The 57,671-nt window shown below is 49.6% G+C and carries 50 protein-coding genes (2 of these 50 only partly in view); 34 read left to right on the top strand and 16 right to left on the bottom strand.

The genetic code is table 11. The annotated features are described in order from the left end of the window. Together J2I46_RS04345 and J2I46_RS04340 are read right to left on the bottom strand one after the other, a co-directional pair. Positions 1–2,480: the 5' portion of a TonB-dependent receptor gene (locus J2I46_RS04345; RefSeq protein WP_207327698.1), read on the bottom strand. It extends 286 nt beyond the left edge of the window; the window shows 2,480 of its 2,766 coding nt (coding positions 1–2,480); the start codon lies at positions 2,478–2,480; the stop codon falls past the left edge of the window. After that, the gene (locus J2I46_RS04340) at positions 2,477–3,193 is read right to left on the bottom strand and encodes a hypothetical protein (RefSeq protein ID WP_207327697.1); all 717 of its coding nucleotides are present in this window, start codon (positions 3,191–3,193) and stop codon (positions 2,477–2,479) included. Before J2I46_RS04340 ends, J2I46_RS04345 begins: the two co-directional genes overlap by 4 nt. Before the next feature lie 264 nt (positions 3,194–3,457). Between J2I46_RS04340 and J2I46_RS04335 the strand changes: the two genes are divergently transcribed. Then, entirely contained in the window at positions 3,458–4,627 is a 1,170-nt protein-coding gene (locus tag J2I46_RS04335; RefSeq protein WP_207327696.1) for a helix-turn-helix domain-containing protein, read from the top strand. Between the two features lie 93 nt (positions 4,628–4,720). Here the strand turns inward: J2I46_RS04335 and J2I46_RS04330 are convergent, their stop codons facing one another. Together J2I46_RS04330 and J2I46_RS04325 are read right to left on the bottom strand one after the other, a co-directional pair. Beyond that, complete coding sequence (locus tag J2I46_RS04330; RefSeq protein WP_207327695.1) at positions 4,721–5,347, bottom strand: DJ-1/PfpI family protein; 627 nt, start codon at positions 5,345–5,347, stop codon at positions 4,721–4,723. Between the two features lie 108 nt (positions 5,348–5,455). Continuing rightward, on the bottom strand, positions 5,456–6,118 hold the full coding sequence (locus J2I46_RS04325; protein ID WP_207327694.1) for a thiamine diphosphokinase: 663 nt from the start codon (positions 6,116–6,118) through the stop codon (positions 5,456–5,458). 197 nt (positions 6,119–6,315) lie between these two features. Here J2I46_RS04325 and J2I46_RS04320 point away from each other — a divergent pair, with 197 nt between their 5' ends. Then, entirely contained in the window at positions 6,316–6,783 is a 468-nt protein-coding gene (locus J2I46_RS04320; protein WP_207327693.1) for an FKBP-type peptidyl-prolyl cis-trans isomerase, read from the top strand. On the opposite strand, the gene J2I46_RS04315 is transcribed toward J2I46_RS04320, so the two are convergent. Further along, complete coding sequence (locus J2I46_RS04315) at positions 6,742–6,999, bottom strand: hypothetical protein (protein WP_207327692.1); 258 nt, start codon at positions 6,997–6,999, stop codon at positions 6,742–6,744. The genes J2I46_RS04320 and J2I46_RS04315 overlap by 42 nt on opposite strands. 839 nt (positions 7,000–7,838) lie before the next feature. Here J2I46_RS04315 and J2I46_RS04310 point away from each other — a divergent pair. From J2I46_RS04310 to J2I46_RS04235, 16 genes are all read left to right on the top strand, one after another. Then, complete coding sequence (locus J2I46_RS04310; RefSeq protein WP_207327691.1) at positions 7,839–8,891, top strand: hypothetical protein; 1,053 nt, start codon at positions 7,839–7,841, stop codon at positions 8,889–8,891. Between the two features lie 54 nt (positions 8,892–8,945). Continuing rightward, complete coding sequence (locus J2I46_RS04305; RefSeq protein ID WP_207327690.1) at positions 8,946–9,644, top strand: hypothetical protein; 699 nt, start codon at positions 8,946–8,948, stop codon at positions 9,642–9,644. A 79-nt stretch (positions 9,645–9,723) separates the two neighbouring features. Further along, positions 9,724–11,625, top strand: a complete 1,902-nt coding sequence (locus J2I46_RS04300; protein WP_229379488.1) for a YjbH domain-containing protein — start codon at positions 9,724–9,726, stop codon at positions 11,623–11,625. A gap of 21 nt (positions 11,626–11,646) precedes the next feature. Next, positions 11,647–12,453, top strand: coding sequence for a polysaccharide biosynthesis/export family protein (locus J2I46_RS04295; protein WP_207327689.1), 807 nt, complete (start codon positions 11,647–11,649; stop codon positions 12,451–12,453). An 11-nt stretch (positions 12,454–12,464) separates the two neighbouring features. Further along, complete coding sequence (locus tag J2I46_RS04290; RefSeq protein WP_207327688.1) at positions 12,465–14,798, top strand: GumC family protein; 2,334 nt, start codon at positions 12,465–12,467, stop codon at positions 14,796–14,798. 69 nt (positions 14,799–14,867) lie between these two features. Continuing rightward, positions 14,868–15,539, top strand: a complete 672-nt coding sequence (locus tag J2I46_RS04285) for a sugar transferase (RefSeq protein ID WP_207327687.1) — start codon at positions 14,868–14,870, stop codon at positions 15,537–15,539. 18 nt (positions 15,540–15,557) lie between these two features. Then, positions 15,558–17,084 carry a lipopolysaccharide biosynthesis protein gene (locus J2I46_RS04280; RefSeq protein ID WP_207327686.1) on the top strand — a complete coding sequence of 509 codons (1,527 nt, stop codon included), beginning with the start codon at positions 15,558–15,560 and terminating at the stop codon, positions 17,082–17,084. Between the two features lies 1 nt (position 17,085). Then, positions 17,086–18,732, top strand: coding sequence for a hypothetical protein (locus tag J2I46_RS04275; RefSeq protein WP_207327685.1), 1,647 nt, complete (start codon positions 17,086–17,088; stop codon positions 18,730–18,732). Between the two features lie 85 nt (positions 18,733–18,817). Further along, positions 18,818–19,813 carry an acyltransferase family protein gene (locus J2I46_RS04270; protein WP_207327684.1) on the top strand — a complete coding sequence of 332 codons (996 nt, stop codon included), beginning with the start codon at positions 18,818–18,820 and terminating at the stop codon, positions 19,811–19,813. Positions 19,814–19,820: 7 nt separating this feature from the next. Beyond that, positions 19,821–21,008 (top strand): glycosyltransferase, encoded by a 1,188-nt coding sequence (locus J2I46_RS04265; protein ID WP_207327683.1) that lies wholly within the window; start codon positions 19,821–19,823, stop codon positions 21,006–21,008. A 45-nt stretch (positions 21,009–21,053) separates the two neighbouring features. Continuing rightward, complete coding sequence (locus tag J2I46_RS04260) at positions 21,054–22,223, top strand: glycosyltransferase (RefSeq protein WP_207327682.1); 1,170 nt, start codon at positions 21,054–21,056, stop codon at positions 22,221–22,223. A gap of 39 nt (positions 22,224–22,262) precedes the next feature. Then, complete coding sequence (locus tag J2I46_RS04255; RefSeq protein ID WP_207327681.1) at positions 22,263–23,057, top strand: glycosyltransferase family 2 protein; 795 nt, start codon at positions 22,263–22,265, stop codon at positions 23,055–23,057. 15 nt (positions 23,058–23,072) lie between these two features. Continuing rightward, on the top strand, positions 23,073–23,630 hold the full coding sequence (locus J2I46_RS04250) for an LbetaH domain-containing protein (protein ID WP_207327680.1): 558 nt from the start codon (positions 23,073–23,075) through the stop codon (positions 23,628–23,630). Positions 23,631–23,654: 24 nt separating this feature from the next. Then, positions 23,655–24,506, top strand: coding sequence for a glycosyltransferase family 2 protein (locus J2I46_RS04245; protein WP_207327679.1), 852 nt, complete (start codon positions 23,655–23,657; stop codon positions 24,504–24,506). A 425-nt stretch (positions 24,507–24,931) separates the two neighbouring features. Beyond that, positions 24,932–26,221 carry a WcaI family glycosyltransferase gene (locus J2I46_RS04240; RefSeq protein ID WP_207327678.1) on the top strand — a complete coding sequence of 430 codons (1,290 nt, stop codon included), beginning with the start codon at positions 24,932–24,934 and terminating at the stop codon, positions 26,219–26,221. Between the two features lie 370 nt (positions 26,222–26,591). Further along, complete coding sequence (locus J2I46_RS04235; RefSeq protein ID WP_229379485.1) at positions 26,592–27,194, top strand: laminin B domain-containing protein; 603 nt, start codon at positions 26,592–26,594, stop codon at positions 27,192–27,194. 80 nt (positions 27,195–27,274) lie between these two features. Here the strand turns inward: J2I46_RS04235 and J2I46_RS04230 are convergent, their stop codons facing one another. Beyond that, a complete protein-coding gene (locus J2I46_RS04230) occupies positions 27,275–28,036 on the bottom strand; it encodes a tyrosine-protein phosphatase (protein ID WP_229379483.1) in 762 nt (253 codons plus the stop codon). Positions 28,037–28,376: 340 nt separating this feature from the next. On the opposite strand from J2I46_RS04230, the gene J2I46_RS04225 reads away from it, so the two are divergent. From J2I46_RS04225 to J2I46_RS04210, 4 genes are all read left to right on the top strand, one after another. Then, positions 28,377–29,927, top strand: a complete 1,551-nt coding sequence (locus tag J2I46_RS04225) for a DUF1800 domain-containing protein (RefSeq protein WP_207327677.1) — start codon at positions 28,377–28,379, stop codon at positions 29,925–29,927. 112 nt (positions 29,928–30,039) lie between these two features. Continuing rightward, positions 30,040–31,605 (top strand): DUF1501 domain-containing protein, encoded by a 1,566-nt coding sequence (locus tag J2I46_RS04220; RefSeq protein WP_207327676.1) that lies wholly within the window; start codon positions 30,040–30,042, stop codon positions 31,603–31,605. 249 nt (positions 31,606–31,854) lie between these two features. Then, positions 31,855–32,574, top strand: coding sequence for a Bax inhibitor-1/YccA family protein (locus J2I46_RS04215; protein ID WP_207327675.1), 720 nt, complete (start codon positions 31,855–31,857; stop codon positions 32,572–32,574). Positions 32,575–32,823: 249 nt separating this feature from the next. Further along, positions 32,824–33,324 carry a GreA/GreB family elongation factor gene (locus J2I46_RS04210; protein WP_207327674.1) on the top strand — a complete coding sequence of 167 codons (501 nt, stop codon included), beginning with the start codon at positions 32,824–32,826 and terminating at the stop codon, positions 33,322–33,324. Positions 33,325–33,387: 63 nt separating this feature from the next. On the opposite strand, the gene J2I46_RS04205 is transcribed toward J2I46_RS04210, so the two are convergent. Continuing rightward, positions 33,388–34,107, bottom strand: a complete 720-nt coding sequence (locus tag J2I46_RS04205) for an SDR family oxidoreductase (RefSeq protein ID WP_207327673.1) — start codon at positions 34,105–34,107, stop codon at positions 33,388–33,390. Between the two features lie 173 nt (positions 34,108–34,280). On the opposite strand from J2I46_RS04205, the gene J2I46_RS04200 reads away from it, so the two are divergent. Both J2I46_RS04200 and J2I46_RS04195 read left to right on the top strand, forming a co-directional pair. After that, positions 34,281–35,444 (top strand): PQQ-dependent sugar dehydrogenase, encoded by a 1,164-nt coding sequence (locus tag J2I46_RS04200; protein WP_207327672.1) that lies wholly within the window; start codon positions 34,281–34,283, stop codon positions 35,442–35,444. Positions 35,445–35,702: 258 nt separating this feature from the next. Beyond that, positions 35,703–36,851 carry a hypothetical protein gene (locus J2I46_RS04195; RefSeq protein WP_207327671.1) on the top strand — a complete coding sequence of 383 codons (1,149 nt, stop codon included), beginning with the start codon at positions 35,703–35,705 and terminating at the stop codon, positions 36,849–36,851. On the opposite strand, the gene J2I46_RS04190 is transcribed toward J2I46_RS04195, so the two are convergent. Next, a complete protein-coding gene (locus J2I46_RS04190; protein ID WP_207327670.1) occupies positions 36,802–37,740 on the bottom strand; it encodes an alpha/beta hydrolase in 939 nt (312 codons plus the stop codon). The genes J2I46_RS04195 and J2I46_RS04190 overlap by 50 nt on opposite strands. Before the next feature lie 102 nt (positions 37,741–37,842). Here J2I46_RS04190 and J2I46_RS04185 point away from each other — a divergent pair, with 102 nt between their 5' ends. After that, positions 37,843–38,418, top strand: a complete 576-nt coding sequence (locus tag J2I46_RS04185; RefSeq protein WP_207327669.1) for a DinB family protein — start codon at positions 37,843–37,845, stop codon at positions 38,416–38,418. After that, on the top strand, positions 38,419–39,129 hold the full coding sequence (locus J2I46_RS04180) for a pseudouridine synthase (RefSeq protein ID WP_207327668.1): 711 nt from the start codon (positions 38,419–38,421) through the stop codon (positions 39,127–39,129). 108 nt (positions 39,130–39,237) lie between these two features. Here J2I46_RS04180 and J2I46_RS04175 read toward each other — a convergent pair whose 3' ends face one another. The 3 genes from J2I46_RS04175 to J2I46_RS04165 all read right to left on the bottom strand — a co-directional run bounded on the left by J2I46_RS04175 (position 39,238) and on the right by J2I46_RS04165 (position 42,273). After that, positions 39,238–39,642: a hypothetical protein gene (locus tag J2I46_RS04175; RefSeq protein WP_207327667.1), complete on the bottom strand. Its 405-nt coding sequence runs from the start codon at positions 39,640–39,642 to the stop codon at positions 39,238–39,240. 137 nt (positions 39,643–39,779) lie between these two features. Continuing rightward, a complete protein-coding gene (locus J2I46_RS04170) occupies positions 39,780–40,928 on the bottom strand; it encodes a DEAD/DEAH box helicase (RefSeq protein ID WP_207327666.1) in 1,149 nt (382 codons plus the stop codon). 16 nt (positions 40,929–40,944) lie between these two features. After that, entirely contained in the window at positions 40,945–42,273 is a 1,329-nt protein-coding gene (locus J2I46_RS04165; RefSeq protein ID WP_207327665.1) for a DEAD/DEAH box helicase, read from the bottom strand. A gap of 150 nt (positions 42,274–42,423) precedes the next feature. Here J2I46_RS04165 and J2I46_RS04160 point away from each other — a divergent pair, with 150 nt between their 5' ends. Beyond that, positions 42,424–43,758 (top strand): DEAD/DEAH box helicase, encoded by a 1,335-nt coding sequence (locus tag J2I46_RS04160; RefSeq protein ID WP_207327664.1) that lies wholly within the window; start codon positions 42,424–42,426, stop codon positions 43,756–43,758. Next, positions 43,742–44,374 (top strand): hypothetical protein, encoded by a 633-nt coding sequence (locus J2I46_RS04155; protein ID WP_207327663.1) that lies wholly within the window; start codon positions 43,742–43,744, stop codon positions 44,372–44,374. The genes J2I46_RS04160 and J2I46_RS04155 overlap by 17 nt, the downstream gene beginning before the upstream one ends. Positions 44,375–44,674: 300 nt before the next feature. On the opposite strand, the gene msrA is transcribed toward J2I46_RS04155, so the two are convergent. From msrA to J2I46_RS04130, 5 genes are all read right to left on the bottom strand, one after another. Continuing rightward, entirely contained in the window at positions 44,675–45,322 is a 648-nt protein-coding gene (msrA, locus tag J2I46_RS04150; RefSeq protein WP_207327662.1) for a peptide-methionine (S)-S-oxide reductase MsrA, read from the bottom strand. A gap of 169 nt (positions 45,323–45,491) precedes the next feature. After that, positions 45,492–47,234 (bottom strand): gamma-glutamyltransferase, encoded by a 1,743-nt coding sequence (gene ggt / locus J2I46_RS04145; RefSeq protein WP_207327661.1) that lies wholly within the window; start codon positions 47,232–47,234, stop codon positions 45,492–45,494. 219 nt (positions 47,235–47,453) lie between these two features. Beyond that, on the bottom strand, positions 47,454–47,717 hold the full coding sequence (locus tag J2I46_RS04140) for a hypothetical protein (protein ID WP_207327660.1): 264 nt from the start codon (positions 47,715–47,717) through the stop codon (positions 47,454–47,456). Positions 47,718–47,756: 39 nt separating this feature from the next. Further along, a complete protein-coding gene (locus J2I46_RS04135) occupies positions 47,757–48,218 on the bottom strand; it encodes a hypothetical protein (RefSeq protein ID WP_207327659.1) in 462 nt (153 codons plus the stop codon). A gap of 330 nt (positions 48,219–48,548) precedes the next feature. Further along, a complete protein-coding gene (locus J2I46_RS04130; RefSeq protein ID WP_207327658.1) occupies positions 48,549–49,817 on the bottom strand; it encodes an acetyl-CoA hydrolase/transferase family protein in 1,269 nt (422 codons plus the stop codon). 194 nt (positions 49,818–50,011) lie between these two features. On the opposite strand from J2I46_RS04130, the gene J2I46_RS04125 reads away from it, so the two are divergent. The 6 genes from J2I46_RS04125 to J2I46_RS04100 form a co-directional block, all read left to right on the top strand. Further along, entirely contained in the window at positions 50,012–51,019 is a 1,008-nt protein-coding gene (locus tag J2I46_RS04125) for a hypothetical protein (protein ID WP_207327657.1), read from the top strand. 90 nt (positions 51,020–51,109) lie between these two features. Next, positions 51,110–51,787 carry a phosphatase PAP2-related protein gene (locus J2I46_RS04120; RefSeq protein WP_207327656.1) on the top strand — a complete coding sequence of 226 codons (678 nt, stop codon included), beginning with the start codon at positions 51,110–51,112 and terminating at the stop codon, positions 51,785–51,787. A 366-nt stretch (positions 51,788–52,153) separates the two neighbouring features. Continuing rightward, positions 52,154–54,505 carry a TonB-dependent receptor gene (locus tag J2I46_RS04115; protein WP_229379481.1) on the top strand — a complete coding sequence of 784 codons (2,352 nt, stop codon included), beginning with the start codon at positions 52,154–52,156 and terminating at the stop codon, positions 54,503–54,505. A 32-nt stretch (positions 54,506–54,537) separates the two neighbouring features. After that, complete coding sequence (locus J2I46_RS04110; RefSeq protein WP_207327654.1) at positions 54,538–55,629, top strand: DUF4249 domain-containing protein; 1,092 nt, start codon at positions 54,538–54,540, stop codon at positions 55,627–55,629. 41 nt (positions 55,630–55,670) lie between these two features. Further along, on the top strand, positions 55,671–56,738 hold the full coding sequence (locus J2I46_RS04105; protein ID WP_207327653.1) for a DUF4249 domain-containing protein: 1,068 nt from the start codon (positions 55,671–55,673) through the stop codon (positions 56,736–56,738). Positions 56,739–56,754: 16 nt separating this feature from the next. Next, positions 56,755–57,671, top strand: the 5' portion of a protein-coding gene (locus tag J2I46_RS04100; protein WP_207327652.1) for a glycosyltransferase family 9 protein. Its footprint extends 70 nt past the window's final position; only the first 917 of its 987 coding nucleotides appear in the window; its start codon is at positions 56,755–56,757; its stop codon lies beyond the right edge, outside the window.

Genomic DNA, 57,671 nt, shown 5'->3' with positions numbered 1-57,671 from the left:
GGTAGGGTAATGGGGCGTCCGGTGCTATAGGTGACGTTGAACGAAATGCTGAACCGCCGATTGACCTTGTAATTGCCAATCAGCGTGATGTCGTGCGGTTTATCGTAGCTGCTGGGATAGTAGGCATTGTTGTTTACCACATCCGACGCAAACGTGCCGGTAGTACGGAGGAGCGACCGGGCGTATGTGTAGCTTACCCAGCCGTTGAGTTTGCCCGTCAGCTTCTTCACCATCAGTTCAACGCCATAGGCCACGCCCTCCGCATTCACAATATCCGTTTCGAGGTGGTGATTCAGCAGGAGGGTGGCGCCACTCTTGTAATCAAGCTGGTTCGTGAGGGTTCGGTAATAGCCTTCCAGCGACACCTCGATGGTGTTGGCCCGCAGGTTCTTGTAGAGGCCCAGCGAAAACTGATCGCCAATTTGCGGCTGAATGTAGGAGTCGCTCAACTTATAAATATCCAGCGGCGATACGGCCACCGTGTTCGACAGCATGTTCAGGTACTGCCGCATCCGGTTGTAACTCGCTTTCACCGATAGATCATCGGTAATGGCGTAGCGCAGCCCAACCCTATATTCCGGCCCCTGATACGTTTTCACCACGCTGCCTGCCCCATACGAAACGGTGTCCTGAATGGTGTTGGTGGTCTTTGCCAGACCGGGCGCATAGCCATAGACCTGACTGGGACCAAGGTTTTGGAAGAGCGAGTACCGAAGCCCCACGTTGAGCGACAGACGCGGGGTGACATCGAACCGATCGCCAATGTACAGGGCTGTTTCCAGCCCCTGTTCGCCGGGCACTACGTCGGGTGCAATGAGTGAGGCCGCGCCGCTGGGTTGCAGGTTTCCCGGCTGTAGTTTGTATAACGTACTGCCTACGCCGAAATCGATCGTGTGCTGGGCGTTGGGGTAGTAATTGAAGTCGACTTTGGCGGCAGTCTGCTGAATATCGAACCCGAATTTGAAGGCATTCGTCGGGTTTTTCTCGCTCGATACAGCGTACTGATACCGGCTATACGTACCTGTAAGCACGCTGTACAGTTTACTGCTGAAAATATGCTTCCACTTCAACGAAGCCACCTGATTCTCATAGGTATACAGGCTGTCGCTGTTCAGTTTGAACTGGTCACGGCTGGTGTAGGCGGTCAGGTAAAACGTATTTTTATCGTTAGCCTCGTGGGTCAGGTGCAGGTTCAGGTCATAAAAAGACGCTTTACTGTTCTGATAAGCCGCATTGGCCAACTGTCTCAGGAGCCAGTCCGAATACGTGGAACGTACCCCGATCAGGAAGGAGGTTTTCTCTGAAAAAAGCGGGCCTTCCAGGGTGAGCCGTCCCGTCAGCGGCCCGATGCCTCCCGAGCCAACCAGTTTCTTTTTGTTGCCATCGCGCGTGGTTACATCAAGTACCGACGACAGCCGCCCGCCAAACCGGGCTGGAATCGCACTTTTGTACAGTTCAACCGACTTGATCACGTCGGGGTTGAAGGCAGAGAAGAAACCAAATAAATGGGAGGGGTTGTAGATCACCGCATCGTTGAACAGGATCAGGTTCTGACCCGCCGAACCACCGCGCACGTTAAAGCCAATGGTGCCTTCGCCCACTGATTTTACGCCCGGAAGCGTCAATACTACCCGAATGAGGTCGGCTTCGCCCAGTACCGTCGGCACCTGCTTGATTGTCCGGATATCAAGGCGTTCGGCACCCATTTGCAGACCCGCTACGTTCAGGTCTTTTTTAGCGCCAACAATGACTTCCCGTAGCGGAACCACCTCCTCGTCCATATCGATATCCAGCTTGCCGTCGCCGTAGAGCATGATCTGGCGTTTAGTGTCGGTCATGCCGATGCTGCGAATTTTCAGTTCGTGCCGGCCGCGCGGCAGAGTGATGGAATAGGTGCCGTACTGATCGGTTGTGACGCCGATGCGCGGTTTTTCGATCAGTACATACACGCCAATGGCCGGTTCGCCCGTTGTCGTGCTCCGGATCCGGCCCGCGAGCGTGGCGTTGCCTGTCCGACTGTTTGCGCCCCGCGCCCCAATCTCGAAGAGTTTGGTTTCAAGCGAAATGCGCGTTTTTTCGCGGGTCGCGCTGTAGTCAACTGCGGCGCTGTCATCGGCGGCAGTGGCGGGCCCCCGATCAAAGAAACCAACGGGCAGATTGGTTCGAACGGGCTGGTTGGGGGTGATGAAGACCCGGTTGCGGGCATCGATCGCGAAGCGCAATGGGGTGCCTTCAAATACACGCGTCAGCAGGGAGATGAGCGGTTGGTCGGTAACCTGAAGCTGTACCTGCAGACTGTCTACATCGGTAGGGTTAAAATAAAACCGATAATCGGTACGGGCCTCAATCGCTTCTGCAAATTGCTTGAACGACAGAGCGTTGAAGCTGCCGCTGATGGTCGTATTCCTGGTTTGGCCATAACTCAGCTGCACAACGCAGCTACTTAATACGAAAAAAAACAGACAGTACAGGTTCCTCATAACGGTTTGGTCAATTCATCATACTGTTGAGCCAGTTTCAGGAATGCCGTTTCCGGCGATGGCCTGAAACTGAGTTTCTGACGGCGGGCAAAGCTGGCCAACTCCTTCCGGCGGTCGGCCAGGAGGGTAAGCAACCCCCGTTTGTTCTTTGCCTGAAAATAGCGCCCGTTCTTCCGCAGGTAATAGGTTGTTTTGGGGTCATAGATGCCATACCCAAAGGAGTTTGGGTTAACCAGAATATTTTTTTTGCGTCGGGCCAGAAGTTGCGTCGGGCCGTCGTACAACAGGTCATAAAAGCCTTCAGGCATATTCTGGCCAATACTATCGATGCGGATGAACAGGTGATTTTTCAGGGAAAATCGCTCCACCCGATCGGAATGGAGGGCAATCCGGTAACCGCTGGTGTGCACCACCACCACCACATCCTTAACAATATCGTATAAGAGTGGCACCGCAAATTGCCTGCCTTCGTAGAACACCATCCCATCCTGCATGGTGTCGGTCGGGAAGAAAGCGTGCCCTGTCAATCGGCGGTCATAGCTAATATATTCAGGGCCGTCATACAGGTGTTCCAGCGTGGCACTAACCTGGTCATAGCGGTCCACAGCCTGACGGGCGGCCGTTGTTACAGGAGAGCTGTCTCGGCCTGTCGACTGTCCCAGCACAGACTGGGCAAGAAGGCATAAGCCGAGTAGGTTGAAAAGAACGTGCATCGAGTGTCAGAAAAGCCGCAATCTACTACAGGGGGCGTATATAAGTAGTATGAATGATCGAGACCTTTCCGGTGAACGCATGAAAAAAAGTTATGGGCATACACACGCTCCTCCCGACGAAGAAAAGAGCGCGTCGATATGGGTAGATTGATACGATACCGGTCTGGAATGTTATTTTTTTGACCCGACACCGATGCCTGCTCTTTTGGACAAGGGTAAAAAAAAACGTTCTTTACTAAAAATTTTACCAAACTCGATCCGTCCATGACGCTCGTCAGCAACAACATCAAATACTTACGAAAGTTGAATGGCTTAACGCAGGAGCAGTTTTCGCAACGCATCGGCATTAAACGGTCGTTGCTGGGAGCCTATGAAGAAGCCAGAGCCAACCCGAACTGGAACACGCTGATCACGATTGCTAAACTGTTCAACACATCGGTCGATCAGTTATTGAAGCACGATCTGCGTAAGATCCGTGAAACGCCCGATCTGAGTTTACCGATTGGCCAGCACAACAGCGCTACCCGTGCAGCGTCGCCACCGCCAATCTTCGGCGACACGGATGATGACGACGACGATTTCATCTCGTCGCCGCCACAGATCAGCGATCCGAAATTACCGCCCGCCGACCGGGAGGCATCGGAACCGCAGCCGCTGGTGAACGTGCTCGAAAAATACTATAAGGCTCCCGCTGACCGAGTGGCTTCCGAGCGAAATCCGGCCAGCGCCCGCCTGGCTGAGCGGGGACCAGACGACCGCCCGGCGCCGCAGCCAGGGCCCTTGTATGAAGAGATCCGGGCGCGGTCTGGCCAACCCGTGCAGACGCCCCCGTTCACCGTCAGTCGGCCAGCCGACGGCTTCAATAACGGCGGTGAATCGCTGCCCGCGTTCAACAATCATTTCGAGAAAGCCCCGACACCAGCTGCGCCAATGCCCGATCTGATGCAGGTCAATGACCATTCGGCGCAAACGATCCATTATGTACATCAGGCTCAGTTTGGCGATTACCAGCATCGGTTCCAGCAGCCCGATTACCTGAGCCGATTGCCCACGATGCGCCTGCCAATGTTGCCGGTTGGGCAATACCGTGCCTTCGAAGCCGACGGTGAGTTTACATTCCCCGGTGCGTGGCTGATCGGCCAGTTTGTGCGTAACTGGTTTGAAATCACAGACGGGCAATTCTATGTGCTGCTGGTCCAGCATCAGGGCATTCTGGCGCGACGTGTTTTCAGCAAGGTCAAAGATAAGGGCACACTTCTGCTAACCGGCGACCGGCCGAACGTACCCAACCGCGAGGTAGCGCTGAAAGATGTGCTGGAAGTCTGGGATGTGAAAGCGTTCGTGAGCCAGCAATTACCGCCCCCCGCGCCCAGCTACGACCGCATCCGCCAACTAGCCGATGAGCTACGCTACGAAGTGGAAAGACTGAAGTGAGTTGGGTGGCTGGTTGGTTGGTTAACCGGTTGGCTGGTTGATTGAATGTTAGGGTGAACTCCGCACTAGCCAACCAATCAACCAGTTAACCAATCAACCAGCCACCCAGTGATCATACTGCATGTATGACGCGGTTTCGCGGGCCTCGTCTGCGCCGAAGAGTTTCCCGATCACATAAAGCGACATATCGATGCCGGCTGAGATACCCGCCGACGTGATCACCTTGCCGTTATCGACCCAGCGTTCCTGAGGGTGCATCGTGACGTCGGGGAACAGATCGCGCATCGACTGCACGGCTCCTTTGTGCGTTGTGGCCGATAAGCCGTTGAGGAGACCCGCCCTGCCCAGTATAAGTGAACCCGTACAGACCGATAACACCAGTTCAGCGGTGGGTGCGTGGCGACGTACCCAGTTCAGGATGGCAGGATTATCCATCTCGCGGCGGGAACCCGCGGGCGTACCATCGGCCAGGTAACTCCCACCGCCGGGAACGATCAGGATATCCGGTTTGGGATGGTCGTTCAGTAGGTACGTTGGGTTGATAGACAGCCCGTTACGGGCGTAAACCGGTCCGCGTTCAGCCACGGTGAATACCTGAAAAGGTGGCGTCGAAAACCGTGTTTGCCCCGACTGCCGACCAGTCACGCCAAATACCTCGAACGGCCCGGCAAAGTCGAGCACTTCGATTTCATTAAAGAGGAGAATAGCTACGTAACGCATAAGGATATTGGATATCGGATTGGCTCTACTGCATCAAAAATGGCTAATTTTCATTCAGCAGAGCATGTTTTTCCGCTCTTTCCTCGCCTCCGTTCTCCCTTTCCTCCGTTAATCATGGCATTCCATCAGGAGCAGATCGCCGGTTTGGGTTGTGATGCGGACGAAACCGTCGTTGGCAGCTTCGTTGCTGCTTCCGGTTCGGTAACCGATCGTCAGTGACTCGTTGTAAAGATTATACAAGAGGCCTTCCGTTTCGATGCCTGTAACCGTACCTACCGGAATGAGCGAAATGGGGGTGCCTTTGGCATACCATTTCTCGAAGCGTCCCACCAGCGGGTAAACCACCGAATAATCATCGATGAGGGTCACTTTGATGATCGATTTGAACCGGACGATGTTGGTCAGATTGGTAATGGTATGATCCATCCGTCGACCGGTGGCCCACACGATGTTGACGGCCGGAAACCCGCGTTCGACCAGAAAATCGATGCCTTTTTCGAGATCGGTCTTGTTCTGGTCGGGCGTTGAGATGATCTCAATGGGGTATTGGGCGGCACGGATGGCCTCCACATCGAGGTCGCGATCGAAATCGCCAAGTAAGACGTCGGCCTTCAGCCCCATGGCCATAACCCGGTGGATGGCCTGATCGAGCACGACAATATAGGGCGACCACTCCAGTAACTGGCCCAACAGGTCGGGGTCACATGATTCGCCGTTGGCGATCAATAGAGCAGGCTCCTGCTTTTCACGAACAATATGATGTGACGACATAAACAAAGAGGCAAGTGGTGATGATTCGTTGCGGGTGGTTTCGGGTAGTATACGAAGTTGTCAGCTTTGGCAAAATGCGTGCCGATACTGTTGGCCGCCCTTCTATAACATGCCGTGTAGGTACGTTGGCTGGAAATATAGAACCAAATCGCGTTGTCTACCCGTTACGTACCCATACCAAACGCATTGATTAACGTATGCATATCACGAAACATAAGGTAGCCGCCATCCGGTACACGTTGCGAAACGATGCCGGCGAGGTGCTCGATTCCAGCGAAGGTGGTGAGCCACTTTACTATCTACACGGCGAACATAACCTGATTCCGGGTATGGAAGAAGGGCTGGAAGGCCGGCAGGCGGGTGATAAACTCAACCTGAGTATTCCACCCGAAAAAGGCTACGGCGTACGCGATCCGAAAAATGTGCATGAGGTGCCCAAAACTGCCTTTGGTGGCTCTCCGGTCGAGGTAGGCATGCAGTTCCAGGCCGATGACGGCATGGTGGTCACGGTAAAAGAAGTGGGTCCAACGTCGGTTAAGATTGATGCCAATCATGAACTGGCGGGCGAAACCCTGCACTTCGATATTGAGGTGGTGGAGGTACGCGATGCAACCGACGATGAACTATCGCACGGGCATGCCCACGGCCCGGGCGGGCATCATTGATGCCTGTTTCCTACCGTACCTGATACTAGCCCGGGCAGATGTCCGGGCTTTTTCGTGCGCATGATCGGGGTGCCCGGCCAGTAACTGACTGCGGAGAGTAATCTGTAGTAATAGAAAGAGGTCTTTGATTCCTGCTTTTTCTGTCCTGGGTAATGCCGATAAGGGGAGCCTGTTTACTGGCAAATCAAACGAACTTACCCGTTTGGTATCGTACATATCCAGGCGCTTTCACCCGTTGAAAGGGTAGATTTGGTGACATCGGACAGCAATTGTAACCAAAAGTAACATTAAAATGGGATTAAAATTTATTTAATCTTTAAAGAAACTCTATCGGTTTAGGAGGCTCAGAATTGACTATAAATGATCTAATGCTGTTTTATTTTTATAAGATATGTGATTAAACCAATAAAATTGGTCTATTTATTAAGTAGCAACACTAAACCGTTTAATATCTATCTAATGCCAGAAAAAAAAATATTGGGCATATATGTAGTATACTTGCTTTCGATATCGAAAACATATTTTTGATATGACACACCGTAAACCATGAATTATTTACCCACACTTCGAATGAGAGAGCCTGACACAGGCAGGCCAGCAGTCACAGTTCACTCACTATAAAGTGAGCGGCTGATGTGCGCGAGATGACAACCCATATTATGCACTTACGGAGAAGTTGATCCTTCAGATGTTTAGTTGAAAAATAATTCTAAAGATCGCTGTAAGGTATTCACAATCAAATTAGTGTCGTCTACTACCCAGTACAAATGACTAGAAGTATTTTTGAGTATATGCATAAATAGATACGCACTTTTTGTTAAGTGCTTACTTTTATTTCTGCATAAAAAATATCATTTATGCGGTCTTTTGTAACTTTTTGGTATGGTTTGTGCTCGAATTTGTATATCAAATGACGATAATAACATTCATAAAAGTTTTTAGCTGACTTTTAGGTCAGGTCATTAAAATTATACGAGCGGGTCATCATTAACTAGGGCTTTGTACTCTCACCAATTATCTGATTTTTCTACTTACTAATTTGTAAAGATCATTACATGAAAACTGCAAAACTCAGTATCCGGTTTCTCGCATACGGCTTATGCCTGGCGGCTACCCTGTACAACTGTAAGACGAAGGATGTGGATTCGCTAACGCCATTCACCTACACCTTCAAAGGGTTCGACACCAAGCTGCCCGACATCACGCCAACAGCACCTGCGGCTGTGTCAGTAACAGCATCGACGTTCACCTCGTCAACGGCTGCGGCTGCCGTTAGCTCAGGCCTGTCGAGTATGTCGGCAACCGGTGTAGTACCCGCCAGTGTGCAACAGGCAAGTAACGCCGTTGCCTCGGCTGTGTCACCTGCGAAAGCGGCCGAACTGGCCGCTAGTTTCTCACCTGCCGTGATGGCCAATCTAACGGCTACAGGTACATTGCCTGCCAACTTAAAAGCTGAAGCCTCTGCCCTTGCGGCTAACCCTGCCCTGAAAGCTTATCTGCCCACCTTTACCCTGCCTACCGTGAATGGTAAGCCGGTAGGTGGCCGGACATCGTCGGGTGGTGAAACCGGCCTGATCGAGAAACTGGCCGCGACCAACGCCCGTGCCGATGACGATGCCTGTAAGGCTGCCGCCGCCGCTGCCTACAACACCGCCCTGACTACCCTGAATGAAGGGAAAGCAACGCAGGACGCCGCGGTGAACGCGACCTTTGCCGCCGCTCAGGCTGCTATTGCGAGCCAGGCAACGAGTTGCGTAGGCACAGTGACCACCAACTTCGCCCCGCTCCGCGCCGCCGCTGCCAAGGATTATAATGATGGAATTGCCGGCCTGAACGCCAATAAGGCTGTTCTGGGCAGTTACTATGACCTGCTTGTTGTGTTGTATGCGGTTGCCTATGTTGATGCACTTGGTATCTATAACACACTTCAGGCTGCTGAAAATGCTGCCTGCTCTGCGACTGCCACCGCCAGAACTGCCTCTGCCACCGCAGCCCGAAACACCGATCTGAACAAGATCACAGCCAACTACAACACGGCAAAAACAACCTTAGACAGAAACCTTGCTACGGCTGTTGCCAGCTGCCACAACCAGGGTAACGGCGGTTGATCCGCAGTCGCATCAACTGAACGATCCTGATTCCACCTCAAGCCAGTCAATCTTATGTGCAAAAAATCTATTTCCGCTGCCATTATTGTCCTAGCCGGTTTCTTTGGTGTCCTCTCGGCCCAGGCCCAGGTTAATCTGAAAAGCATCAGCGTTGGTGCCAGCTACTGGCAGCCCTCGCTCGACTACTGGAACGACCGGTCGTTTCTGCTCGACTATAACAGCGGGAGCGGTGCCAGGCTATCGGGTAAAGTGATGCCAACGGCGGCTATTGAAATCGGCCTGGTCAAGAACCTGTCGATCGGTGCGCGGGTCGGTTATTACAAGAACACGGCATCAGGTACTGTCACTATTGCGGGAATAACCCGTACGGAAGACTTCTCACTGTCGATCATTCCGGTGGCGGCCGACCTGAAGTACACCTTCGCCGGTAAGCAGGACGATGCTAAAACGCCTTTCCTGCTGCCCTACATCGGGGTAAGCGTAGCGCGCTATTTCATCAATAACGAGCTGAACCGGGTGGTGACGGCCAACCCAGGTACGTTGAGCGAAAAGCAGTCGGGCAACTCCTACGGTGTGCAGGTGTTTGTGGGTGCCGAGAAGAAGCTGGTAAAAAGTTTGTACGCCGGTCTCGATGTTCGCTACCACCTGGGCAACTACAACCAACTCGTTCGGACCGAGACAGCGAGCAGCACCGAAAAGGTAAGCCTGAACGGAGTGGAAGCAGGGCTTTCGCTACGGTTTAAGTTTAACTAACCTATTGATGATAAATGGTTTACTAACGCAATTTCTAAGGAATTACGTATAAGGGTTACCGTTAGACGAATTAGTAGCTATGAACGCCGGGAAAAAGAGAATGATCATGCTGTTGCTTGTAGCCAGTATCGGATGTCCGATACAGGTACTGGCACAGATGAACATCTCCGGAAAACCGGGACTGATCTACGTTCCATCTGCGGAAATTATGGATGATGGAACGTTCTCCATTGGCTATAACTACAACCCGATCAACTACGCATTCAAATACAATAAGACTAATTCGGAAAGTATCGCCTACGTAAACCTGGCTCTACTGCCCCGGCTGGAAGTCAATCTGAATCTGTTGAATGCGAACGGCGATATTGCCTTTAAACGTAAAGGGATTGGCGACCGTCAGGTTGATGTGAAATACGCCATCCTGACAGAGCGAGCGAAACGACCTGCTGTAGCAGTGATTCTTTCAGCTCCATTTGGCGTCGACAACTCGCTCTTAACGCACGCGATTGTGGCCACGAAGCATACACCTGTCACACGATCTATCAATGCGGCGGTAACAGTAGGTTATGGGAGTCCATATACAGTTGGCCGACGTACAAACCAGAATGATATACTGTCGGATTTTAGGTTCCTGGACAAGAAGCGAGATCTACAGTATAACTATCTGGTGGGTCCATTTGGCGGGGTTAGCCTCAACTTCGCCAGGAAAGGTGGTGTGATGGCGGAATGGGATTCACAGCACCTGAATGTTGGCGCATACACTACGCTGTTTAATCATTGGACGATTCAGGCGGGGCTGTTAAACGGCGAGCAACTGACAGTGGGTACGTCCTACAAGGTGAACTTATTACGTTCTCAAAAGCAGGTACGTACCAGTAAACCTACATACTCTGCCACTAAAACACGATCAGACGGAGAAGTGCTAGGTAGCAATAGCGAGCGAAACGTGTTGCTGGACTACGAAAATCTGGCCGTTGATAGTACAAACCGCCGCGTATACTACGAGCAGCGACTGTATCGAAATCCGTTTACGGGCATTGTAAAGTTGGCTGATCCATTGGCTGGCCAGCAGATCAATGAGTTCGTTCCGCTTTTTCAGGGTGTACCCATTGCCCGGTATCGGGTAGGGGAGACACTAACGGCAGGTACGTTGTCGAAGCAGGAGCGGGCTGATTATGCAGTGGCTCATCCGTTTGACAGCCGGAATTACAAGCTGGATTTCCGGATACAACCGGAATTCATTGCGCAGTTTGGTTTTCGGGAACAGACGGTAGAAAGTAAAACCAACCTATTGCTGCAAAGCCAACTGTTTCTGAGTCGTGGTTTGGTGCTGAACTGGGGCGTGTTGGTTCCACTCATTAACAAGCTGGATAATCAGCCGTTGAATGTGCGCCCCGCGCCGACGTTCCTGAACCAGTTCCTGGCGCTTGATGGTCGTAATTTTTTGAGTCTGTCGGCCGGGTTGTTCTATAACGATCAGTACGGTGTGAATGCCCAGTACCGCCATGCCGACGTGAATTCAAACTGGTCTTACGGTGTCGAATCGGGGTTGACAGGGTTTTATTACTTTCCTGAGAGCGGCTTCTACTATGAATCGCTTAACCACCTGCTGCTCCTGGCTGATGTGGCCTATCGCATTCCGAAGCGAGATATAACCGTTAAGGTGTCGGGTGGGCAATTCTTACGACAGGATCGGGGCGCTCGGGTTGATGTGATCCGGCAGTTGGGAAACGTGGAAATTGGCTTTTTCGCGGTGAAGACGGGCAATGGAACAACGGGGGGCTTCAATTTCGCCATTCCAATTCCACCGGGTCGGATTGCGCAAAGTCAGCGGCTACGGCTACGGACTAGCGAAGAGTTCCGCTGGGAATATGCCTACACCCGTGGCTACAATATTGCTGGCCGGTACAAGGTTGGCTACCAATTAGATGCCTTGTTGCGACAGTATCAGGGTAGTTATTTACAAAATCAGTATCGATAAGAAGTGCATAATGTGACTTGTATGAATGTTCGTGAAATGCGTGCCTGGATAGGTGCTTTGGTGATTGGTTTGAGTACGTGTCTGTCGAGCTGCATTTCCAGTAAGGAATTGGTGCTTTATCAGTCGAATGGCTCAGGTAAAGACTCGGTGATCACTGTGGCGCCCCGGTATATTCCGACCATCAAGGCAGGTGATGTCTTATCGGTTCAGGTCAGCAGTCTGAGCCCGGAAGCAACGGCTTTTTTCAACCCTTATGCTATGATGAGCGTAGGTGGTCAGACCGGGGCTACGCAGACGTCAACGACCAATCCTGTGCCATATACGCCCGGTTATCTTGTCAGTGAAACGGGACAAATTACTCTTCCGCTGGCGGGCTCGATTACGGTTGGGGGTCTTTCCAATACGCAGGCTGCCGCGCAGATTCAGCAGAAGCTGCTCGATTACCTGAAAGAGCCAACGGTAAACGTACGTAACCTGAATTTTCAGATCTCTATATCTGGAGAAGTTGCCCGGCCGTCATTATTCTCGATTCCGAATGAGCAGATCACGTTACCCGCTGCACTGGGCCTGGCTGGTGACATCACCATTTTCGGTCGTCGGGATAACGTCTTGGTGATTCGGGAAGAAAACGGACAACGTACCTTCAACCATGTTGATCTGACTAAGCGCGACGTCTTTCAATCGCCCTATTATTACCTGCGTCCCAACGACGTCGTTTACGTTGAACCGGGTAAGGCACGGGTCGCCAATGCCGACCGAACATATCAATTATTGCCTATCGTCATCAGCGCCTTATCCTTCGTTGCCATTATTGTTAGCCGTTTTTAATACGAATGAACATGAACACTAACACGAACACATATACTCCTTACCAAGCCTACGAAATAGAGACTCAGCCTAACCTGCGTGCCCTACTGATGCGGTATGTACGCAACTGGCCCTGGTTCGTTGGTTCGCTCGTGCTGACGGTGGCTGCGGCTTACGTGTATCTATTGTATCAGCAACCTGTCTACAAAGTAACGGCGAGTATGCTGGTCAAAGACGAAAAGAAAGGGATGGCGGGTGAAAGCATGATGAAGGAACTCGATATTTTCACCAGCAGCAAAGTGGTTGAGAATGAAGTAGAGATCCTGAAATCATTCACCCTGATGGACCGGGTTGTTAACAAGCTGGGCCTGGATGTTCGCTACTATGAACCAACCAGTACGATCAAGAAAGAGGTATACAATGAGTCGCCCATACGACTGCTGGTTGAAAACCCTATGCCTCAGCTGTATAAAGAGGAACTGGAGTTCACCTTTGTGAATGCGGGCACGGTGAAGTTGAACGGACAAACGTACCCGGTAGACCAAAGCATTAAAACGCCGTACGGCCAATTGCGCATTTTTGCCCGTAAACCACTCACCGGCAATCTTCCCCATATTATTACCACGGTAACCAGTCATCAGCAGGCCGTTGAAGGATATCTGGCTAACCTGAAAGTGGAGCCGACGGCCAAGCAGTCGACCGTACTGGCGATGAGCCTGGAAGAAACCGTACCGGATAAAGGCGAAGCAATTCTGAACCAGTTAATTCTGGAGTACAACAAGGAAGCGATCGTTGACAAGAACAAAGAAGCAAACAACACACTCACGTTCATTGAAGATAGGCTGGCGCTCATCTCGGGAGAACTATCGACGGTAGAGAAAGAAGTAGAGTTCTACAAATCCACTCAGGGCATTACGGATCTGAGCGCCCAGGCACAGACATTCCTGCTTACGGTGAAGGAAAACGATACGCAACTGAATGAAGTAAACGTTCGGCTGAGTGCCCTGGATGACGTAGAAAAATATGTAAAAAACCAGTCGGGCGAGAAAGGGGTTGCGCCTGCTACGCTCGGATTCAGCGACCCTATCTTGACCGGCTTATTGACCAAAGCCTCGGAGTTGGAACTGCGCCGTGAAGAAACATCACGCACTATGTCGGGGAACAACCCGTTGGTTCAGTCGCTCGACAGTCAGTTGAGAAACCTGAAAAGCAGCATCAACGAAAACATTCAGACAATGCGCCAGCAATTGACCAGCAACCGCAAACTGCTTGTTTCGAATAACCAGCGCATAGAAGGCATGATTCGCACGGTGCCGGGCAAAGAACGCGCGTTGCTAAACATTACCCGGCAGCAGGCGATCAAAAACGGCCTATATACGTACCTATTACAGAAACGGGAAGAAACCGCGTTATCGGCAGCTTCGACCGTATCAGATAGCCGCACCGTCGATGCTGCCCGTACAGGTAGTACACCTATTCGCCCGGTGAAGATGACTATTTTTGGCTTGTTCGCGTTCCTGGGGATGTTAGTGCCGGTGGTAGCCATATCGGCAAAAGATGCCCTGAACAACCGGGTATTGCGCCGTTCTGACGTAGAAGATGCTACGCATACGCCAATCCTTGGGGAAGTGGTAAGAAGCAAGCAGGCAACAGCTGACAGTCTGGTTTTTAAACCACGTATGCAGTCAGTGATCGGCGAGCAGATCCGGGCCTTACGGACTAACCTTCAGTTTATGCGGAGCGATTCGCAACGGGCGCAGGTGCTGTTATTTACGTCGAGTATAAGCGGCGAGGGTAAATCGTTTATCTCGCTGAATCTGGGAGCAAGCCTGGCCCTGGTTGGTCGTAGAACGGTCATTCTGGAAATGGACATGCGCAAGCCCAAGTTGCACAAGAGCCTGCATATGGAAAATGGGGCTGGCTTAAGTAACTACCTGATTGGCGATGCATCGGTTGACGAATTGTTACGGCCAATTATTGGCTACGACAATTATTACATCATTACGGCTGGCCCACTCCCACCAAACCCATCCGAATTGCTCAGTTCACCTCGACTAGCCCAACTGTTCGAAGAATTGAAGGAACGATTTGAGTATGTCCTGGTCGATTCGCCACCAGTAGGGCTGGTGACTGACTCACAACTGATCGCTCCATTTGCCGATGCCACCATGTTCCTGGTGCGCCATGACCACACGCCCAAGAATTACCTGAAAATGGTGGATACCCTGTATAAAGAGCAGCGCTTCCAGAAGTTAAGCATTATTCTGAACGGCGTTGGCGAGGGAGAGTCGTACTACTACAACTACAGTTACGGTGATTATTACGGCGGCGCTGATAAAAAGAAAAAGTTAAGTCCGGGAGCGTAATCGCACCAGGAGCTGAAGTCTCTCTGAATCAATGCTGTTTACTACACTCTCAATGTAACTAGAACAACCATGCTTAGTCTTGACTCTCACTACAAAGCACTCTACGTATATGCTGAGCCACGTACCCGTAACAATGACACAATCATTCGTTTGCAGGGGAAACGAGTGTTTGATATCTGCTTTTCGTTGCTTGTAACTGTCTTCGTGCTGTCCTGGATGATACCCATTTTGGGTATTTTAATAAAGTTATGTTCACCCGGCCCAATCCTGTTTATTCAGAAGCGTACAGGATACCGGGGAATTCCCTTTAGCTGTATTAAATTCAGAACAATGACCTATAGCCCAAAGGAGGACACGTTCAAGCAGACAACAAAAAACGACTGTCGTGTTACTCCATTGGGCCGGTTCTTACGCAGAACAAATCTGGATGAAATGCCACAGTTTTTGAATGTGCTTGTGGGCGATATGAGCGTTGTAGGGCCACGCCCACATGCCTTACCACATAGCGCACAATTCTGGAATACTATGCCAAGCTACAGAAAGCGGTATCGCGTCAAGCCAGGTATAACTGGCTTAGCTCAGGTACGTGGTTGCCGAGGTGAAACGGATAAACTGATCAAAATGCATCACCGCGTAAAATATGACCGTTTTTACAACCGTAAACAGTCGCAAATGCTAGACATTTGGATATGCTGGTTAACAGTAAGTGCGATGCTACGAGGCAATGTACATGCTTGGTAGTTAAATGATAAATACATAATGTCAACAGCAAAAAGATTAATTTCTGGTACGATAGCTTCTTGGGCAAGAATAGGGGTTACTATTGTAACTCAGTTAATATTAGTACCAGTTTTCTTAACTTATTGGGATATTAAAACTTACGGAATGTGGCTTACAATACAAGCTCTAGTAAGTGTTGTAAGTACATTTGATAAAGGATACGTTGATTATTTAGGTTTTGAATTTTTAAAACAAGGTCGTGAAAATGTCGAAAAAATAACCAATTATTTGTGGTCGGGAGTAGTAGTTTTACTAGCTATTGGCACTGTGGAATTATTATTGTTATGGATTTCAATACCATACTTTCTGACTTACACAATAAGCTCAAATAGTAATTTAAGTCAAGATACTATAAGACAAGGCACAGTTGCATTGATATGCCAATGGTTTGTATGGGTGTATTTTTCAAATACTACGGGATTATTTTTTAGAGCATTATCTGCTTGGGGCTATTTTTCAAGAATGGCATGGTGGGATGTTACAATTGCTTTTCTAAGCTCAATTGTATCTATTTTAATTGTAACACAGGGGGGGGACTTATTTGCATTGAGTATCGGAAATTTAATTTTTCTTGCAATAATCAATATATTAAGATGTTATGACATATCAGTAATATTAGAAAAGGAGAACATGTTAAAGGGCAGAATATCGATTGATTTAGGACTACAGACGTATAAAGATTCAATATTATTGTCTGTAAGATATTTACTAGAAAATTTTAAACAACAAGGCCTTCGGTTAATATTAACACCGCTTATCGGAGTCGAGGGACTTACTTCGTTTTCTACAACTAAAACGGGTACAAGTTTTATGCAACAAGGTATTTTAACAATAACAAATCCAATGTTGCCAGAATTAATGAGATTTTTAAATAAAAAAGAACAAGATAAGCTTGATGCGACATTTGGGACAGTCTGGGTTATAATTGTGACTATTTTGGGGCCAGGAATGTTATTTTTCCAGATTTCAGCTCATACACTTTTCGATATTTGGACTAAAGGTAAGATACCGTTTGAACCGTTTCTAATCGCCACTTTGTTGTCAAGTATATTGATTTATTCTTTTTCGCAACCTGCAATTGCGATAGTAACGGGTAACAATCTTATTAAAAATCAAATGCTTATTTCAATTTTGTCAACATTAACTCTTATTGGACTTATTTTTTTTATTGTGCCTAATTTTGGATTGAATGGTGTCGGAATTTCAATTCTTATATCTGAATTCTTGGCTGGATTTTGTTTTATTATATTTGCGAAAAAATGGCTAAGAGCTAATAATTTGTGTTGGCCTACACAATTGTCATATATTGTTTTTCTTTCAGTAATTAGCACTATTATATGTATGCTTTCTGTTTGTTTTAGAATTTTAGAAACTTGGGTGATTTTGATTTTCTATGTCACTGTATCTATATTATTGATGATTAGTTATTGGAGTTATACTTCTATTTTCATAAAAAATAAATTACTTAGAGTGTTTAAAAAGACTTCATTAAATATTAATTCATAATATGAATACATCTGATATTGTTGGTTTGCAGTATGAAACTGTAAAACACAAACAAGCTCGATTTTTAAATTTGGTTAATATAAATAGCAAACAGTTTCTGTTGTTATTTAAAAAATGGTCATGGATAGTATTAATAATTTCTGGAATATTACAGTTGTTATTACATTGGAGTATTGAAAATCTATTTGGCTTAATTTGTGTGTTTTCATGTTGGACTTTAACTAATAAATATGTTTTAGATCACTCAAAATTAAAAAATTATTCTTTTTCAACTTTGATTTTACTAGGTTTTGCAATCACTCAATACTTATTGCCAACAATTTTTACTTTAGTTGAAAATAAATATTTGGTTTATAATTTAAAAGTACCCAATGACGTTTTTGTTCATTCAACTTTAGCATATATAACAATAATAATATCGCATATTTTATATTCAAATAGCTTAATAATACAAAACATAATTCGACCTAAAATTCAGAAAGGTATGTATGATATATCCTTTTATAAAGTCCCAAGCGACACGCAAGTCTGGATAATAGGAATGATGGGATTATTATCAATGTTTGTCTCCTATTTTTATATTAAAGAAGATTATAATAATTATTCTGAAGGTGCAAGTAATAAGATGTTAGAAGGTTTCATTCCATTTACATATGCACCTTACTTATTAGTCGCGAAACGATTATATGGGACAAGCGAAGGTTTGAAAAAAGGATATTACTTAAAATTATCTTTATTCACTCTTGTACTTATGGCGATTGGAATTGGTGGTAATGCACGAGCATTGTTTATTAATGGAATTGTTTCTGCAGGAATTGCATACTTTCTAGGCTTATTGATAGGGCTATATGACAATAAGCTTTTCAAAGCTAATAATATTATTATAGCAATATGTGCAGTACTGTTATTCACAGGTCCAGTTGCTGATATTGCTACATCCATGGTTATTGTGAGAGATCAACGTGGTAGTATATCGAAGTCTGAAATGTTGATAAAAACCTTAAATGTTTATAGAGATAAAGATGCAATAAGGCTTTACAAGCTTGCGGCTAATAACTCATTATCAGATTGGGATGAACATTATTTTGACAATTTATTTTTAGCAAGATTTTGCAATTTAAAATTTAATGATAAAAGCCTAGAACTATCAGGTAAGATAGGGGTATTAGATGAAGATGTACGTACATATTCTATCAATAGATTTTTGTCAATATTTCCAAAACCTGTTCTTAAATTGTTTCAATTTAATTTCGATAAAGATAAAGTAATATCTTCTTCTTACGGTGATTTCTTATACATGAAAGCTGGAGGTGGGCAAAATGCTTTAGGAGGATTTAGAGTTGGGCAATTTGCTGGTACCGGCATGGCTGCATTTGGTTGGTGGTATTTAGTGATACTTGGCATTGGTATTATACCCGTGTATCTTTTGATGGATTCTTACGTTTTTCGGAATAAACGTTCTAATAGTTTTTGTATTAGCCTAGCTGGCTTGTTACAAATTACAACTATTTTCATGTTCTTATCTTTATCATCTACTTCTGAAAGTGTGATGAATGTATTTAATTTCATAGTTAGAGGGTGGCTTCAAATTAATGTGTTGTATTATTTTGTTTATGTACTTTCAAAAAGTCTTCAAAAACTATTTTAAATTTATATCCTCTTTATAATTAAGTGAATAGTATTTCGTTGTGGGTATTTTGAAAGATTAAAATTTAAATTAATTTGATTCTAATATGAATAATTCAAATATTAAGTGGGTAGATATTTTGAAAGGAATAGGAATTTTTTTTGTAGTAGTAGGGCATATTTTTAAAGGAAAAATTGTTGATATGATTTTTTTGTTTCATATGCCTTTATTTTTTTTTGTAAGTGGATATCTATTTAAGCCTACTGACAATTTAATTGGTTTTTTTAAAAAAAAAGTAATTCACCTACTAGTGCCATATCTATTTTTCATGATTTTAATATACATTCCTCAAGAAATAAGTTGTTTTATGTCTGGAAAAGACACTTTTGTTGAGGCAGTTTTAAGGCCAATCTTAGGTGGAAAGTTCCTTGTAGGTTGGACTGGTGTGTTTTGGTTTACTACATGTCTCTTTTTTGTTCAACAAGTGATGAATCTGCTTTACGTATCATTTGATAAAAAAAATGTAAGTATTATAATGTGTATTTCTATGGTATTTGGATATATTAATGGCATTATTTTTCCAGGCTTCTGGTTGCCTTGGAGTATTAATATTGCGTTTGTAGCAATGCCAATATTCTACATTGGATACCTTTGTAAAAACATAAATTACTTTGATATAATTAAAATTTCGAATTTTCTCATTTTACTATGTATTTCGATAGGGATTTTGATCGTCCCTGGCAATTATATGAATATGAAAAATGCATATTATGGTATTCCAGTAATTACTATTATATCTAGTTTTGTTATTATTGTTTTTTTAATAATTCTATCTAAGAAAATTTCCAATTTTCCATTGATGAGTAACGTGTTATCAAGTCTTGGTAGCGCTTCTATTATCGTAATGTATTTGCATCAACCGATTCAAATGATTTTAGTTGATTCTTTTGGAATAACAAGTTATATGACAAGGCTGATTTTTTCACTTGTTTTATCATTTTTATTTTATAAGTTATTCAATCACTATGATTTAAGTAAGGCACTTTTTTTAGGTAATAAAGAAGCCTTTCAAAGGGTTTTACCATTCAAACATAAGCTTTAATTGTCTTATGAAAATATTACTTTTTACACACCCTAATTTTTCTAGATCACAAAGTATGCCACGGTATGCTAAGATGCTTGAAAAGTATTTAACTGAATCTGGACATGTTGTTACCGTTTGTTCCCCACGCGGATTTTTATATAATCTGCCTTTTTCTCAAAATATAAAGAAATGGCTTGGTTACATTGATCAATATATCATATTCTACCTCAAGACTTGGATTCAGTTGTTTTTTATTCCTAAAAACGTGCTATTAGTATTTGCCGATAATGCATTAGGACCATGGGTACCCCTTGCAAAAAATAGAGCTCATGTAATTCACTGTCATGATTTTTTAGCCCAAAGATCGGCTCTAGGATTCATCCCAGAAAATTTAACAGGCTGGTCTGGTAAATGTTATCAGTCTTTCATTAGGAGAGGTTATAAACAAGGACATAATTTTATTTCTGTATCAGTAAAGACACAAATTGATCTTCATACTTTTTTAGAACATGAACCTACATTGTCTAAGGTCGTTTATAATAATGTTAACCCTATTTTTTACCCAGGAAATCTTTTCGAGTCAAGAAAAATTCTATCGCAAAAACTTTCTATAAACTTACTTGACGGATTTATTCTTCATGTTGGTGGCAATCAATGGTATAAAAATAGGACTGGAGTCATAGAAGTTTATAATAGCTGGAGAAATGAATGTTCGAAAGTACTGCCATTGGTATTTATAGGACCGCAACCCGATACTACTCTGCACGATGTCGCAAAAAAATCAAATTATTCAAACGATATTCATTTCCTCACCAATATTACAGATGCTGATGTCGTAAACGCATACAGGGGCGCGACTGTATTTTTCTTTCCATCTTTGGAAGAAGGATTTGGGTGGCCTATTGCTGAAGCTATGGCCTCAGGGTGTCCAGTCGTTACCACTGATTCTGCTCCAATGAACGAAGTTGCAGGGAGTGCAGGATTTTATATAAAACGTAGACCGAGTCCTATAAATCAGTTTAGTACTTGGGCTTCAGAAAGTTCAAAGATTCTTAATATAGTAATTAATTTAAGTGATTCTGAGCGTCAGGTAGTGATTAAAAATGGTGTTATTAACGCAAAACGTTTCAACGTAGAATTTTCTTTGAAGGTTATCGAAGATATATACAATAATATTATCTGTACAACTGATTATTTTTCATCAAATGATTAATTGTTGTTTTATATTAAATTGCAATTTTTAAACTATTGCCTTGTTATGAAAATTTTACGAGTAATTCCAAGCATGAATCCAAAACTTGGTGGACCTTCTCAGGGTATCCGTAACATGATCCCGGAATTAGAAAAGTATGGGCACACAAATGAGGTAATTTGTTTTGACGACTCTGATGCTGAATATGTTCTTAATCAACCATTTATAGTTCATGCTTTAGGTAAACCATCAGGTCCGTGGGTTTATAACTCTAAACTTAGAAAATGGCTTGATTTTTATCTGTGCAAATATGATGTAGTAATCATTCATGGTCTTTGGCTTTATCATTGCTTTGCTACTTATCAAGCAGTTACACAGTATAAGCAAAAGAATAAGAAGTCTAATATTTCTTTATATGTAATGCCACATGGTATGTTAGACCCTTGGTTTCAAAATTCAAATAGCCGTAGATTTAAGTCTTATCGAAATTATATTTACTGGTTTATTTTTGAACGACATGTAGTTGCTGCTGCTGATGGACTTCTGTTTACAAGCGAACTTGAAGTTGATTTAGCTCGCAAGACTTTTCCATTGTATCGTCCTAAAAAAGAATTAAATGTAGGATATGGAATTCCTGAAGCCCCTTTGTTTCATTTAGGGATGAAGCATGCTTTCACGTCATTAATTGATACTTTTAAAGATGAACAATATATATTATATATGAGTAGAATTAATGAAAAAAAAGGGGTAGATATTTTAATTGATGCATATATTAAACTTAAGATTGACGGAGTAAATTTACCAAAATTAATTATTGCTGGTCCCGGAGCTAATTCTCCTTACGGTATTAGGTTAAAGAATAAAGCTTCTTCTGAGACTGACATATTGTTTTTAGATATGCTCTCTGGCGATGCTAAATGGGGTGGGTTATATTCTTGCTGCGCTTTTATTTTACCAAGTCATCAAGAAAACTTTGGCATCGCAGTTGTTGAAGCTCTTTCCTGTGGAAAACCAGTATTGATCTCGGATCAAATTAATATTTATACCTCAATACAAGGTAAAGGTGGACTAGTTGATAAGGATACATATGAAGGCGTGCGTAATTTGTTAAGTAGTTGGGTAAAATTATCTGATTTCGATAAAAATGAACTGAGTGTTAACGCAAAAAATATTTATAATACTCTATTTTCTGCTCAAGCAGCAGCTGCTAGATTCCACGAATTATTGTTGGACTAAACTTTATTGTGGCATTATTTTATTTCGTTTATTTCTGCTATGAGAAACATTAAATTCTCTATTGTTACGATAGTTTATAATGAACAATCGTACATAGAACGAACTCTTCAAAGTGTTGTTAATCAGTCTTACGCTAATTTTGAATACCTTGTTATTGATGGTTATTCAACTGATGACACAGTTTTAATAATCAATAAATATATTAAAAATATTAAATTTTTTGTTAGTGAGCCTGATTCAGGCCTTTATGATGCTATGAATAAAGGCATTATTCATTCAACTGGCGATTACATAATATTTATGAATGGTGGAGATCGTTTTGCTACTAATGATGTCTTGGATCTACTAAGTAAGGAACTTAGTAAAGATGACAGGGTGATTGACTTTGTATATGGTGATTCTTACGTATGCTACGAAAATTCTGAAATTGAATTTTACAAGAAAGCTAGGAATGCTAAATACCTTTGGTATGGTATGTTTGCCAATCATCAGGCAATGTTTTATCGTTTAAGTCTTGTAAAATCAAATAACTTGCTATTTGATTTAAATTACAAAATTAGTGCTGATTATAAGTTTACTGTGGACTTTTTAAAATTTTGCTCAACTAAATTATATATTAATAGGCCTTTTTGTGTTTTTAGGCTTGGAGGAGCGTCTGTTGTTCAGAGGGATCTTGGCTTATTTGAAGCTGAAAAAATTCGTAAGTTTTCCCTCGGTTATACTATTCCTGTAATACTATCAATCAGAATATTAATATATAGCGCCCGATTTCTGGAAGATAGACTGTCTTGGTTACACAAATATTTGAGGTTTTCCAATTTGTCAACCAATTAAAATATTTAATATTATATGAAAATTGATTTAAAAAAAAGTGTTTCACCATTTTCAAAGAAGGAGAAGTACTCTAGATTTATTTGGAACATAGTTTGGTATTTAGTCTCTCCACTTCCTAGACCAGCGAGTTCATTAAGAATAAAATTGTTGAGATTATTTGGCTCTAAGATTGGTAAAGATTGTTTAATTGAGCCAGGTGTGAAAATATGGATTCCATGGAATTTGATACTTGATGACTTTGTCGCAATTGGCCGCCAAACTGAAATTTATAATTACGGAGTCGTTTCTATTGGTTCAATGACTGTTATTTCACAGTATAGTTATTTATGTACCGGAAGTCATAACTATAGCCATCCGTATATGCCTTTGATATGGGATAACATTGTCATTGGGAGTGAATGTTGGATCGCTGCTGGTACATGGATAATGCCTGGTGTAAAAATAGGTGATGGGGCTGTGATTGGCGCTAGGTCTTTGGTGACAAGAGATATTCCTGATTGGTCAGTCTGTGCTGGTCATCCTTGTAAACCACTTAAGGAAAGAAAGATTCTTAATATTGATATAATTGACTGAAATATTGAAAAACGTTTTGAAATTATGATTTCAGTACTCGTACTTACCAAAAATGAGGAACAAGATCTCCCTGCTTGTTTAGAATCTGTGTCTTGGTGTGATGATATTCACGTTTTTGACTCATTCAGTGATGACAGAACTTTGGAAATTGCAGATAGCACTGGTGCATTAGTTACACAGCGCAAGTTTGATAATTGGTCTTCCCATCAAAATTGGGGTCTTTCTAATATACCGTTCAAGTATGAATGGGTTCTATATATAGACGCTGATGAGCGAGTTTCACCTGAGTTAAAGGATGCATTACTCAGAACTCGATTAATGAGCGACAATATTGCTGCTTTCGAAATACAGCGTAGAGATTTTGCCTGGAATGGGACTTGGTTGAAACACGCACAAATGTCTCCGTACTATATGCGTTTGTTTCGTCCTTCAAAAATGCGATATGAGCGGCTTGTAAATCCGATCTCTATACCGAATGGAGATGTTTTGCGATTGGATGGTTTTTTGGATCATTATCCGTTTAGTAAAGGCTTCCGGTACTGGTGGCAGCGTCATTTAGGCTATGCTGATTTAGAAGCTTCTATGCGTATGCAGGATATCAATATAGGCACCTCTTTTTCATTACAGAAAGCATTATTTAGTAAGGATTTTAGCGAACGTCGTTATCATCAGAAAGGAATTTTCTATAAGATGCCTGGTCGTCCTTTAATTAAATGGTTTTATCTAGCCATTTGGCGCCGGGGTTTTCTAGATGGTCATGCTGGTATGACCTATGCACTTCTCCAAGCTATATATGAGTATTTTATTGTTTTAAAAACAAAAGAGCTATCTTCTGTTAAGCCGAAATACTCTTCTTCAACTAAGAACTTCTTCTAACTGGTATTATGCGACACGTCCCGATTCTATTTATACTAGGCGTTGGGATCATAATTATCTGCTTTCTAAGTTGGCTGCCTACGCCCAATTTAGGCGTTTATGGTTTTTTGCCTCGTTGGATCACTCAATGGACGGACAACACGGCAAATATGAATATTAGAACAGCGATCCCCCTTGGCTTACTTGGCATCTGCTGTGGGCTATGGTTGCTATTGGGTAAGCGTACCTGGGCTAGTTGGCTGGCGATGTTGCTGGTACTAATCGCTGTCGTAAGTATTGCGGAAATAGGACAACTTATGTTGCCCTTTAGACACTTTGATTGGGGAGATATTTCTTGGGGGATTATTGGCGCATGTACTGGATTAGGCCTAATTGCCTTAATTCGTTTGGTATGGACTAGGTGTCATTTATTTAAGTAATGATGTATGAAAATATTGATCTACGGCATCAACTATTCTCCCGAACTGACTGGTATTGGTAAGTACACAGGTGAAATGGGTAGCTGGCTGGCTCAGGATGGGCAGCAGGTCGATGTAATTACTACAATGCCGTATTATCCCGAATGGTCGGTACACGATTCCCATGTGGGGAAGTGGTGGTTCACTGAACAAATCGATGGCGCTAACGTCCATCGATGCCCGTTTTACGTACCCAAAACCGTGACGTCAGCGAAGCGCATTCTGCACGAGTTTTCGTTTATGCTGAGTAGCCTGTTTTTCTGGATTCCTGTTTTCTTCGGGAAACGGTATGATGTGGTTATTTGCCTGTCGCCTCCCTTCCACCTCGGATTGATACCGGTTTTCTATAGCAAACTGCGCCGTGTTCCGCTGTGGTGCCACATTCAGGATCTGCAAATTGATATGGCTAAAGATCTGGGAATGATCAAAAACAAACGGTTTCTGGACATTATGTTCCGGGTAGAGGCGTTCATTCTGAAAAACTGTACAGTTGTCTCTACAATCAGTGAAGGCATGGTGCTGAAGGTGACTCATAAAAAGGTAGTGCAGGGCGACTGTGTTTTATTCCCAAACTGGGTTGATGGCGAGCAGATCAAACCACTACCGAGGTCTCAATCGTTACGGACCGAGTTAGGTCTGTCAGGGTCAGACAAGGTGATGCTCTACTCGGGTAGTTTAGGCGAAAAGCAGGGATTAGATCTGATCATCGAGGCGGCCCGGGCGTTTGTGACTCAACCTGAGGTGAAATTTCTAATTGTCGGGTCGGGTGGGGGAAAAGACAAGCTTGAAGCGCTCGTTGCACACTATGGTTTGACCAACGTCAGATTTCATCCATTACAACCTTACAAAAAGCTGGCTGCCCTGCTGGCTACAGCGGATGTTCACTTGGTGCTCCAGAAGAAATCAGCGTCTGATCTGGTGCTCCCGTCCAAGTTGACCGGTATTCTGGCGGCGGGCGGTTGTGCGCTTGTTTCGGCTTTACCGGAAACTACCTTACACACAGTGATTGACCGGTACAAGATGGGGTTACTGATTGAGCCGGAGTCAGTCGAGGCGTTGGTCGAAGGGATTCGTGCCGCTTTGTCAAGTGATCTGACTGTTTACCGGAGAAATGCCCGACAGTATGCGGAGAATAACCTGGACAAGCAGGTGACCTTGAGCCGGTTTATGGGGCGTTTACGACAATTTGCTGACAGTGGCTATCCGCTGTCCAGCGTGAAAAAGCCGCGCGAAGTGGAGCCCTCGGAAGTAGTGTAAACATAGAGCACTCAGTTATTCCAGAGCTTTCTTGATTATCAAGTGATCGAAATGCCTCAGGTACATTACGTAACGTACCTGAGGCATTTCGATTTTTTTGTTAAAAGCCCCCAACTAAGCGCACGTCACTAGCCATAAAATTCAGTGTGTCTTATGAAAGCTGATTATCATAGATGTCTGGCCAAAGGGCATGTATTACCAATTAATCACCAACATAAAGTAGCTACGCCTGTGTATTATGTGATTTTAAATAAATATTAAGGTTGATTATCAACGCTATAGGTGCTGTTACACAACTCCCAACTAACTTTGTGATGAAATTGTCATATGACAACTTTGCTACCGTAACAAACTTCATCACCGAGTGTACATGTTTAAACAACTACCCAAAAAATCAAGTAAACGAATTGCTCTGGTCTATAGCTTACTGCCTCTTCTTAGTATGAGTTGCCAGGATTTTTCAACTTTTATTCGTCCTCAGGCTTCACTGCCTTTCCTTGAAAACTTTGAAACAGACAGTCAGGGATGGACTGTGAACGCCGCAGCCAAGGGTGGATACAGTAAAACGGGAGGGAATCCGGGAGGGTACCTTTATGGAATTGATAAATCAACTGATGCTTGGTTTTTCATGGCCTCAGACAGCTTACTTCACGCATCGAAGAAGGGGTATGGAAAAACCCTGAGTTTTGAGCTTGAACAGGATGCTGTAGATGCACAAGCAACTACCTCAGACGATGTAGTGATGTCTGATGGCGTTATTACGTTAACATACAACACTTCTTGTAATCCTTCTACGACATGGACAGCCTACTCGGTGAAACTCGACGAGTTGAGTGGCTGGAAAAATGAGAAAAAGGCCGCAACAAAGGCAGATATCCAACAAGTTTTGGGCCACCTGACTAGCCTGAAAATACGAGGTGAATTTCGGTTTGGTCCCGATCGGGGCGGGTTAGATAACGTCTCGCTTAAATAGCAGGTCTATTCGCTGCACGTCAACGTACCTGGATGGACCAAATGTCCGTAGGTACAGGTACGTTGATTATAGCTAAGCCATTATCCTAAAGACATCGTATTCAGTAGGGGTTGCTGCTCCAGCATGGCCAGGTCTTTGGCGTTGAGTAGACGGGCCATGGCTTTCAGGTCGCCGGGGCGGTGGAGGTCACTGCCGATGAAGTCGACCCATTGCTGCTGCAGGAGGAAGCGTGCCTGTTTCTCTACCTGTGAGCCGTAACGGCCGCTCAGCGACATCCAGTTGAGTTGAAACAGACAACCGGTTTCCCGCAGGTTGGCCAGTGCGTCGCGGTCGGTATGGTAGTATTTATACCGTTCGGGATGCGCCAGCACAGGTACGTATCCACGGGTCTGAATCCGGAACAGGATATCGGCCAGTTGGAAGGGCGGTGCCGACCAGCCCGTCTCCACGAGCAGGTAGCGCTTGTCACCAAACGAGAGCAGATCGCCCTTGTTCAGCAGGTCAAGAAAGAAGTCGTCCAGTAGGTATTCCGCCGCGGCATCGATGGTGATGGGTAACTGATGTTCGGCGATGAGCGCCCGCACATCGGCGAGGCCCTGCTGGATGGCGGCTGAACTGGTCGGATACCAGTCGCGGCTGACGTGAGGCGTGGTGATGACTTTGCGGATGCCCCAGTCGGCCAGTTGCCGCAGGCAGGTAAGGGTTTCGTCGAGGCTGGTGACGCCGTCGTCGAGGCCGGGAAGCAGGTGCGAGTGCATGTCGACCTGCCAGGGGACAGTCAGGTCGGGCGGGAGGGCGTTACTGGAAGAAAATAAGCGTTGCCAAAGGCTTTTCGTAAACATTTAGTACAAAGGTACGGAGGAATTGAGGATTTCGGGGAAATGTATTAGGAAGCGGGAGGAGTAAGACCTGGGGCTGGGAGACGGGGGAATGTGTGTTGATTGATGGATGCGGGTACGTACGGGGAAACCTGTTTTTTGGTTCAGCAGGGTTTTCGTATAAAAACTGGAGCGGCCCATCGACCCACAACATGGGTAGTTTACGTCCCGTCAGCTACACATAGGTAAACGATTCCCGCGTACCTGATAACTACCTGCAATTGTGTGCCTGATTAAAAAAAATTAATACTGACGATCAGGCTTTTGTTGGCAATATTTGGGTAATTCTACGTTTCCGAAGTATATGGCCCTAACCGACCCCTACCGTAAACCCTTAACCGGTCAACAGGCGGCGCACTTGTTGAGGCGGGCTACCTTTGGCCCGTCGCCCGCCCAGATCAGGCAGTTTACCGGGCTGACGCCGCAAGCCGCCGTAACGACGCTACTGACGACACCCGCAACGCCAACTCCGCCGGTCGACCCCGCGACGCTGAAGCCCTTCAACACGCTGGCGTTTGATACGGTGCAGGCAACGGCCTGGCAGAATGCAACCAAGTACTGGTGGCTGGGCCTGATGGTGAACGAAGGCCCGTCGCTCCGGGAAAAAATGGTCGTGTTCTGGCAAAACCACTTTGTATCCACGTTCGGGGTGGTTGCCGATGCCCGCTACATGTACCGGCAAAACACGGTGCTGCGGTCGCATGCGGTCGGGAATTTCCGGGCGTTTGTGATCGACATGACCAAAGACCCGGCCATGCTGCGCTACCTGAACGGGAACCAGAACGTGGTCGGCAAACCCAATGAGAATTACGCCCGCGAGCTGCAGGAGCTGTTTACGATCGGGGTAGGCAACTACACCGAAGACGACGTGAAAGCCGCCGCCCGCGTACTTACCGGCTGGACGGATGTGGGCTACCGCAGCACGACCAGCGTAGATATTTCAACGACCTTCCGGTCGGCCCAGCACGACGGCACCGACAAGGTGTTTTCGGCAGCGTACCAGAATAAGGTCATCAAAGGCCGAACCGGTACTACGGCGGGTGATACGGAGCTGGGCGAGCTGGTCGATATGATCCTGGCTCAGCCCGAGGCGTCGCGGTTCATTGTCAGGAAGCTGTATCGCTGGTTCATTAACTCAACAATCACGGCTGATATCGAGCAGAATTTCATTGAGCCTCTGGCGTTGCAATTCAGGCAGGGCGGTTTCGAGATAAAACCGGTCGTGACCACGATGTTGACGAGTCAACACTTTTTCGACGATGCGTTGCGCGGCGCCATTGTAAAATCGCCGTTGGAACTGAACGTGGGTACGTTGCGCTACTTCGGCATTAAAGCGCCCGATGCCGTGACGAACCAGAGCGGCTTTGCGCAACTGATGGCTTTTGTTCAGGCAAGAAACGTTGAACAGCAACAGAACATCATGGACCAGCCGACGGTGTTTGGCTGGCGACCGTATTACGACACCGGTTTCTATGATCTCTGGATCAACAGCACGACGCTGGCGTTACGCGGTTACTTTACCGATCAACTGACGGCCGGAACGGTTAAATACGGTGTCGATAAGCTGGTGCTCGACCTGATTGCGCTGGCAAAGCTGACGTCGGACCCATCAGACCCGGTAAAGCTGATCGATGAGTGGTCGGCCCTGTTTTTTGCCGTAGATATGACCCAATCGCAACGCGATTTCCTGATCGATAACGTACTGATCTCGGGCTTACCGCGCTATGAATGGAACCTGGAATGGCAGACCTATATGAGCGACCCCACCAACAAAAACAAGCAGATGGCCGTCAACACAAAACTGAATACCACCCTGCAATACATGTTCCGCCTGGCTGAGTATCAGGTTTGCTAACCGGATTTCGGATTGGGGATCTCAGATTGGGGATTTGCGCTGCTTATCACCAGTCATGAAACCAAGCGAAGCAAATCCGAAATCCACAATCCGAAATCCCCAATCTTCCCCTATGGATCGTCGACATTTTCTTCAACATGCGTCTGCTTCGTTGCTGCTGCCCGTTTTTATTGATGGGTTTGGGGCAAAAGCGTTTGGATCTCCCAATTCGGCGTTCATGCAAACGCTGCTTCAACTGGCTACGGCGACCGACCGGGTGCTGGTGATGATTCAGCTGAACGGCGGGAACGACGGGCTGAACATGGTGGTGCCGCTCGATCAGATGAGCAAGTACACGGCCCTGCGAACCAACATTGCCCTGCCCGAAGCCAAGGTGCTGAAACTGACAGGGAACCTGCAGACGGGGCTGCATCCGTCGATGACGGGTCTGCAAAGCCTGTATAACGAGGGGAAGGTATCGATCGTACACAGCGTGTCGTACCCGACGCCCAACTTCTCGCACTTCCGCGCCAGCGATATCTGGTTTACCGGTGCCGATTCCAGTCAGGTGCTGACTACCGGCTGGGCGGGTCGTTATCTGGACGCCGAATGGCCCGGCTATCCTACGGGGTACCCAACCAAAGACGTACCTGACCCGCTGGCCATTCAGATCGGCTACATCACCTCAACCGCTTTTGCCGGTCCGGGCGGGCCAATGGCTGTGGCTATTCCGAACCCCGACACGTTTGCCCAACTGGTAGGCGATAAACCGGCCATCGATCTGGCGCCGCCGCCCAATACGCCGGCCGGTCAGCATATTACGTACATCCGGCAGCAGCAACTGTCGTCGGTAGCCTACGCGTCGCAGATCAAGGCGGCGGCGGCGAAAGGCAAAAATCTGGTCACGTACCCAACCGGCAACGGCCTGGCCGATCAGCTCAAGATCGTGTCGCGGCTGATTCACGGTGGCCTGCAAACGCGGGTGTATTACGTGACCATTGGCGGATTCGATACCCACGCCAGCCAGACCTCGACCACCGATACCACGACGGGGGCACACGCAACACTGTTGAAGACGCTCTCCGACGCTATCAAGGTATTTCAGGATGACCTGCGCGTGCAGGGTACCGAAGACCGGGTGGCGGGTATGACCTTTTCGGAATTTGGTCGCCGGGCCATTTCCAATGCCAGCTATGGCACCGATCATGGCGTGGCGGCCCCCTTGTTTGTTTTCGGGAAAGGTGTGAAGACCACAGTGATCGGTAAGAACCCCAACCTCTCGGATCTCGATAACAACAACATCAAAATGCAGACCGACTTCCGGCAGGTCTACGCCGCGCTGCTGACCGACTGGCTGGGCGCGGGTAAACCGGAGGTGACGTCGGTATTGCAGAAGAGTTTCGATATCGTCCCCATTTTCCAGCAACTCATTACGGCTACGGAACCCCTGGCATCTGCGTTGCGGCTCTATCCGAACCCGGCGTCTGACCGGGTTACCCTGGAAGGCGATGTCCTGCTGGCCGGGGTCAGTAACCTGCAGGTGGTCGACCCGTCTGGCCGGGTCATGGGCGTGCCCATCAACCGGTTGTCAGACCGGGCGTTGGCGATGGATGTTCAGTCACTGGCTGCCGGTACGTATGTGGTTGCTCTTCAGGCTGGCGATCAGCGGTTTTCAACACGGATGCTGGTGGCGCGGTAAGCCGGAAGAAGAGCAACCGTTTCATCACAGATCAACTGGCACCTGCCTTTTTTGCCAGCATGCCGGCTGGTGAACGTGCGTTTCAGACGAGATGACATGGCCGGCGCAAATCAACTTGCAGCGCGACGTAATTTTCTCCTGCTTCGTCCATAATTCGCTGCATTTTTCGTTTTTATAAAAGAAAAGTCTGTTAATTCCGTCAATTTCGTCGGAAATTATGTTGTAGAGGTAACGCTAACCAAATCCCACATGACCAATCAGAATCAGCCTAGAGTACAATCGAGATACATTACGCCCGAAGATGTTGAACGGGAACAGGCAGCCTTCATGACGCAGGTCTACGGCTGGATGAGTGTCGCCCTGCTGATCACCGCTGTGGTGTCTATTTTTACGGCGTCGTCGGAAACGATGCTGGAACTGATCTTCGGCAACCGGATCATTTTCTACGGCCTGCTCATTGGCGAACTGCTGATGGTGATGGGGCTGTCTACGATGATCAACCGGCTGACGGCGTTACAGGCTACGGCCCTGTTCATTGTTTATTCAGCGCTCAACGGCCTGACCATGGCGTGTATTTTCCTGATCTATACAGGTACGTCCATTGCGTCGACCTTTTTTATCACAGCCCTTACGTTTGGGGCGATGAGCGTCTACGGGTATTTCACCAAAACAGACCTGACCCGTATGGGAAGTCTGCTGATGATGGGCTTGATTGGCCTGATCATCGCGTCGGTGGTGAACCTGTTCCTGCAGAATGATGTGGTAAGCTGGATTACCAGCTTCCTGGGTGTGCTGATCTTCACGGGGTTAACTGCCTACGATACGCAAAAGATCAAGGAATCAAACGCCGTTGGCAATACCGATGCCGAGTCGGACCGCAAAGGAGCCATTATGGGTGCCCTGCGCCTTTATCTGGATTTTGTCAATCTGTTCCTGTATCTGCTTCGTTTCTTCGGAGGCCGGAAATAAACCGGAACGACGCGTTCGTTTTTAAACAAGGGAGCCTATCGTGTGGCGCTTTACTGGCTGCGGTTCATCTGAACAGCGCCTGTAGGCTCAACACGATAGGCTCCTTTGTCTTGTTTCCAGCCTGCGGGCAACTGCCTGAAGCGCGTTCCCTCATGGTTAAAAGCAGATGGGCCGCATTGTGAGTTTAGCAGAAGAAGCTAAAGCTGAAGCAAGCATCCGGCAGCAACACAGGACACTAAACCCGATACGATGAGTCGTGCATTTCTTAAAAACGAATCGGCAGATGACCCGGTCGTGATTCCGGCGCGGGCACCGCTGCCGCCGGGTGTCGCCAACTACGTTACACCCCGTGGATTGACCCTGTTACGGGCTGAACTGGCCGAACTGGATGCCGAACACGCACAGGTGCAGCGCACGGAAGCAGACGAGACTGAACGTACCCGGCAACTCGCCCTCATCAACGGGAAGGTAGGTGCGTTGCATCAACGTATTCGGAGCGCGCAGGTTGTGAATCCGGGTGCTCAGCCACCGCACGAAATCCGATTTGGGGCGGCGGTAACCCTGCGCCCAAAAGTCGGCCCCGACCGTCAGCTGACCATCGTTGGCGTTGACGAAGCCGATGCGGCCAACGGACTGATTGCCTTTACCGCCCCCATTGCCAAAGCCATGCAGGGCAAACGCATTGGTGATATTGTTCCTCTCCGTACCATGAAAGGAGAAGAAGCCTATCAGGTGGTGGCGATCAGGTAAGCATGTAGGGGGCTTCGCCAGTCACCGGCAAGGCAGGCTGGCGGAGCCCCCGACACTCGATACCTACTTCTTCCCGCCCGGAATGGTGGGCCGTACCTCGATTTTGCTGGGGAGTGTGCGGGGGTGCATGCTGAGAAGGTCGATCACTAGTTTACCGATGTCTTCAGGCTGAATTTTCCAGGCGTCGGCCTCAGACGGGGTGTGGTCGGCGAATTCGGTAGCGACCGAGCCGGGCATGATTGTGCTGACCTTGATGCCTTCGCTGCGCAGGTCGAGCATGATGGCCTGTGAGAAACCGACCAGGCCAAATTTGCTAGCATTATAGGCCGACCCTTTCTCGAAGAAATTGGTGCCAGCCAGACTGGCAATGCTGATAAAATAGCCCTCTGTCTTCTTCAACTCGGCAAGGCTCGCTTTCACGGAGTTGAATACGCCTGTCAGGTTAATGTCGATGGTTTCCTGCCATTGTTCAGGCGTCAGTTCCTGAATCGGGGCAAAATGACCCACACCCGCGTTCGCAATGACGTAATCGAGCCGTTCCCACTGCTGGACAACGGCATCAACTACCGCCTGCTGCGAGGCCAGATTGCGTACGTCGGCAGCCATACCGATGGCATAACCTTCCCTGATTTCATTGAGTTGTTGAGCGGCCTTATCGGCGGCCTCCTGTGAGCGGCTGGTAATAGCCACTTTCACGCCTGATTTAATAAGGGCTTCGGCCACACCGTAGCCAATGCCTTTTGATCCCCCCGTTACGAGGGCTGTTCTGATATGATCTGCCATAGACCTATAAGTCAGCCGGGCCTGCATAGGTTTCGGAAAATCGGCAGATTTTAGGCAACAGTGATCCCTGTTGCGCTGAACTGGAACGGCAAGACAGGGATAATCCGGTCACCGGCCTGCCAACAATGTGACGGGGAGCCTCGTTCTGTTAACAAGAACAAACAACTCGACGTATGAACTACGCATCAATTCTGGCGGCCGTATGCGCCGTTGCTATCCTGAATCTGACTTCCTGTAAGCAAACCGACCTGGTTGATGCCGGGGGCGATACCCTCTCGACGCAAACACCGACGATACGTACCCAGACTGTGCTGACCGGCTACGAAATCATCTGGGGTATGGATTTTCTGCCCAACGGCGATCTGATTTTTGGTGAAAAACGCGGTCGGCTATACCGTCGCTCGGGCGAAACCGTGACGCAGCTAACTGGCTTGCCCGCAGACATCAGCACCCAGGGGCAGGGCGGCTTGCTGGACATTCGTGTACACCCTAATTATGCCGCTACCGGATGGATCTACGCCTCCTACGCCGCGTCGGCAACCGGTACAACGAACACCCAACTCAATCTGATCCGGTTCAAGATAACGGGCACTGCACTGACCGACCTGCAAACGATCTTCCGGGCGTCGGCCACAAACCAATGGAAAGGACACTACGGCAGCCGGATCGAATTTGACCGGAATGGATTCCTGTATCTGAGCATTGGTGAAGGTGGCCCATCGACCTACGGTGGGGCTTCGTCGCCAAACAAGAACGCGCAGAATGTACAGACGGAATGGGGGAAAGTGCACCGAATGACCGATGCGGGTGCCGTTCCTGCCGATAACCCGGTGTTGCCTGGCAACACCGCCCCAACGACGGTGTTCTCCTATGGTCACCGGAATCCGCAGGGGCTGATCCTGAATCCAACAACGGGTGATCTGTGGGAAAGTGAGCACAGCGCCAAAGGGGGCGATGAGGTAAACATCATCCAAAAAGGTAAAAACTATGGCTGGCCGCTTGTATCCTACGGAATCAATTATGACGGAACAACCATATCGGCCAGTCCGACAATGACCGGCATTGAAAACCCGATCTACACCTGGACGCCCTCCATTGGCCCTTGTGGGCTGGCCTTCATCACCAGCGATTCGTTCAAAAGCTGGAAAGGTAATTTGCTGGTGGGTGGGCTTGCCTTAACGTACCTGAGTCGGCTGGAGTTGTCTGGCAATCAGGTTGTTCGGGAGTCGAAGTTACTGGAAGGAAACCGCATTCGTAATGTGAAGCAGGCCCCCGATGGCAGCATTTATGTCTCTGTAGAGGGCCCGGGCCGTGTGCTCCGACTAGTAGCGGAATAAGCTGAGCTGTATCATGCTGTTTGGCTTTGCGAGGCAGGCCTGTCTCACGAAGCATGCGCCACAGTGCGAAAGCAACCCGGCTCGCAAAGACAGACAGCGTGATACAGCAGGCCATCAGGTGAACGATTTTACCCTCGTTTTCCAACGGAATAGCTGAGTTTTGAGTCCAGGAAAGGATAGTTAAAAATGGGCTTGTATCACTAGACTGGCCCGATTGAATTACTAACTTGCTGTCATAATTCCTGAACTCGCTGACGTGTGAAAACTTTACTGACTCTTCTTCTGCTGGGTAGTCTGCAAACTCTGCTGGCTCAGCCTGGTCAATCTGGCAAACAAACACCGGTTCTCCATTTCGTGCTGATCGACAGTACAATCGTGTCGGGGCGCGTAATAAAACAGGACAGCAGTATGGTGGTTGTTCGCAAACGAAACGGCGACCTGACGTACCTGGAAACCTATCAGATTGTTCGGCGGAGCGACATCATGCCACAGCGCCCTGATCAGCCCGGTGAAACGATCAGCTCGTTTAGCCTCAGAGACGGGGCCACTGTTACGGGCCGGGTTATCAAGCGAACACCGTTGGCCATCGTGGTGCGCCAGCAGAACGGAACGCTGAGCTACATTGACCCGGGCGATGTGCTCAGCACGGATACCGAGGCCGGTACGTTACCGACCGGTACATTGTCCGGCCCTGACGGTAACGTACCGGCCGGGTCGCCGTATTTGCTCAACAGCCATACGGCCTATACGCCTCGGTCCGGGCAAGTCTATTACCGGAATACAAACCTGATCCGGAATGAACTGGAGCTTGGTATTACCAATGGCTGGAGCCTGGGGATAGTATACAATCCGCTGATTACCAGTTTGTATGCCTCATCGGTTCTTATAAATGATGCCATCTACACCAATTCAGATTTTGGTACGCAGATCTACACGCGGATCGGTATACCCATTGGGCGGAAAGTTCGGGTTGGGGCGGAGCTGCGGACGCATCTGCAATATCCGGAGTACGCACCCACAATGAGAACATCGTTTTTGGGCCAGGCACAACTATCGATCGGTGACCAGATCAGTAACGTGACGCTCGGTTATACGTTTAAGCTGGGCGACCAGAATGCGGCGCTACTCAACGAAGGCGCCCTGACGATCGGGGTCCGGCAATACCTGAGTCCTTCGCTGTCATTTGTGAGCGATAATTCGATCAAACTGGTTACGTCTTTTTCGTCGCCGTTTGCCCGTTTAGCTGCCGCCCTTCGTATTCACCGTCGGCATCATGCCTTCGATATTGGGGTGCTATCGGCCGTCAATCGCTACATCTACAGCAGTTACTACGGCTATTACTCGTGGCAAACCAAATTCAACGCATACCCATACCTGGGCTACAGCGTGCAGTTTGGGCGCCGGTAAGGCCAAGTAACGGGCCAGAAGCCATAAAAGCGATTGCCTCCCGGTAGATGATGTTCCGTTTCCAGAAGAGCTGCTTCACCATGGGCACGTGTTCCTTGCCCGGAATGACCGTGTAGCGGCTGTTGATCCCCAGCGACTGCAGTTTGTCGTGCAGGGCTTTCGTTCCGGATATAATGCTTGGGTAGGTCTTCTCACCTGTGTACAGAAGCATCGGTGGCGTGTCTGCTTTCACCTGGAACAGCGGCGACATTGCCCGCCAGCCATCGGGTGCTGTTCCGAACGAGGTCAGGTATTGTTTATCGCCGGGAAATTCCATCTTCTTCAGGTAATCATACATATTGATTCCTGCGGGATCATCCAGGATGGCACCTTTAACCGGGTTTTTCATGAGGCCAACGTTCGCGAACAGGGCATCGTTGGTGGCCAGCAAGGCGGCCAGTCCGCCACCGGCCGAATGGCCCATTACGTAGATTCGGTTGGGGTCGCCGCCGTATTCGGCAATGTGCTGGCTGGTCCAGGCAACGGCCTGCGCACAATCGTCGGCCATGGCGGGTACCTGTACGGCTGGCGACAGCCGGTAGCTGATTATGACGGCCACAACGCCCTGTTTAGCCAACCGGCGACCAATGAACCAGTAGATGTTTTTGCTGCCGCTGTTCCAGTTGCCGCCGTGAATGAACACAACGACCGGAAAGGGTTTGTCTGCTTTTCTGTTGGGCCGATACACATCCAGCACGTTTTTCTCGGCGCTGAAACCGGGTGCTGTCTGGACCTTGTAGGGAATATTCCTGATTCGTTCACTGGTGATCGAAATGCCGGAGCTGTTGATGGACAGGAGGGTTGACAGAAAAAGAAACAGGCAGAGTGGCCGTAAGGCGTGACGGGGCATGGGAGGGGGGGGGGATGGTAAAAGACCTGATACAGGTAACACGGTTGGGCAGTCGGTAGTTTTGATTTTGCCGGTGCTGCCGATTCCTGTACATTCGTTCCTATGGAAGAAAAACACCCGTCGACCGTTTCCGGCCCCATTACCGACGCGGAACGTACCTACGCCATTGAACTGCTCATAGCCACACGCGACAGCCTCAGGCAAACACTGGCTGGTTTATCAACGGCACAGCAGCAGTACAAACCAGCCCCGGACCGATGGTCAATTGCTGAATGCACTGAACATATTGCGCTGGTTGATCGGGGCATCTTCATGTCGCTTCAGAAAGGGATGGCTGTGCCGGCAGATGACTCGAAACGGACCGATGTGAAACTGTCTGATGTGTTTGTCATCAAAGCAGTTCGGAGCCGGGGAACTGCAACACCGGCTCCGCTGGCGTTTGTACCGACCGGGCGCTACGGCGATGTTGAATCGGCATTGGCCATTTTTGAGGAGCAGCGCGCCGCCGAGATCGCCTATGTTCGGGCGGCAACGGAAGACTTCAGAACCCACTATTTCGACCATCCGTTTCTGGGTACGTTAGATGCGTTTCAGGCCGTGTTGCTCCTGGCGTCGCATGGCGAACGGCACCGGAAACAGATCGAAGAAGTAAAGACTGACCCCGGTTTCCCCAACTGAATGGCTGCGTTACCTATTCTGTATCAGGCCGATGGGCTGGTGGCAATCAATAAGCCGCACGGCCTGCTGGTGCACCGATCATTTATAGCGGCCGATGCCAGTGAGTTTGCCGTTCAGTTGCTGCGCGATCAACTGGGACAGCGGGTGTATCCCGTCCATCGGCTCGATCGGAAAACGGGCGGCGTATTGCTTTTTGCCCTCACGGAGGCCCTGAATTCAGCCATGCAACAGCAATTTGCGGAAGGGCAAGTACACAAGACGTACCTGGCCATCGTGCGCGGCTACACCCCCGACCAGTTAGACATCGACTATCCGCTCCGGCGCGACGATGGCAACGGTAAGCCAGGTACGTTGCAGGATGCCTTCACTGCCTTAAAAACGCTTGAACGTGCCGAGGTACCCGTGCCATTCGGCAAGCATGAAACGTCGCGCTATTCGCTGGTCGAACTAACGCCCGCGACGGGCCGGATGCACCAGCTTCGGAAGCACATGGCGCATATTTTTCACCCGATCATCGGCGATCGGCCACACGGCTGTAACAAGCAGAACAAGCTTTTTCTGGAGCAATTCAATATGAACACGATGCTGCTCCACGCCCGACAGATCCAGTTCACGCGGCCCGATACCGGCGAACACGTCATGATTGAAGCGCCATTCCAGAACGAGTTTTCACGAATGCTGGGTACGTTGTTTGGAATGGTGGAAGCTTGATGAGTGAATAACGGTGCCCGGCGCTGACTGCACCTGTATTGCGCTGATGTGATATCCTGCAGCATACCAGTTGCGCTGTTTATGCAACATCCCAAATCCGACATTCACTCATTTAGGTTTTTCAGCCAATTTGGGCTTCAGCTTACCACGGGCGATGGGGGCGGGCTTCGAAGTTGGCGTTTCGTACCGGATCAGTTGGGCCGTGGCCAGTTCGTCTTTCGGCAGCTTCGTGATGAGCAGTTGATACGACCGGGTGCCGACGATCAGGTTTGAATACATGACGTATTTCCCGTTTTCGCGCGGTAAATCCCAATTCGCGGCCGACTGTTTGGCCAGCAGGGCTTCGTCTTCGTCGGTGAGGGCGGCGTAAACGGTATCGGGGATAAACTGCTTGCCGGTAACTCCTTCAATGACCGAGGCCACCGCCGAAGGCGTAGTTGATACCGGCTTGGTTTGGGCCACTGAGAGCCAGCTTATCAAGAGCAGGAGTACTACATGGACCAGCGTTTTCATAGACGTTTGTTGGCAGCGATCCGGCTTTCAGCGAAAGCTGCGGAAGCATACCAGTAGGTTTGTCTATTCAGAAGCCCTCAGATCGCCTGTTTGTTTGGTGTTGACCTATTTTATCGAGTCTGTACTGGCCAGAACGGCTAGTATCCCGTCAGTTGCAATGCAGCGGATTCGATCATCCCGACACGCTTGCCCATCTTCTTCTGGATAACTCCGAAATGGTGTTCATCCTCGGGCGTGATCAGCGAAATGGCTTCGCCAGAGGCATCGGCCCGGCCTGTGCGACCAATGCGGTGAATATAATCTTTGGGTGAGCGGGGAAGCTCGAAGTTGATCACGTGCGGCAGAAACTGAATGTCAATTCCGCGCGCCAGTAGATCAGTGGCAACCAGCACGGGTATCTGGCCCGATTTGAATTTCGCCAGTGCTTCCGTTCGTGCGCCCTGTGTTTTATGCCCGTGCATGGCCACCGCCTGAATGCCGTTTTTAGCCAGCTTGGCCACCAGATTATCGGCTGTTCGGGTGGTTGAAACAAAGATCAGTACCTGCTTCAGCTTGCCGGATTTAATGAGGTAGCGAAGCAGCGCACTTTTCCGCTCGGGCGTGACGCGGTACGCCGTTTGTTGAATCTGATCAATGGATTTCTCCGCTTCCTCGATCTCGATCGTAATGGGTTTGCGCAGTACCGACGCGCCAATGTCCTGGATGGCGTCGCCGAGGGTGGCCGAGAAAAGCACCGTTTGTCTGTGGCCGGGAAGCAGGTCGAATACCTGTTTCATTTCGTCGGCAAAGCCCAGTTCCAGAATTTTGTCGGCTTCATCAAGCACCAGCGTCTCTATACCCGACAGCTTAACGGCGTTCTGCGCGACCAGGTCGAGCAGGCGACCGGGGGTGGCCACCAGCACGTCGGCCCCGCGAACGGCGATCATTTGCGGATTGGCCGATACGCCGCCAAACACTGCCACCGTCTTGATGCGGCGCGGCAGGTCAGCGCCAAATGTCTGAAATACAGTGGCTACCTGCGCGGCCAGTTCACGGGTTGGCACCAGCACCAGCACCCGGTGACTCACCGAACTGCGCACCAACGCCCGCTGACGTTGTAGCCGTTCGAGAATAGGAAGTACATAGCTGGCTGTTTTACCAGAGCCCGTCCGGGCAATGCCCAGTACGTCTTTTCCAACCAGAATAGCCGGGATAGCCTCCTGCTGAATCGGGTAGGGCGTTGCATACGCCTGTTCCGTAATGATGGTCAGCAGTGGCTTCGACAAGCCGAGGTCAGAAAATTGCATAGGATTAAGGGGGACGTTATTTTTTGCCGCTGCGTTTGATGGGCCGTCCGTACTTCAGCATTTTCTCGGCGGCATAATCACGGCGGACGTTAACTTTCTGGTTTTTCGCCGATTTCTCATGAAAAGCCGGGCCAACCTCATCCCGTTTCACCGTTTTAACGGTAATCGTCTTCATGTTCACCTTCGGTTTCTCTTCCTCGAGCAAGACGGGCGAAATGAGCAGATCGGCCGGTACGGGAACCATCGGGATGGGGTAGTTCATCAGCGTTTCAATGGCCGTCTGGCGATCCTGCTCCGCATCCGTAATGAACGCAATAGCGATCCCTTTCTTGTCGGCCCGGCCCGTACGGCCAATCCGGTGAATGTAGCTTTCCGGCTCTTCGGGTAAGTCGAAATTAATGACGTGCGACACGTTGGCCACGTCGATTCCCCGCGCCACAATGTCGGTGGCGATCAGTACGCGGATGGTGCCGTCGTGGAACTGGTTAACGGCCTCGAACCGCTTGGCCTGCGCTTTGTTGGAGTGAATGACACCAACTTTCTCGGGAAAGCGTTCCGAAATTTCGTCGAACAGCAGATCGGCGAAGGCCTTGGTGGATACGAAGACCAGCACGCGATTCATGGTTTCGTCGCGTTCCAGCAGTAATTGGAGCAGGTTTATTTTCGTGTTGAAGTTCGGCAGAGGATATGCCATCTGCGAAATACCCGTCAGTGGTGTGCCAACAGGTGCCGCTTCAACCCGAACAGGGCTGGTGAAGAACGTTTCGATCAGCAGTTCAACGTCGGGTGTGATGGTGGCTGAAAAGAGCAGGTTTTGCCGTTTGGGCGGCAACAGATCGAGGATGATTTTAAGCTGCGCCCGGAAACCCAGATTCAGCATTTCGTCGACCTCATCGATCACCAGTTTCTTCACCGTTTTCATCTTCACGGCACCAGACGTCAACAGATCGACCAGGCGGCCGGGCGTAGCAACCAGCAGATCGGCACCTTGCTGTACCTCGGCTAGTTGCGGTTTCAGATTAACGCCACCGTAGACTCCCACCACGGTCAGATTCATGTAGGTCGTCAGTGCTTTGACGGTCTCAACCACTTGCACCACCAGCTCACGTGTGGGTACCAGCACAACCATCTGCGGGGTACGTTCCTTCGCATACTGATACTGACGCAGGCAGGGCAGGAGATAGGCGATTGTTTTACCCGTACCCGTCTGGGCAATGCCGCAGACATCGCGCCCCGACATGACCACCGAAAAAACCCGTTCCTGAATGGGCGTGGGGGTGGTCAGGCCCAGGTCATTCAGGGCGTTGAGCAACGGTTTGTTGAGATTGAGGTCGTCAAATGTCATGGCAATAGCATCAAGTAGTCCGCAAAGGTACGGTAATCCCGGAAGGCATCCGGATACCCCGTAGATAGATAGAAGCTTAAACGTACCCTATAAGGTTTCAAAGGAGGCCAGCGAGACGTGTATAGGCCGGATAAGCTGTACTTTTACGGCATGAATGAATCAGGTACCCCGCGTGGATTCGACCACGTTCTTGCTGCGCTCGGCATTGAGGCGCTGAACCCGATGCAGACGGCTGCTGAACAAGCTATTTTACCCGGCACAGATACCTTTCTGAGGGCACCCACCGGCTCTGGCAAAACGCTGGGCTTTCTCCTGCCGGTACTGTCATTGCTGCAGGCCGATACTGGTAAAGTACAGTGCCTGGTACTGGTGCCCTCGCGCGAACTGGCCATGCAGATCGAGCAGGTATGGCGGAATATGGCTACGGGCTTCAAGGTAAACGTTTGTTACGGCGGCCATCCGGTAGAAACGGAAGTGAAGAACCTGAGGAACCCACCCGCCCTGCTGATCGGTACACCCGGCCGCATTGCCGACCACCTCACGCGCCGCACGTTCGATACCCGCGGCATTCACACGCTGGTGCTCGATGAATTCGATAAGTCGCTGACGCTGGGTTTCCACGATGAGATGGGGTATATCGTTGAAAAGCTGACAAATCTGAAAACAAGGGTGCTCGTGTCGGCCACTTCAGGCATTGCCATTCCCGATTTTATTGAACTGCACAATCCTACCCAATTGACGTTTGAGGCCGATGAAACCAAACCGGGCGCCCTCGAACTGAAGGTTGTATACACCGACGGTCCCGACGATCGGGCCACGCTGTTTCGCCTGCTCTGCACGCTTGGTTCCGAATCGGCGCTGATCTTCTGTAACCTCCGCGACACCGTTGAACAGCTCAGTAGCTGGCTGAACAGCAAAGGGTTATACAGCATCGCCTATCACGGTGCTCTGGAACAGGCCGATCGCGAACGGGCACTGATCCGGTTCCGGGGGGGGAGCGTAACGTACCTGATCACGACGGATCTGGCGGCGCGGGGGCTCGATATACCCGACATGAAACACGTGATCCACTACGAGTTGCCGACACACGAAACCGAGTTCACCCACCGCAACGGACGTACCGCCCGGATGCATGCGTCGGGTACGGCTTACGTGATGCTGCCTCAGGGCGAAACCGGTCCGTTCTATATGCCCGAAAATCTCGAAGCGTTCCCATTACCTGCTCAAACGCCGGGTTTACCCGCACCACCTGACTACACAACCATGTATATTAGTGGGGGTAAAAAGAACAAGATCAACAAAATCGACATTGTCGGCTTCTTTGGCCAGAAAGGGCAACTGGCTAAAGATGACCTTGGCCGCATTGAAGTTGGTGATTTTATTTCGTTCGCCTCCGTCCGTCGTGATAAAGTGGCTGACCTGCTTAGTCGGATTCAAAACGAGAAGATGAAGGGTAAGAAATATAAAATTGAAGTGGCACGCTGAGAAAATTATTTGTCGAGGAGAAAGAGGACTCGGCGAAAAAAACGAACTGGCAATGACTAAAACTGGGAAAGCGTGTGCCAATTTTCTTATCGCTCTTTTGTTGAATGCTATACCAGGTACGTTCGCGTTTGCGCAAAAAATAGTTAAAACATTTGCTGACGTGTACCCTCTTCAGCGTCGGTACGTACCTGTACTGGACTCATCGCTCAATGTTGCTGCACTTTCTCTGAAAGAGCGCAATAAGCTGATCGAAAAAATAGTTGAGGTTGACCAGATGTTTCGGAAAAGCCTGAACAAAATAGGGGCGACGTCAGAAAGCGCTGAGGCAAAGCATTATGTAGGTTTAATGGTTACAAATGACGCTGTAAATCAGGCACTATTGCGGAAGATAATCAAGCTTGATGGCTGGCCTTGCGATGTAAAAAAAGGCGAAAAATCGCTGTCCTATAAAGCCTGGTTTATTGTCTGGCATGCTGGTATTCAACAGCAAAACGAGTTTTACCCGTACCTTAAAGCTGCGTACAACTCAAACTGTATGTATGAGACGCAGTTCAAACCGATAGATGAGGCAGTTAGGCGGGTTCGACAGTTTCAGAGCTTTACCATCACGAACTGATTAAGTATAAACTATTGGTTTGTTTGCACTACTTTTTGCCTGAAATTTATTTAGTTTCCGTATTGTCAGCCTAATCGTAACAGATTTGTAAGTTCAGTATCTGGTGATTATTTAGTTATGAAAGCAGATACCTACGAGAATGGGAAATTCGTACGGAGTAGCCCTGTTTCATTCAATCACTCACAAGGCTCACTGACTTATTTAGTGACTGTGGAACAAATCAGTAGACGTTTTATTACGCATAAAAGCCCCGGCTAAATATGGTATAGCCGGGGCTTTTATGCGTAATAAAACCTGTTATTAAACGCCTTCTTTTTTCAGCTTGCCCTGCATGGCATGGCGGAGTTTTTCGACTTTAGGCATCGAGACACCTTGAATGTAGGGTTGCTCGGGGTGTAGTTTGCAGTAGTTCTGATGATACTTTTCGGCGGGGTAAAAAACGCTGAATGGTACTACTTCTGTCACCACCGGATTGGGATAATGCTTTGAGGCGTTGGTACGCTGAATGGCGGCCAGGATTGCCTGTTTCTCGGCAGGCGTGCGGTAGAAAGCAACCGACCGGTAATCACGCCCCCGGTCGGGGCCCTGGCGGTTAAGCGTGGTCGGATCGTGACCCGCGAAAAAAGCCGTCAGCAACTCATCGTAGCTGATCACTTTAGGATCATAATACACCTGTACTGATTCGGCATGGCCAGTCTGGTCGGTGCCTACCTGCTGATAGGTGGGGTTGGGTACGTTACCACCCGAGTAGCCTGAAACAACCTCCCGAACACCTCGAAGTTGATCGAATCCTTCTTCCTGCGCCCAGAAGCAACCGCCTGCAAAGGTGGCTACGGCTTCGCCAGGTTTCAATTTTGGCAATGTGGCCGGGGCTGACTCGTCGCCCTGTGCCTGTGCGGCGCTACCAATCAGGAAACAGCCAAAAAGAAAGATATGAATGAATCGCATGCTATGTGTTTGTTTAGGACGATTTACGGTTTTTGCCGCGCTGCGGCTTTAAGCACCTATAGAATAAACACGCATCAACTGTAAATCGTCACCAGTTCGGGCTGGTTTTTGAGGACAGATCATCTCCGTCTACAGACTGATAACGAACGGGTTGACCATGGCGCGGACCTCAGTAACCTGCCGCCTGACCATCTTTTCGCATTTCGCTGGCACCCCGGTAGATTCGATTCAGTATATCACGCTGGATGGCCTGATACCCCCCAAAAAAGTCAGTCTCGGCCAGGTGGTGTCCGCGCCGTTCCAGTTCAGTGCTAACGCCGGTGCGTATACCGCTTTCGAGGGCTACTCGGCCGCCGTCGGTCATGGTGGTGCCGATGGGTTCACTGCTGCCGGCATGGCTAAACCGGGCCGCGTCGCCCGCTTCCTGTACGTTCATGCCAAAATCGATGATGTTGCAGATGACCTGAAGGTGTCCCTGCGGTTGCATGGCGCCGCCCATGACCCCAAAGCTCAGAAAGGGTTGCCCGTTCGTTGTCACGAATCCCGGAATGATGGTGTTGAACGGCCGTTTACCGGGGGCGTATACGTTGGCATGGCCGCGTTGCAGGCTGAAGCTGGTGCCCCGGTTGTGGAAAACGAAACCCAGTTTGTCGGGCACCATGCCGCTGCCAAACTCCAGCATATTGCTTTGAATCAGCGATACCATGTTCCCCTCGGCGTCGGCCACGGTCAGGTAAACGGTATCGCCTGCGCGCAGAGCCGGAGTGCCCGCATCAAGATGTTCTGACGCTTTTGCCGGGTCAATCAGTTTACGACGCTGGGCGGCATACTCTTTAGAAAGAAGCCAGCTCACGGGTACTTTCGCAAAAGCGGGGTCAGCATAGAATCGGGCCCGATCTTCGAACGCCAGCTTCTTGGCTTCTATCAGCAGGTGCAGGTAATCGGCACTGTTATGCCCCAGCTTTTTCAGGTCGAAACCCTCCACAATGTTGAGCATTTGCAAGACCGAAATACCCTGTCCGTTTGGCGGAAGCTCCCAGACGTCGTAGCCACGGTAGTTGACAGAGACTGGCTCAACCCACGTACTTTGGTGGGCGGCCAGATCGGCTTTCCGGAGAAACAGCCCGGTCCGGCGAGCATACTTATCCATAACGTCGGCCAGCGGTCCGTTATAGAATGCATGGCGCCCGCCTGCAGCAATCAGTTCGTAGGTACGTGCCAAGTCAGGGTTACGGAACAGTTGGCCCTCTGTGGGTGCTTGTCCGTTGACGAGAAACGTCTGCCTGAAGTTGTTGAATTCAGTGATATCGGTTTGGTTGGCTGCCAGTCGGCGGGCGGCTATCTGCCAGGAGAAGGCGATCACCTGTGGAACCGGCACGCCGTCTCTGGCACACCGGATGCCCGGAGCCAGGAGCGTGCGCATGGGGAGTCTGCCGAACCGCTGATGGAGTTGAAACCAGCCATCTACTGCTCCGGGCACCGAGACTGACAATGGACCATAGAGCGGAAGCTGTTGACGCGTACCTAACCGGGTGAGGAGGCTATCGTACGTAAGGCCCTTTGGCGATCGGCCGCTGGCGTTCAGCCCATACAGCTTTTTATCTTTTGCCGACCAGACAAGGGCAAACAGATCACCGCCGATTCCACCATTGTTTGGTTCGATGACGCCCAGCGCAGCATTAGCGGCAATGGCTGCGTCGACAGCAGTACCGCCCTTTTTCAATACATCGAGCCCGATTTGGGTGGCCAGCGGGTGACTGGTAGCAACCATACCATGCTGACCCAGAACCGGGCTACGCGTGGCAAACTGTAGCCCGGTAAGCCGATCCCCCTTGCCGGACTGCTGCGCAAAAACAGGCGAAAGAATGGAAATGAGCAGAAATGCCAGCCAGGCAAACAGGGTAAACTTCATGGTAAAAGCAGGTTGTTGCGGTTGCCCGTATGTTCCTGTATGAGCAGGCAGCCTTCCGGGTACGTACCCAGAAGAAGATCCCGAAGTTTCCCTACTTCAACCGCATATAGTCAGCTCTGTAAACCCACTTACATAGGGGTGCTACCGGGTTAATAAACCAAAATAAAGGCCCTTCCGATGCCCGGATGGGCATCAGAAGGGCGTACCGACACGACCGGGTTAGCGTCGGCCTCTCGACCAGCCGCCACCGTATGACCGGCCACGGGCGCCGGGGTAATAGGCACGGGGTGGCGGAGCGTAGTAGCGGGGACGCACCACAACGGGCGGTGCCACAATTACCGGACGGCGGGCATACCCGTAGCCGCCATAGTAAGGCGGCTGGCTATAGCCAACCCCGGTACTCAGATACGATGGTCCACAACTAGCCATCAAGATGATCAGTGCGCCACTCAGCAGCACAGACAGACTTTTTACTGCGTTCATTGTCGTAGAAATGAGTTAGTGTTGGACGAACAAAATTGCCTACCAGCGACGGCCGCTCCGACCGCCAAATCCTCCGCCGTGATGGCTGAATCCGCCACCGTAGCCATATCCATAAGGAAGAGCTGGCCGAACCACAACCGCTGGAGGGCCGTAGACAACCGGAGGTGGGCTAATGACCACCCGGGGAGGTATAACAATGACCTGTGGCTGAGGCGGGTAAGGCTGCCCATACTGAGTATAGGCACCATAACCGGTTGGGTACTGCACATACCCGTTCGGATAAGTCTGCCCGTAGTTGCCAGGGTATTGCCCGTTGCCGTTGTTATAGCCGTTCGGGTAACTCTGACCATAGCCGTTCAGGTACTGTCCGTATCCGTTGGGATAGTTGGGTAAACAGCCGTTCCCGTTGGAAGTCGCCTGGGTGTGCCCTGGCCCGTACTGCGCAAAACTTACAGACGTTATTCCCGCCAGCAGGCCGGCCGCAACCAGTGTTATCTTCATCGCTTTCATCAGTATAGTGGGCTTTCGCTCAATTTGCAGGTTAGATTACCTGCTGCCCGCTACGTTTAATGCGCTACCCGATAGACCAGTTAAAGTTCGGTTAATTCAACCGGCAGCACCCAAAGTCGTACCTGCTGTACGGCACCTTCAGGGAGGCTTATTCTTTCAGTAGCATACGGATTCTGGCTGTAATGCGCTCACTAGCTGGCGGTTGTGGTGCGTTGTGAACGCCCCTGATCCGCCCCTTTTTGTTGATGAGCAGCATCGACAACGCACCCGAATTCCTGCGGGTGCGTTGTCGACTCCGTCGGTCAGTACGGGTTAGAGTACCTATCCCAATCGGCCAAACCGTTCATAAGCCTGCCGCTCCAGTTCGTCGCGGTGGTCGGGGTGGGCAATGTTGATGAGTAACCGGGCGCGCTGCCGGAGGTTTCGGCCAAACAGATCGGCAATGCCCCACTCGGTTACCACGTAATGTACATGCGCACGCGTGGTGGTTACGCCGGCACCTTCTTTCAGAAAAGGTACAATTTTGCTCAATCCTTTGCTGGTTACGGAGGGTAGGGCTATAATGGGCTTGCCGCCCTCGGAGAGCGCCGCGCCCCGCACAAAGTCCATCTGACCACCCACGCCCGAATATTGCATAGTGCCAATGGTGTCGGCACACACCTGGCCCGTCAGGTCTATTTCGATGGCCGAATTGATCGCCGTTACCTTCGGATTCCGGCGGATAATGGCGGTATCGTTCGAGAAGTTCGCCTGTTTCATCGCTACAGCCGGGTTGTCGTGAATGAAGTCGTAGATGCGCTGACTGCCCATGACAAAGCTCGACACGATCCGGTAGGGGAGAACCGTTTTGTGTTCGCCTGTGATCACGCCCCGTTCAACCAGATCAATAATGCCGTCGGTAAACATCTCGGTGTGAATACCGAGGCCCTTATGGTGGATCAGTTCGGCCAGCGTAGCATTGGGAATGCCACCGATACCCAGTTGAAGTGTGGCTCCGTCTTCCACCAGGCTGGCAACGTGTTGGCCAATCTTACGGTCTGTTGCATCGATGGCGCCGGGAAGTACCTCATACATCGGCGCATCAACTTCGATGGCAGCGTGTAGCATGGAGTAGGGAATCAGCCCGTCGCCGTGGGTACGTGGCACACGCGGATTGACCTGCGCAATGACGTATTTGGCCGCCCGGATTGCCGCCAGCGATACATCGACCGATGGCCCCAGCGAGCAGTACCCGTGTGCATCGGGTGGTGATACCTGAATGAGGGCAACGTCGATGGGCAGGATCTTCCGGCTGAATAGTAACGGAATTTCGCTCAGGAAAACAGGTACGTAGTCGCCGATCCCCTGGGCAAGCTGCCGCCGCATATTGGCCCCAATGAAAAAAGAATTGGGTTTGAAAATGCCTTCATACCGGGGCTCCAGATACGGTAGCTTCCCTTCGGTATGGATGTGGCAGATTTCCACGTCGCGGAGACGGTCTGCCTGGTCTACCATGGCCTGAATGAGCACGTGGGGTGTCTGCGCGACACTATGAATAAAAACACGATTGCCACTCTGAATGGCTGATACGGCTTGTTCGGGCGTTGTCATACTGGGTTATTTCTGATGTGAAGCTCACATACGATCAACCCTAAATCGGGTTGCCTGGTTGCGATACGCAGGTACGTTCACCAGAATAAGAGAAGACCGGACTGCTGAGTATAAATCAGCGATTAATCAAGAGAATCGCTGATCAGGTTAAAATCTAGTATATTGCCTCATCGTCTACTCCTCTTAGCTCGTCTATGAAACTCACTGCTACATTTCTCTTATTAGGCTCCCTGTCAGCAACATCGGTCGTCGCCCAAAGTCAGATCGTGGTGCCCGATAATACACCAATCGCCATTAGTTCTGACAATGGTACGTCGAACCTCTACGTCGGTCAGAGTACCTCAATTGCCAGCGGAGCATCGGCCAACACTTTTTTGGGCAGCCAGGCAGGTCAGGGCAACACCTCCGGTGCGCGCAACACGTTTATGGGCCTGAAAGCCGGCTACCCAAACACCACCGGTTCAAACAATACGTTTGTTGGCTTTGAATCAGGCAAGAATAATACCGATGGCAGCGATAACGTATTCATGGGCTTCAATGCCGGGCAAAGCCTGCGCGGTGGTCGTGGAAACAGCGGCGTTGGGGTGGGGGCCGGCCCGCTGGATGGAGATGGCGACAACAATACGTACCTGGGCTTCAACGCCAGCAGCACCGGCAAAGGGTTATCGAATGCAACGGCTATCGGAGCAAACGCCCGGGTGCTAAGCAGCAATGCGCTTATTTTGGGCAACGGCGTCAATGTTGGTATCGGTAATTCATCACCACAAAGCCTGCTGGAGCTGACAGCCCGCACCGAAAATCAGAGCGGTCTGCGGTTTACCAACCTGACTGCGAAGTCGCCCGCCCAGAAACTGGTTGCCGAAAAGTTCCTGACCCTGTCAGACAAAGGAGATGTGGTGCTGGCCAGTCAGCTGAACACAAACCAGTTGGTGGTCCGTACTCAGACTGCCAGCCAGTGGGCGGATTATGTATTCACAAAAAATTACGCCCTTCAGCCATTGAGCGAGGTAGAGCAGTACATACAGAAAAACGGGCATCTGCCAGGTATTCCTGCCGCTGCCGAAATGGCCGACAAAGGGGTTGAACTCACCAAACTGCTGACTACGCTCGTACAGAAAAACGAAGAACTGACGCTGCACCTCATTCAGCAACAGAAAGAAATCAAGGCGCTGCAACAGCAACTGAAATCGCGGCAGCGGTAAGCCAACCAATAAGATTAAGCAGGCCCGGCAGTCAGACAGTGCGTTCTGATTGCCGGGCTTTTTATTGTTGGCGTATCTTTGCAGCCCCTTATGACTGAACCTCTCAAAGACACCCTGATCAGCGATGCCCACTCGGTACGCTGGCGGGAAGCCTGGCAACAACCCGTTTTTCGGCGAATGGCGATTGGCGGACTGCTGCTGGTGTGTGCGCTATTGTCTATCTGGCCGTGGTATTTAGCGAAAATCGAAGCCCGTGACGGCATACTGCTCAATGATGTTGTGTTGAACGCGCTGCCCCGACATGATGTATCACTGGCCGTTTTTCTGAGCTTATGGGGCGCCGCCCTGCTGCTGATTTATCGGGTACAAAAATCGCCGGCCATGTACCTGCGGTTTATCTGGGCGTATGCCTTTCTGTTTATTTCCCGCATCATCAGCATCGGCCTGACGCCCCTTGATCCGCCCGTCGGGTTAATCGAATTGCGCGACCCGCTCAGCAACTATTTCTACGGCGCAAAATTCATTACGAAAGACCTGTTCTTTTCCGGTCATACGGCCAGTATCTGCCTGATGGCTTTCTGCCTGGTGCGGCCTCTCGACCGCTGGCTGGTCTTTATCGGGACGGCCATCGTTGGGGTCGGCGTGCTTGTTCAGCGGGTACATTACACCGCCGACGTAGTGGCGGCACCACTTTTCACCTACGCCGTATACTGGCTGGCTGAGCGGTATACACGGAAAGCACTGGTAGCCATCACAGAACTGCGTTGACAGGCATACAGGTACGTTCCGTGAGTTGCCAGGGGATAATTTTCCGGCATGACTGTTTTGTCTGGATAGCCAAGCCACTCACAGGCGCTTGCAGACTTCTCAAACGTTTATCATAGGTTAGTAATATGGAAAGGGCTGCCTGTTTGGGTAGCCCTTTTTTTGAGTCTATATACGCATCAAAGGCATTTATACATTGGCCGTTCTGCGTAGGCCAATTCGTTCCGCTAACCGGCTGGTTAATTTTTAGTTACAATTCCTGGCTTTCATAGTAAATTTTGTAGTTCGGGCTGCTTTGAAATACGTATTCCTCAACCGCCCTGCATGCTGCGCTACGCTACGTTACTTATACTTATAGTTTTTGCAGGCATGACTGCCGGCTATAGTCAGTCAAAACCTACCCACGCGCTGACTGGCTATGTACGACAGGCTGGATCAAATGAGCCAATTTCGGGCGCTACCATTTTTGTGCAGGAAACCCGGGCGGGCACGGTCACCAGCAAAGACGGCTTTTTTATTATCCCCCTTGTTGACGGTCGTTATTCCGTCAGGATTTCGCACATCGGCTTTGTCACAGAGGTGCTTTCGTTTGCCGTAACCAAGCAACTGGTAGTCAATATTGAGCTTGGAACAGATACCAAATACCTGGAAGAGGTGGTTGTTCAGACCGAAGCGCCCGACAAGAACATCAGAAAGGTAGAACTCGGCGTTACGCAGTTAAGCATCAAAAACATTCGGCGCATTCCTGCCTTTATGGGCGAGGTAGACGTGGTGCGGAGCCTGCTTCTGCTGCCGGGCGTAACGTCTGTTGGCGAAGGAGCAACAGGTATCAACGTACGGGGCGGGAGTATCGATCAGAACCTGGTGTTGATGGATGATGCCCCGCTGTTTAATACCAGTCACCTGCTTGGTTTCTTTTCAGTATTCAACCCCGACATTGTGCGCGATTTGACCCTGCACCGGGGAGGTATTGCACCCAGTTACGGCGGCCGGGCTTCTTCGGTACTGGATATTAAGATCAAAGAGCCCGAAACGGAGCGCTGGTCGGCGTATGGCGGTATCGGAATCGTATCGAGCCGGGCGGGGGTTGAAGGGCCGATTATCAAGAATAAACTGACCATGCTGGCGGCAACCCGCCTGTCTTTCAACGATTTTCTGTTCAGTATTGGCCCCGCAAGTTTGAATGGTACCAGGGCCAATTTTTATGATCTGACCACGAAAGTGAAGTGGCAGCTTTCGGAGAATCACACGATCAGCAGCACGGGTTATTACGGTCGCGATATCTTTAAACTCCCGTCTGACTCGCTGTCGGGTGTGGAGATAAATGCCTCGTCGACGCAGTTCGATTACCAGACGCTGGCTGGTACTATTAAATGGAACTACCTGATCAACAGCAGGCTGAATTTATCAACCACGGCGGTCTGGAGCCAGTACAAGACCGAAACATCGGCTCCCGACTCGGCCAACCAGTTTCGTCTGGTGGCGGAAGTAATGCACAAACAGATCAAGAGTGATCTGAGCATTGCGGTTAATGAGAAGCATGCGGTTCAGGTTGGTATCAGTGGTATCGATTATTACATCCAGCCAAATAAACTGACGCCCGGTCCGTTTTCGAATGCGTTGCCGTTTGCCCTGCCAACTGAACGGGCTTTTGAACTGGCGGCTTACGCACAAGACGAGTGGAAGGTATCTGAAAGCACCTCGCTGCTGGCTGGGTTGCGTTACTCTACCTTGCTGAACGATGGCCCGGCAACGGCACGTACCTATGGTAATGATCTGCCCCGCCTGCCCGGCACCACCACCACAACAACGCCTTATGCTGCCGGTACGATCTACCACAGTTCAGGGGGGCTTGAGCCACGTTTGGCGTTGCGTGTGAATGTTGGCGAAGGGCGTTCGGTGAAAATTGGGTATAACCGCATTCGGCAATACATTCAGCTGGTCTCCAATACAACGGCCGCCCTGCCTACGTCGCGCTGGGTACTGAGCGACGCCAACATTAAGCCGCAGATCGCCGACCAGCTGTCGGCCGGGTATTTTATGAACGGCAAGCAAAACGAGTATGAAGCGTCGGCAGAGGTCTATTACAAGACGCTGACGAATGCCATCGATTACCGCGACGGAGCCAATCTGCAGCGGAATGCCGCGCCGGAAACCGATGTGCTTCAGGGCAAAGGGCAGGCATACGGGCTGGAGATGCTGGTTCGCAAAAATAAAGGGGCCTGGACAGGCTGGGTGAGCTACACCTATTCCAGAACCCTGCTGACGATCACCAGTCCATTTCCTGAAGCACAGGTGAATAACGGCCAAACGTACCCGGCCAATTTCGATAAGCCCCACACGCTGAATGCAACCGCCACCTACCGGCCCAGCCTGCGGTTCAGTATGTCGCTCAATTTTACCTATAGCACGGGTCGCCCAATTACGCAGCCGTATGGTCGGGCCAGGCTCAACAACGTGGTGGTGCCTATCTACATTAACCGGAATCAGGAGCGGATTCCCGATTATCACCGTCTCGATTTCTCGATGCTGTTTGAGCAGGACCCCGCCAAAAAACGGAAGGTGCAGCAGAGCTGGAACTTCTCGGTGTATAATGTCTACGCCCATAAGAATGCCTATTCTGTCTTCTATAAGTTCGACCCCCGGCAACTGACCGACGCCTTCAAGCTGTCGATTTTCGGTACTATTTTCCCATCGCTCACCTACAACGTTCGGTTTTAGGGAAATCCGAAACCCAGGACACTCCCTGATCCATGAAACGACCCCCTCTTTCCCCGCTTCGCACCCTTGCCCGATACATCGCTTTTACGCTGCTCTACACCTGGCTCATCGGTTGTATAACGCCCTATCAGCCAGAATTAAAATCGCTCGATCAGCCCGTGCTGATTGTAGACGGATTCATCACCGATCAGCCGGGCCCTTATCAGGTTGGCCTGTCATACACCGCCGATTACACCGCAAAAGCCGTCAATCTGCGGGCTACCGGCGCCAAAGTGACCGTTACGGATGACACTGGCGCGAAGCAGGATTTCATCGAAGTGGCCGCTGGCATCTACCGAACGCCAACCACATATCAAGGGCAGGCGGGACGTACCTACAAGCTGACCATAACGCTGGCCGATGGCAAACGATATGAGTCGACTGCCGAAAAACTGAAGGCGGCTCCACCAATCGACAAGGTATATGATGAGTTCAGCCAGAAAGAAACGGCCAGTGGTCTGGACAGTGGATTTGATGTGTTTATCGATACCAGAGATTCGCCTACGCCGGGCGACTATTACCGCTGGCGGTGGACCAACTTTGAGCAGATTATTTATTGCGGCATTAAAACACAGACTGTACGAGGTGTTACGACCGAAACAGGGCAGAGCTGCTGCCAGACCTGCTGGGATGTGATCACCTGTACGGGCCCCAACTGCATCAATACGCTTTCTGATGAAGCCATTAATGGTAATTCGATCAGCCGAGAGCCAATCATGCGGGTACCATTCACCTCATACGGCAAGTATTACCTGGAAATCGAGCAACTGAGCATCAGCCGTGAGGCGTACCTGTTCTACAAGTCGGTCGAGAATCTGACCGTGAGCAATGGGGGCATCTTCGACGCGGCACCAGCCACTGTTAAGGGGAATATTCGGTCACTGACCAACGCCGGTGAGTTTGTCTTCGGGTATTTCAGCGTGTCGGGTGCGCAGAAGGTGCCGTACGTCGTAGATCGCCTTACAGGAAAAGGGTCACCGGCAGTGAAACCAGCGGTGATCCCACCCGGCCCGCTCGATCCCTGTGTTGCCTGTGTGGAAAGTGACTACCGGACGCGTATCAAACCTCGCTGGTGGCCTTTATGAGGTAAACAGACAGCCTTGTACTACCGGCCACCTCAACAGCTATGAACCGAACCGTAATTAATCTTTTTGTTCATCTGCTGCTTGCTGCGGCGGTGATGTCGTGTATAACGCCCTATCAGCCGGACACGAAGTCGCTGAGCGGGAAATTGCTGATCGTTGACGGCTACATTACTGACCAGCCTGGCCCGCATCAGGTTACGCTGACCTATACCGATGATTTTACCTTCAAAGCGCTGAATTATATTGTCACAGGCGCTACGGTTATCGTGGCGGATGATCTGGGCAGGCAACAGCGATTTAGCGAGATCGGCAAAGGCATGTACCGTACGCCGGCGTCGTTCCAGGGGCAGGCAGGACGTACCTACAAACTGCTGGTTACCTTACCCGACGGCCGCCGGTATGAATCGAAACCGGAACTGCTGAAGGCTGCACCGGCCATTGACCGGATCTATGATGAGTACACGGAGGTTCCGGTCGATGGACTGCTGATGCCGGATAAAGGCTTTAACGTGTATCTGGACACGAAAGACCCCGCTACCACGGGTGATTATTACCGGTGGAACTGGACCCACTTCGAAGCCCTGAAGTATTGTACTATTGTGACGTTCGCGAATGGGGCCGAATACGGAGTCTTCTGCTGCAACGATTGCTGGGATATTTTCAGGTGCTCGGGCGCAAACTGCGTAAATGTTACCTCTGATGAGCAGGTGAATGGCAAAGCGATCAGCCGCCAGTTTATTGCCCGTGCACCATTTGCCGCAACCAGTGGCTATTACATGGAGATTGAGCAGCTGACTATTTCGCGCGATGCCTATCTGTACTACAAAACCATCGAGAATCTCACAAAAAGCAACGGGGGCATCTTCGACACGGCACCGTCTTCAATCCGCGGGAACATTGTATCGGTCAGCAACCCCGGCGAACTGGTCATTGGGTATTTCAGTGCGTCGGGCGGGCAGAAAATGCCTTATGTGGTTGACCGGTCTAAAGGGGTAGGTACGCCTAATTTCAAATATGTTCCGCCGCCAGTACCGGGTATACCGCCCTGCATTGCCTGCGAAGAAAGCGACTACCGTACGGCCATTAAACCTCGATGGTGGCCGTTTTAGGTGTAATTTTGGCGTCATGGCTACCAAGTTCCTCATCCTTCGCTTTTCGTCGATCGGCGACATCGTGCTGACGACGCCTGTGGTTCGGTGTCTGAAACAGCAGATACCCGACGCGGAGGTGCATTATGCCACTAAGCGAGGTTTTGCCACCCTGCTGGACGATAACCCCTATATCGATAAAACCCATTATCTCGAGGGGTCGCTACAGACGCTGGTAAAGCAATTGAAAGCCGAACAATTCGACTTCATCATCGACCTGCACCAGAACCTGCGTACGCGTCTGATCAAGCTGCAACTTGGCGTTAAAGCCTACTCGTTCGATAAACTGAACCTGAGCAAATGGTTGCTGGTCCGCTTCAAGATCAACACGTTACCAGACATACACATCGTTGATCGGTACCTGGCTACGGTACTGCCTCTGGGCGTAAGCAACGACGGTAAAGGGCTCGATTATTACATTCCTTATAAAGATCAGGTTGAACCGAACTGGCTGCCCAACACGCACCAGACTGGGTACGTTGCCTACGCAATTGGTGGGCAGCATGCCACCAAAAAGCTGCCCATTGACCGGATGATTGAGCTATGCCGCAAGATAGACTACCCGGTGGTGCTGCTGGGTGGTAAAGAAGACCAGACGGCGGGTGATCTGATTGAAACGGCATTGGGGTCGAGCCTGATCTACAATGCCTGCGGCCGCTACAACCTGAACCAGTCGGCATCGCTCTTGCAGGGTGCCCGCGTGGTGTTCAGCCACGATACTGGCCTGATGCACATTGCCGCCGCGCTGAAAAAGAAGGTATACTCGATCTGGGGAAACACGGTTCCTGCCTTCGGAATGTATCCTTACAAGACGCCGTACGTTGCCCTGGAAAACAGCAAGCTGGGGTGCAGGCCCTGTTCCAAAATCGGCTATGACAAATGCCCGCTCGGCCA

The organism is Fibrella forsythiae, from assembly GCF_017353175.1.
GTDB lineage: Bacteria > Bacteroidota > Bacteroidia > Cytophagales > Spirosomataceae > Fibrella > Fibrella forsythiae.
Note: the sequence above shows the minus strand (reverse complement) of the source record. Positions and strands in the feature narration are given on the sequence as shown.

Coding starts and splice junctions, on each gene's coding strand:
- J2I46_RS04340 (WP_207327697.1), bottom strand. CDS start 3,193: ATGCACGTTCTTTTCAACCTACTCGGCTTATGCCTTCTTGCCCAGTCT.
- J2I46_RS04335 (WP_207327696.1), top strand. CDS start 3,458: ATGACGCTCGTCAGCAACAACATCAAATACTTACGAAAGTTGAATGGC.
- J2I46_RS04330 (WP_207327695.1), bottom strand. CDS start 5,347: ATGCGTTACGTAGCTATTCTCCTCTTTAATGAAATCGAAGTGCTCGAC.
- J2I46_RS04325 (WP_207327694.1), bottom strand. CDS start 6,118: ATGTCGTCACATCATATTGTTCGTGAAAAGCAGGAGCCTGCTCTATTG.
- J2I46_RS04320 (WP_207327693.1), top strand. CDS start 6,316: ATGCATATCACGAAACATAAGGTAGCCGCCATCCGGTACACGTTGCGA.
- J2I46_RS04315 (WP_207327692.1), bottom strand. CDS start 6,999: ATGTACGATACCAAACGGGTAAGTTCGTTTGATTTGCCAGTAAACAGG.
- J2I46_RS04310 (WP_207327691.1), top strand. CDS start 7,839: ATGAAAACTGCAAAACTCAGTATCCGGTTTCTCGCATACGGCTTATGC.
- J2I46_RS04305 (WP_207327690.1), top strand. CDS start 8,946: ATGTGCAAAAAATCTATTTCCGCTGCCATTATTGTCCTAGCCGGTTTC.
- J2I46_RS04300 (WP_229379488.1), top strand. CDS start 9,724: ATGAACGCCGGGAAAAAGAGAATGATCATGCTGTTGCTTGTAGCCAGT.
- J2I46_RS04295 (WP_207327689.1), top strand. CDS start 11,647: ATGAATGTTCGTGAAATGCGTGCCTGGATAGGTGCTTTGGTGATTGGT.
- J2I46_RS04290 (WP_207327688.1), top strand. CDS start 12,465: ATGAACACTAACACGAACACATATACTCCTTACCAAGCCTACGAAATA.
- J2I46_RS04285 (WP_207327687.1), top strand. CDS start 14,868: ATGCTTAGTCTTGACTCTCACTACAAAGCACTCTACGTATATGCTGAG.
- J2I46_RS04280 (WP_207327686.1), top strand. CDS start 15,558: ATGTCAACAGCAAAAAGATTAATTTCTGGTACGATAGCTTCTTGGGCA.
- J2I46_RS04275 (WP_207327685.1), top strand. CDS start 17,086: ATGAATACATCTGATATTGTTGGTTTGCAGTATGAAACTGTAAAACAC.
- J2I46_RS04270 (WP_207327684.1), top strand. CDS start 18,818: ATGAATAATTCAAATATTAAGTGGGTAGATATTTTGAAAGGAATAGGA.
- J2I46_RS04265 (WP_207327683.1), top strand. CDS start 19,821: ATGAAAATATTACTTTTTACACACCCTAATTTTTCTAGATCACAAAGT.
- J2I46_RS04260 (WP_207327682.1), top strand. CDS start 21,054: ATGAAAATTTTACGAGTAATTCCAAGCATGAATCCAAAACTTGGTGGA.
- J2I46_RS04255 (WP_207327681.1), top strand. CDS start 22,263: ATGAGAAACATTAAATTCTCTATTGTTACGATAGTTTATAATGAACAA.
- J2I46_RS04250 (WP_207327680.1), top strand. CDS start 23,073: ATGAAAATTGATTTAAAAAAAAGTGTTTCACCATTTTCAAAGAAGGAG.
- J2I46_RS04245 (WP_207327679.1), top strand. CDS start 23,655: ATGATTTCAGTACTCGTACTTACCAAAAATGAGGAACAAGATCTCCCT.
- J2I46_RS04240 (WP_207327678.1), top strand. CDS start 24,932: ATGAAAATATTGATCTACGGCATCAACTATTCTCCCGAACTGACTGGT.
- J2I46_RS04235 (WP_229379485.1), top strand. CDS start 26,592: ATGTTTAAACAACTACCCAAAAAATCAAGTAAACGAATTGCTCTGGTC.
- J2I46_RS04230 (WP_229379483.1), bottom strand. CDS start 28,036: ATGTTTACGAAAAGCCTTTGGCAACGCTTATTTTCTTCCAGTAACGCC.
- J2I46_RS04225 (WP_207327677.1), top strand. CDS start 28,377: ATGGCCCTAACCGACCCCTACCGTAAACCCTTAACCGGTCAACAGGCG.
- J2I46_RS04220 (WP_207327676.1), top strand. CDS start 30,040: ATGGATCGTCGACATTTTCTTCAACATGCGTCTGCTTCGTTGCTGCTG.
- J2I46_RS04215 (WP_207327675.1), top strand. CDS start 31,855: ATGACCAATCAGAATCAGCCTAGAGTACAATCGAGATACATTACGCCC.
- J2I46_RS04210 (WP_207327674.1), top strand. CDS start 32,824: ATGAGTCGTGCATTTCTTAAAAACGAATCGGCAGATGACCCGGTCGTG.
- J2I46_RS04205 (WP_207327673.1), bottom strand. CDS start 34,107: ATGGCAGATCATATCAGAACAGCCCTCGTAACGGGGGGATCAAAAGGC.
- J2I46_RS04200 (WP_207327672.1), top strand. CDS start 34,281: ATGAACTACGCATCAATTCTGGCGGCCGTATGCGCCGTTGCTATCCTG.
- J2I46_RS04190 (WP_207327670.1), bottom strand. CDS start 37,740: ATGCCCCGTCACGCCTTACGGCCACTCTGCCTGTTTCTTTTTCTGTCA.
- J2I46_RS04185 (WP_207327669.1), top strand. CDS start 37,843: ATGGAAGAAAAACACCCGTCGACCGTTTCCGGCCCCATTACCGACGCG.
- J2I46_RS04180 (WP_207327668.1), top strand. CDS start 38,419: ATGGCTGCGTTACCTATTCTGTATCAGGCCGATGGGCTGGTGGCAATC.
- J2I46_RS04175 (WP_207327667.1), bottom strand. CDS start 39,642: ATGAAAACGCTGGTCCATGTAGTACTCCTGCTCTTGATAAGCTGGCTC.
- J2I46_RS04170 (WP_207327666.1), bottom strand. CDS start 40,928: ATGCAATTTTCTGACCTCGGCTTGTCGAAGCCACTGCTGACCATCATT.
- J2I46_RS04165 (WP_207327665.1), bottom strand. CDS start 42,273: ATGACATTTGACGACCTCAATCTCAACAAACCGTTGCTCAACGCCCTG.
- J2I46_RS04160 (WP_207327664.1), top strand. CDS start 42,424: ATGAATGAATCAGGTACCCCGCGTGGATTCGACCACGTTCTTGCTGCG.
- msrA (WP_207327662.1), bottom strand. CDS start 45,322: ATGCGATTCATTCATATCTTTCTTTTTGGCTGTTTCCTGATTGGTAGC.
- ggt (WP_207327661.1), bottom strand. CDS start 47,234: ATGAAGTTTACCCTGTTTGCCTGGCTGGCATTTCTGCTCATTTCCATT.
- J2I46_RS04140 (WP_207327660.1), bottom strand. CDS start 47,717: ATGAACGCAGTAAAAAGTCTGTCTGTGCTGCTGAGTGGCGCACTGATC.
- J2I46_RS04135 (WP_207327659.1), bottom strand. CDS start 48,218: ATGAAGATAACACTGGTTGCGGCCGGCCTGCTGGCGGGAATAACGTCT.
- J2I46_RS04130 (WP_207327658.1), bottom strand. CDS start 49,817: ATGACAACGCCCGAACAAGCCGTATCAGCCATTCAGAGTGGCAATCGT.
- J2I46_RS04125 (WP_207327657.1), top strand. CDS start 50,012: ATGAAACTCACTGCTACATTTCTCTTATTAGGCTCCCTGTCAGCAACA.
- J2I46_RS04120 (WP_207327656.1), top strand. CDS start 51,110: ATGACTGAACCTCTCAAAGACACCCTGATCAGCGATGCCCACTCGGTA.
- J2I46_RS04115 (WP_229379481.1), top strand. CDS start 52,154: ATGACTGCCGGCTATAGTCAGTCAAAACCTACCCACGCGCTGACTGGC.
- J2I46_RS04110 (WP_207327654.1), top strand. CDS start 54,538: ATGAAACGACCCCCTCTTTCCCCGCTTCGCACCCTTGCCCGATACATC.
- J2I46_RS04105 (WP_207327653.1), top strand. CDS start 55,671: ATGAACCGAACCGTAATTAATCTTTTTGTTCATCTGCTGCTTGCTGCG.